At 48.6% G+C, this 55,000-nt stretch carries 42 protein-coding genes, 3 tRNA genes and 1 rRNA gene (1 of these 46 cut by a window edge); 19 read left to right on the top strand and 27 right to left on the bottom strand.

Features of this window, described 5'->3' with window-relative positions:
* The 3 genes from Pan241w_RS08925 to Pan241w_RS08915 all read right to left on the bottom strand — a co-directional run.
* A 23S ribosomal RNA gene (locus tag Pan241w_RS08925) occupies window positions 1-605 on the bottom strand; it reaches 2,286 nt to the left of the window's first position.
* 610 nt (window positions 606-1,215) lie between these two features.
* Window positions 1,216-1,288 (bottom strand) — tRNA-Ala (locus tag Pan241w_RS08920).
* A 92-nt stretch (window positions 1,289-1,380) separates the two neighbouring features.
* A tRNA-Ile gene (locus Pan241w_RS08915) sits at window positions 1,381-1,454 on the bottom strand.
* A gap of 245 nt (window positions 1,455-1,699) precedes the next feature.
* Here Pan241w_RS08915 and Pan241w_RS08910 point away from each other — a divergent pair.
* From Pan241w_RS08910 to Pan241w_RS08900, 3 genes are all read left to right on the top strand, one after another.
* Window positions 1,700-2,083, top strand: a complete 384-nt coding sequence (locus Pan241w_RS08910) for a hypothetical protein (RefSeq protein WP_145213996.1) — start codon at window positions 1,700-1,702, stop codon at window positions 2,081-2,083.
* A gap of 79 nt (window positions 2,084-2,162) precedes the next feature.
* Window positions 2,163-2,465, top strand: coding sequence for a hypothetical protein (locus Pan241w_RS08905; RefSeq protein WP_145213993.1), 303 nt, complete (start codon window positions 2,163-2,165; stop codon window positions 2,463-2,465).
* Between the two features lie 168 nt (window positions 2,466-2,633).
* Complete coding sequence (locus tag Pan241w_RS08900) at window positions 2,634-4,856, top strand: acetylxylan esterase (RefSeq protein ID WP_145213991.1); 2,223 nt, start codon at window positions 2,634-2,636, stop codon at window positions 4,854-4,856.
* Between the two features lie 14 nt (window positions 4,857-4,870).
* On the opposite strand, the gene Pan241w_RS08895 is transcribed toward Pan241w_RS08900, so the two are convergent.
* Window positions 4,871-5,815: a polysaccharide deacetylase family protein gene (locus Pan241w_RS08895; protein ID WP_145213988.1), complete on the bottom strand. Its 945-nt coding sequence runs from the start codon at window positions 5,813-5,815 to the stop codon at window positions 4,871-4,873.
* 197 nt (window positions 5,816-6,012) lie between these two features.
* Here Pan241w_RS08895 and Pan241w_RS08890 point away from each other — a divergent pair, with 197 nt between their 5' ends.
* Complete coding sequence (locus tag Pan241w_RS08890; RefSeq protein WP_390621019.1) at window positions 6,013-7,548, top strand: sialate O-acetylesterase; 1,536 nt, start codon at window positions 6,013-6,015, stop codon at window positions 7,546-7,548.
* Between the two features lie 681 nt (window positions 7,549-8,229).
* Here the strand turns inward: Pan241w_RS08890 and corA are convergent.
* From corA to Pan241w_RS08845, 9 genes are all read right to left on the bottom strand, one after another.
* A complete protein-coding gene (gene corA / locus Pan241w_RS08885; RefSeq protein ID WP_145213982.1) occupies window positions 8,230-9,312 on the bottom strand; it encodes a magnesium/cobalt transporter CorA in 1,083 nt (360 codons plus the stop codon).
* A gap of 165 nt (window positions 9,313-9,477) precedes the next feature.
* Entirely contained in the window at window positions 9,478-11,037 is a 1,560-nt protein-coding gene (locus Pan241w_RS08880) for a carbon-nitrogen hydrolase family protein (RefSeq protein ID WP_145213979.1), read from the bottom strand.
* A gap of 182 nt (window positions 11,038-11,219) precedes the next feature.
* On the bottom strand, window positions 11,220-11,663 hold the full coding sequence (locus Pan241w_RS08875; RefSeq protein ID WP_145213976.1) for a hypothetical protein: 444 nt from the start codon (window positions 11,661-11,663) through the stop codon (window positions 11,220-11,222).
* Between the two features lie 50 nt (window positions 11,664-11,713).
* Window positions 11,714-12,631, bottom strand: coding sequence for a hypothetical protein (locus Pan241w_RS08870; RefSeq protein ID WP_145213973.1), 918 nt, complete (start codon window positions 12,629-12,631; stop codon window positions 11,714-11,716).
* A gap of 791 nt (window positions 12,632-13,422) precedes the next feature.
* Window positions 13,423-14,571 (bottom strand): succinylglutamate desuccinylase/aspartoacylase family protein, encoded by a 1,149-nt coding sequence (locus Pan241w_RS08865; protein ID WP_232107392.1) that lies wholly within the window; start codon window positions 14,569-14,571, stop codon window positions 13,423-13,425.
* Between the two features lie 23 nt (window positions 14,572-14,594).
* Window positions 14,595-15,815, bottom strand: coding sequence for a RimK family alpha-L-glutamate ligase (locus Pan241w_RS08860; RefSeq protein ID WP_145213970.1), 1,221 nt, complete (start codon window positions 15,813-15,815; stop codon window positions 14,595-14,597).
* A gap of 41 nt (window positions 15,816-15,856) precedes the next feature.
* A complete protein-coding gene (locus Pan241w_RS08855) occupies window positions 15,857-16,348 on the bottom strand; it encodes an ATP-dependent zinc protease family protein (RefSeq protein WP_145213967.1) in 492 nt (163 codons plus the stop codon).
* Window positions 16,349-16,538: 190 nt separating this feature from the next.
* Window positions 16,539-16,868 (bottom strand): YqcC family protein, encoded by a 330-nt coding sequence (locus Pan241w_RS08850; RefSeq protein WP_145213964.1) that lies wholly within the window; start codon window positions 16,866-16,868, stop codon window positions 16,539-16,541.
* A 112-nt stretch (window positions 16,869-16,980) separates the two neighbouring features.
* On the bottom strand, window positions 16,981-17,721 hold the full coding sequence (locus tag Pan241w_RS08845) for a PDZ domain-containing protein (RefSeq protein WP_145213961.1): 741 nt from the start codon (window positions 17,719-17,721) through the stop codon (window positions 16,981-16,983).
* Window positions 17,722-18,023: 302 nt separating this feature from the next.
* On the opposite strand from Pan241w_RS08845, the gene Pan241w_RS08840 reads away from it, so the two are divergent.
* Window positions 18,024-18,962: an N-carbamoyl-D-amino-acid hydrolase gene (locus Pan241w_RS08840; RefSeq protein WP_145213958.1), complete on the top strand. Its 939-nt coding sequence runs from the start codon at window positions 18,024-18,026 to the stop codon at window positions 18,960-18,962.
* A gap of 148 nt (window positions 18,963-19,110) precedes the next feature.
* Entirely contained in the window at window positions 19,111-20,790 is a 1,680-nt protein-coding gene (locus Pan241w_RS08835) for an arylsulfatase (protein ID WP_198000420.1), read from the top strand.
* A 101-nt stretch (window positions 20,791-20,891) separates the two neighbouring features.
* Here Pan241w_RS08835 and Pan241w_RS08830 read toward each other — a convergent pair whose 3' ends face one another.
* Together Pan241w_RS08830 and Pan241w_RS08820 are read right to left on the bottom strand one after the other, a co-directional pair.
* Window positions 20,892-22,628 carry a hypothetical protein gene (locus tag Pan241w_RS08830; RefSeq protein ID WP_198000419.1) on the bottom strand — a complete coding sequence of 579 codons (1,737 nt, stop codon included), beginning with the start codon at window positions 22,626-22,628 and terminating at the stop codon, window positions 20,892-20,894.
* Between the two features lie 60 nt (window positions 22,629-22,688).
* The gene (locus Pan241w_RS08820) at window positions 22,689-23,660 is read right to left on the bottom strand and encodes a YybH family protein (protein WP_145213952.1); all 972 of its coding nucleotides are present in this window, start codon (window positions 23,658-23,660) and stop codon (window positions 22,689-22,691) included.
* Window positions 23,661-24,058: 398 nt separating this feature from the next.
* On the opposite strand from Pan241w_RS08820, the gene mprF reads away from it, so the two are divergent.
* The 6 genes from mprF (at window position 24,059) to Pan241w_RS08795 (ending at window position 32,465) form a co-directional block, all read left to right on the top strand.
* Window positions 24,059-26,626, top strand: a complete 2,568-nt coding sequence (gene mprF / locus Pan241w_RS08815; protein WP_145213949.1) for a bifunctional lysylphosphatidylglycerol flippase/synthetase MprF — start codon at window positions 24,059-24,061, stop codon at window positions 26,624-26,626.
* The gene (locus Pan241w_RS08810) at window positions 26,610-28,664 is read left to right on the top strand and encodes a glycogen debranching protein (RefSeq protein ID WP_145213946.1); all 2,055 of its coding nucleotides are present in this window, start codon (window positions 26,610-26,612) and stop codon (window positions 28,662-28,664) included. The genes mprF and Pan241w_RS08810 overlap by 17 nt, the downstream gene beginning before the upstream one ends.
* A 54-nt stretch (window positions 28,665-28,718) precedes the next feature.
* On the top strand, window positions 28,719-28,862 hold the full coding sequence (locus Pan241w_RS29340; protein ID WP_198000418.1) for a hypothetical protein: 144 nt from the start codon (window positions 28,719-28,721) through the stop codon (window positions 28,860-28,862).
* A gap of 152 nt (window positions 28,863-29,014) precedes the next feature.
* Window positions 29,015-30,289 carry an FAD-dependent oxidoreductase gene (locus tag Pan241w_RS08805; RefSeq protein WP_145213943.1) on the top strand — a complete coding sequence of 425 codons (1,275 nt, stop codon included), beginning with the start codon at window positions 29,015-29,017 and terminating at the stop codon, window positions 30,287-30,289.
* Between the two features lie 131 nt (window positions 30,290-30,420).
* Entirely contained in the window at window positions 30,421-31,437 is a 1,017-nt protein-coding gene (locus tag Pan241w_RS08800) for a prenyltransferase/squalene oxidase repeat-containing protein (protein WP_145213940.1), read from the top strand.
* Window positions 31,438-31,601: 164 nt separating this feature from the next.
* Window positions 31,602-32,465 (top strand): DUF6159 family protein, encoded by an 864-nt coding sequence (locus Pan241w_RS08795; protein ID WP_145213937.1) that lies wholly within the window; start codon window positions 31,602-31,604, stop codon window positions 32,463-32,465.
* 12 nt (window positions 32,466-32,477) lie between these two features.
* On the opposite strand, the gene Pan241w_RS08790 is transcribed toward Pan241w_RS08795, so the two are convergent.
* On the bottom strand, window positions 32,478-33,305 hold the full coding sequence (locus tag Pan241w_RS08790) for a glycerophosphodiester phosphodiesterase (RefSeq protein WP_198000417.1): 828 nt from the start codon (window positions 33,303-33,305) through the stop codon (window positions 32,478-32,480).
* 189 nt (window positions 33,306-33,494) lie between these two features.
* Here Pan241w_RS08790 and Pan241w_RS08785 point away from each other — a divergent pair, with 189 nt between their 5' ends.
* Window positions 33,495-35,561, top strand: a complete 2,067-nt coding sequence (locus Pan241w_RS08785) for a serine hydrolase (protein ID WP_145213931.1) — start codon at window positions 33,495-33,497, stop codon at window positions 35,559-35,561.
* A gap of 27 nt (window positions 35,562-35,588) precedes the next feature.
* On the opposite strand, the gene Pan241w_RS29335 is transcribed toward Pan241w_RS08785, so the two are convergent.
* The 3 genes from Pan241w_RS29335 to Pan241w_RS08775 are packed head-to-tail and all read right to left on the bottom strand — an operon-like array spanning window position 35,589 to window position 38,028.
* A complete protein-coding gene (locus Pan241w_RS29335) occupies window positions 35,589-35,732 on the bottom strand; it encodes a hypothetical protein (RefSeq protein ID WP_198000416.1) in 144 nt (47 codons plus the stop codon).
* A 3-nt stretch (window positions 35,733-35,735) separates the two neighbouring features.
* A complete protein-coding gene (locus Pan241w_RS08780; RefSeq protein WP_145213928.1) occupies window positions 35,736-36,692 on the bottom strand; it encodes an alpha/beta hydrolase in 957 nt (318 codons plus the stop codon).
* Between the two features lie 58 nt (window positions 36,693-36,750).
* Complete coding sequence (locus tag Pan241w_RS08775; RefSeq protein WP_145213925.1) at window positions 36,751-38,028, bottom strand: right-handed parallel beta-helix repeat-containing protein; 1,278 nt, start codon at window positions 38,026-38,028, stop codon at window positions 36,751-36,753.
* 482 nt (window positions 38,029-38,510) lie between these two features.
* Between Pan241w_RS08775 and Pan241w_RS08770 the strand changes: the two genes are divergently transcribed.
* Window positions 38,511-38,584, top strand: a tRNA-Arg gene (locus Pan241w_RS08770).
* 402 nt (window positions 38,585-38,986) lie between these two features.
* The gene (locus tag Pan241w_RS08765; RefSeq protein ID WP_145213921.1) at window positions 38,987-44,203 is read left to right on the top strand and encodes an NACHT domain-containing protein; all 5,217 of its coding nucleotides are present in this window, start codon (window positions 38,987-38,989) and stop codon (window positions 44,201-44,203) included.
* A 56-nt stretch (window positions 44,204-44,259) separates the two neighbouring features.
* Here Pan241w_RS08765 and Pan241w_RS08760 read toward each other — a convergent pair whose 3' ends face one another.
* Window positions 44,260-44,976 carry a hypothetical protein gene (locus tag Pan241w_RS08760; protein ID WP_145213918.1) on the bottom strand — a complete coding sequence of 239 codons (717 nt, stop codon included), beginning with the start codon at window positions 44,974-44,976 and terminating at the stop codon, window positions 44,260-44,262.
* Window positions 44,977-45,205: 229 nt separating this feature from the next.
* Between Pan241w_RS08760 and Pan241w_RS08755 the strand changes: the two genes are divergently transcribed.
* The 4 genes from Pan241w_RS08755 (at window position 45,206) to Pan241w_RS08735 (ending at window position 48,726) form a co-directional block, all read left to right on the top strand.
* Window positions 45,206-46,138, top strand: coding sequence for a site-specific integrase (locus Pan241w_RS08755; protein WP_145213915.1), 933 nt, complete (start codon window positions 45,206-45,208; stop codon window positions 46,136-46,138).
* Window positions 46,139-47,269, top strand: coding sequence for an IS91 family transposase (locus Pan241w_RS08750; protein ID WP_145213912.1), 1,131 nt, complete (start codon window positions 46,139-46,141; stop codon window positions 47,267-47,269). It begins immediately after the preceding gene.
* A 612-nt stretch (window positions 47,270-47,881) separates the two neighbouring features.
* Window positions 47,882-48,328, top strand: coding sequence for a transposase (locus Pan241w_RS08740; protein WP_145209666.1), 447 nt, complete (start codon window positions 47,882-47,884; stop codon window positions 48,326-48,328).
* Window positions 48,325-48,726, top strand: coding sequence for a transposase (locus Pan241w_RS08735; protein WP_145209663.1), 402 nt, complete (start codon window positions 48,325-48,327; stop codon window positions 48,724-48,726). The genes Pan241w_RS08740 and Pan241w_RS08735 overlap by 4 nt, the downstream gene beginning before the upstream one ends.
* Window positions 48,727-48,780: 54 nt before the next feature.
* On the opposite strand, the gene Pan241w_RS08730 is transcribed toward Pan241w_RS08735, so the two are convergent.
* The 7 genes from Pan241w_RS08730 to Pan241w_RS29330 form a co-directional block, all read right to left on the bottom strand.
* Window positions 48,781-50,409 (bottom strand): tyrosine-type recombinase/integrase, encoded by a 1,629-nt coding sequence (locus Pan241w_RS08730; protein WP_145213909.1) that lies wholly within the window; start codon window positions 50,407-50,409, stop codon window positions 48,781-48,783.
* A gap of 19 nt (window positions 50,410-50,428) precedes the next feature.
* Window positions 50,429-50,644 carry a topoisomerase II gene (locus Pan241w_RS08725; RefSeq protein ID WP_145213907.1) on the bottom strand — a complete coding sequence of 72 codons (216 nt, stop codon included), beginning with the start codon at window positions 50,642-50,644 and terminating at the stop codon, window positions 50,429-50,431.
* A 98-nt stretch (window positions 50,645-50,742) separates the two neighbouring features.
* Entirely contained in the window at window positions 50,743-51,018 is a 276-nt protein-coding gene (locus Pan241w_RS08720) for a hypothetical protein (RefSeq protein ID WP_145213904.1), read from the bottom strand.
* A 1,002-nt stretch (window positions 51,019-52,020) separates the two neighbouring features.
* Window positions 52,021-52,404 (bottom strand): hypothetical protein, encoded by a 384-nt coding sequence (locus Pan241w_RS08715; RefSeq protein ID WP_145213901.1) that lies wholly within the window; start codon window positions 52,402-52,404, stop codon window positions 52,021-52,023.
* 259 nt (window positions 52,405-52,663) lie between these two features.
* Window positions 52,664-53,200, bottom strand: coding sequence for a hypothetical protein (locus Pan241w_RS08710; RefSeq protein WP_145213898.1), 537 nt, complete (start codon window positions 53,198-53,200; stop codon window positions 52,664-52,666).
* A gap of 412 nt (window positions 53,201-53,612) precedes the next feature.
* On the bottom strand, window positions 53,613-54,548 hold the full coding sequence (locus Pan241w_RS08705) for a replication-relaxation family protein (RefSeq protein WP_145213897.1): 936 nt from the start codon (window positions 54,546-54,548) through the stop codon (window positions 53,613-53,615).
* 9 nt (window positions 54,549-54,557) lie between these two features.
* On the bottom strand, window positions 54,558-55,000 hold a 443-nt coding region (locus Pan241w_RS29330; protein ID WP_198000415.1), incomplete at its 5' end, for a hypothetical protein.

The following is a 55,000-nucleotide window of genomic DNA, read 5'->3' as shown; positions in this document are numbered from 1 at the left end:
GATCATTATGCAAAAGGCACGCCGTCACACGTATCCGAAGATAATCGTGCTCCGACAGCTTGTAAGCGTATGGTTTCAGGTTCTTTCCCTCCCCTAACAGGGGTTCTTTTCATCTTTCGGTCACCCTACTTTTCACTATCGGTCATCAGAGAATACTTAGCCTTAGGAGATGGACCTCCCAGATTCAATCCGGATTCCACGTGGCCGGACCTACTCGGGTACTTGTCGGAAGTCTGTTCACTTTCGAATACGGGACTGTCACCCTCTATGGTTTCGCTTTCCAACGAATTCTTCTAACAAACAGTTTTGTAACTCCACAATGACAAGCCCCACAACCCCGCCGTGCCGAAGCAAGACGGTTTAGGCTAGATTCGCTTTCGCTCGCCGCTACTTACGAAGTCGCTGTTGCTTTCCTTTCCTGCGGTTACTGAGATGTTTCAGTTCACCGCGTGTGCCTCATATGCCTATGTATTCAGCATATGATAATTCAGGAACCTCGGGATCAACGCTCGTTTGACAACTTCCCCAAGATTATCGCAGTCTTCCACGCCCTTCATCGCCATCTGATGCCAAGACATCCCCCATACGCCCTTAGTAGCTTAGCCGTAATAATTTTTATCTCACACAAAGTCACATTGACCCGTGGGAGCCAAAAACATTACAACCCGATTTCAATTCACAAGGTCTTGCATAACAACCTTGCACTTGAATCGATTTGCCTAAGAACAAAATCTCGGTAGCAATACCATTCCGAAGAATAAGCATTGCAACTTGAGAACTCTATCGTTTATAGATGCCACTTATTACTTTTACCAAATTGTCAAAGATCGTTGTCCCCCTGGGTTATCCCCAGAGAAAAACAGCCAACCAAAATCAGCTGAATCAGAGCCAGCAATGCTGAAGCTGATTCAATCGACTTAAGTCAGCTGAGAGAGTAATCTTATTGTCGCCTCTCAGAAAGTCAACCGTCCGAGAAACAAATTTGAAAACTTTTTTCAAAACCTCTCAAATAACTTTTTGCCACAAACTCTTTTGTGACAACCACTTGCCCCTAACAACTTTTGTTAACAACAAATGAAGGAGCGGGATCTTAACCAGTCAGAAACCACTCGTCAACCCAGGGGGAAAAAATTCCCTGGAAGTTTTCCAGAAAGTTCGAAGGTCTGATTTAACAACCTCTTAAAGGTTCAAACCCAGTCACTGACTGAAACACAATGGAGACGACCGGGATCGAACCGGCAACCTCCGCCTTGCAAGGGCGGCGCTCTCCCAGTTGAGCTACGTCCCCTAACAGATGCCAACAATACTATTGCCGGCGAATCTCACTTGTGCAACCAAAAAGTGGAAAACAAACGAGATTCCTCTTAGAGAGTAAAAAAATGGGCGTACGTGGATTCGAACCACGGACCTCAGCTTTATCAGAGCTGCGCTCTAACCAACTGAGCTATACGCCCCAATAAGAGGACGCGTATTCTGTCTTCTTATGTTCTTGCTGTAAAGTCTCTTTCGGCAGTACTTTTACAAAAAATTACATTTTCTTCACAGGAACCTGACACACACCATTTTGATTAAGTTCGCAGCCTCAAAAGCAAATTTTCAAGAGAAACCATCCAACACATTCGCAGATCCAGGCGTAATATCATCCAGAAGCGTTTTACTGAATGCTGAATACGCATTATTTCGGATAAGAATTCCAACCATGATCAGCCATCTGATTAAAATCTGTTTATCGCTTATGTTGGCAGCCAGCCTGATGGTTCCCCGAACCTGGTGCTGTGCCGACTCCGGACAGACTACCCCGAAACCGAATGCCACTCAGCATAGTTGTTGCTCCCCGCAATCGGCTCAGCAAACTCAATCATCTGAACCGCTGGTGCCTGTTCACAATTGCTCCTGCTGTGCAGCCAAAGTCATCGCGAATGTCGCAAAGACGACCAAAGTCGATCCCAACCAGACGTCTCTGCACCAGATCGATGTCACACCGGAATTGATTCCGCCGGGAAATGAAACCTCGCTTTCTTACCAGGGCTCTCTGCCCCGTTCTCGACCTTTGCATTTACTGCATTGCGTGTGGACCTGCTGATTCGCTGAAATTGCTTATTTCGATTTCAACGATCAATCAGTTTAAAAACACTTATAATATCCACACGAGGAGAAAATCCATGTTTACAAAAGTGATTACCGCAACCCTGTTATCTGTTGGCCTGGGAATGTCAGCGACAGCAAGCTCACAATCCGGCAGCCAAAACTGCTGCGATCTCAACCTGAAATGCTGTGAAGCCGGCCAGGCATGCTGTCAAACAGCAGCCAAGCCGGACTGCTGCGAGCAGGGCAGAGAATGTTGTGAGCAAGCCCTGGAATGCTGCACAGCAGAGAAAGAATGCTGCGACACCTCCCGTTCCTGTTGTGAAACGGGCGGTTCCTGCTGCAGTGCAGAGTCGGCTGAACTCAGCCAGAAAACCTAACACCTCCTGAAAAGACAGAGCGTATCTGTCTAAAGAAAAGATCCCTCGCTGGTCGTTTTACCAGCGAGGGTTTCTTTTTTGAAATTGAATTTGAGATTCGAGCCAGGACGCTTTACGATAACTCATCTATCAGTCCTGTTTGATCCTTCTCAAATCAAGAGGTCCACTGTGAAATCTTTGTCTGCGTTTCGCTACTGTATTTCACTGTTCCCGCTTCTTCTCTGCTGCAGACTGCTTTCTGCTTCGGAACCAATCCCCCAGGAACTACGACCCTGGTTGAACGGTCAAAACTGGCATCGGGATACTCAAGGTCCCATTCTCGAACTGGGAAATCCGGGCGAGTTTGACGATACGCATCTGTTTGCGCCAAGTGTCAGTTATGAAGACGGTCAATTTTCGCTCTGGTATTGCGGGTCCCGGGGAACCGTCAAACAGCGTATTTTTCAAATGGGGCTGGCACACAGTCCGGATGGAATTCGCTTTCAAAAACAGCAACAAAACCCGGTTTTTCAGTTTGGCGATGCGAAACATTCCATACTGACCCCCACCCTGCTCCGCACGCCTGATGGCGCCACATTGCGAGAAAACAATCAGTTGCGAATGTGGTTCTCCTCCACGGATTTCCAAGACCCAACCGGACTACACCAGCTTCATGAAACAACGAGTTCGGATGGCATCCACTGGTCAAAACCGAGCCCCGCAGAACTGAAACATGTCTATGCCCCCACGATTTTGAAAACCGGCCGCACTTATCAGATGTGGTTTACCGATGTCTCAAAAGATCCCTGGTGCATCAAACATGCTTCGAGTCTGGATGGCAAAAAATGGCGAGTGACCCCTGATCCGGTTTTAGAAATCGATCAAACGTGGGAAGCAGGACGCCTGTTTTACCCCACCGTACTGAAAATTAATGACGTCTATCTAATGTGGTATGGGAGCTACTGGAAAGCGCGAAAGAACACGACAGCCCTGGGCTTTGCCGCCAGCATCGATGGCTTGAAGTGGTATAAATCAGCCGCGAATCCGATTTTTAAGCCAGATCCCGACCGCCCCTGGGAATCACACTATGTCACCAGCCAATCGGTCATGCGACTTCCCGATCACAGTTTTCGCATCTGGTATGCCAGCCGAAAACAGCCCCCGTTCGTCAATAAGTATTTTGCCATCAACACAGCCCACTGGAGCGGCCCGCAGGTAGAAAAAGTAGCGACACCGCAGCAGAAACCCGCCAAATTTACGAGTTGGAAAACACAAACCAGACAAAAATTGAGCCAACTGCTGGGAATTCCGGATACCAAAGTCGCTCTCCAGAGCGAAAAACGAGGTGAATTTGAACACGAAGGCACGGTCATTGAAAAATGGATTTTCACCAGCGAACCAGGCTCGCGCGTTCCCGCGGTGCTCTATCGCCCCAAAACCCTGACCAAGCCAGCCCCCGCCATCGTGCTGACTTATGGTCACGGGGGCAGCAAAAGCCAATGGCAATACAATTACGCCGCCCAGGCTTATGCGAAGGCGGGGCTCGTTTGCCTGGCCATCGATCCGATTGGTGAGGAAGAACGCCACCTTCAAGGCAAGCTGGGCACGCGGGCTCACGATCCGAAAGCCGTGCATGAGCGAGCCTGGAACGCCGGTCGCCCAATCATGGGCAAACTGGTGTTTGATACGATGCGGGGCATCGATTTCTTATTGGAACGCGATGATGTCGATCCTGAAAAAATCGGTGTCGCCGGAAATTCTCTGGGCGGAGCGGTTGCCAGCTGGATGGCGGCGCTGGAACCCCGCATCAAACTGGCCATTGTTTCCGGTTGGGCCTATCACAATGTCACACTCCGCAGCAAATATTGCACGAAAGTCCCGAATCAGCGAATGCGGGAAATCTGCACTTGGCCCGAGTTCCTCTCCCTGGCCGCTCCCCACTGTGCCGTCCTGGTCATGAACGGCGATGCCGACTGGATTATCGATTCCGACGATGATGGCGCTGCCTGGCGCGGAACGCGATCGGCCGTGTCCGATGCAGCAAACGTCTATCAAACACAGGGCGCAGCCGGTAGGGTCCAGGCCTGGTTCGAAGCGAAAGGGGGGCATCGACCTTATATGAGTCACCCCGATGCCCTGCTCTGGATTCAACAACACCTGGGCACTCCCCTGCTGACCAAGCAGGAAATCCAGAAATTACCCACCGTCAATTCGGGCCGCTGGTGTGATGCACATCAGATTCGACTCGAACGTCTATACGGAACGGACCTGCATCAACGGGGTGCAACACTGGCTGATTTTAAGCTTTCTCCGCTGAGCCCAACTAAGCTGGCGTGCCTGAAACCGGAAGAACGAGGCACACCCGCTTTTACTCTGGAAGGCTGGCTCCAGCAAATCGAACAGACGGATTGACTTCGGATCAACGATTATTCCGCTGCTGCAACTTTCTCCCGTGCCATGTCATGGAATTGTTTCCAGGTGATGACTTCAATTCCCAGGTCATCTATCTCTTTCATGACTTTCGGATCGGTAAACACGCGACGGTCGCCATCCCGACGAGAGGAGCTGTTAGTAATGTTCTGCAGTTCTTGATTGTGAATCCCGCAATGAATGATGATCTGCGTCACCCCGGGCTTCAGGCTCCGCAGCGTCTCCAGATAGGTATTTTTTCGTTTGTCATAATCCGGTTCTCCATAAAACTGAACCAGATCATCCAGCACGGGCAACCCGTTTTTCTCCAGAACGACTTTCAGTTCTTTCCCCTTCTCGGCGATCAGGCCATATTTTTTCGGATCCAGATTCGCCACAAATAGAACCGGCAGTTGATATTCGATCCCCAGATTCACATACATCTCGAGTAAATCCGGACGACTGACGACGGCCCCCATGTGCGTATCCAGATGCGACAGGGGAACTCCAAACTTTTTCGCACGCTCAATCTGGGCACGCAGCTCTTTCTCTGCATCTTTGACATTCACATGCTGCATGACCTGCCCCACATTGTCCCAGAGATAGTTTTCCTGATCGATCAGGCTGGGAACCTGATCCCGCGAGGCGACCGGGCCCCAGCGATAATTTTTCCATTCGGAATTCAATGTCAGGTGAATTCCATAATCCAGTTTGGGATTATTCTTCGCAAAATCAGCGAATTCTTTAAACCAGGGACAGGGAACCATAATGCTGGCTGAAGAGACGACCCCTTTTTTCATCCCTTCAATCGTTCCCAGATTCACCGAATGCGACATGCCTGCGTCGTCTGCGTGAATAATTACATACCGTTTCCCGGCCTCTTTTTTACTTTCTGCCTGAACAGATGGGAAAGCGAACAAACAGATCACAAGAGACAGAATCAGCGAGAATGGTCGTTTCATGTATCACCGTACCAATTTAGAAGAAATGAAAAGAAGATTTGATGCAACGATTTGAAAGGAATCGCTTGAAAAATGAACCCGCTCAGATCAAGCTATAGCAGGACACTCTGGTCGATACCTTTTCACTATTTTACTCATCCTGCAAGGAACAACAAATGAATTGTACTTCCGCGAAGCCGCTTGCAGCAATTTTGCTCATGCTGGTTACCCTGAATGCCTTTAATGTAAACCAGGCGCAAGCCGAAATCAAACTTCCCGCCATAATTGGCGATAATATGGTCCTGCAACAGGGCCAGAAAAACCCGCTCTGGGGTTGGGCTGAGCCAGGCGAGAAGATCACCGTCACGGTAGACGGCCAGTCTCACACTGCCACCGCCGACGACAAAGGAAAATGGAAAGTCACCCTGGATCCCCTGAAAGTAGGTGGTCCTTATGAGATTACCATCAAAGGTAAAGACGCCGTGACACTGAAAAATGTGCTTTCCGGCGAAGTCTGGATCTGCTCCGGTCAGTCGAACATGGCCTGGACGGTGCGATCTTCAAATGATTCCGATCTGGAAATCATGACTGCCAACTACCCGAAAATCCGATTGATATCGGTACCTCAGGTCGGCACCCAGGAACCTCAGGACAATTTCAATGGGAAATGGGAACCCTGTACTCCCGAGACCGTCGCCAATTTTTCCGCCGTCGGCTACTTCTTTGGGCGTCAGTTATACAAGACATTAAACGTTCCCATCGGCTTGATTGACAATGCCTGGGGCGGTTCTTCCGCCGAAGCCTGGGTCAATCGGAAACGCCTGGAAGACGAACCAGCGTTCAAGCAAATGATGGAACGCTGGGAACAGACGGAAAAGACATACGATCACGAAAAAGTAGTCGCCGCCTATAACAAACGACTGGATCAGTGGAAAACCGCGGCCAAGAAAGCCAAAGCAGCCGGTAAACCAGCCCCACGTCGTCCCCGTGGACCACGAAACCCGCTGACCGGCAATCACCGCCCTTCCAACATTTATAACGGCGTACTTTATCCCACCATTGGATATGGTATTAAAGGTGTGATCTGGTACCAGGGAGAATCCAATGCCAGCCGCGCTTATCAATATCGAAAACTGTTCCCGTTCATGATCCAGAACTGGCGTGATGAATGGAATCAGGGCGATTTCCCCTTCTACTGGGTCCAGCTGGCCGACTTCCGCAGTGAGAAGCCAGTACCTGCAGACAGCGACTGGGCTGAGCTGCGTGAAGCACAGACGATGACCATGGACGCACTTCCCAATACAGGTGAAGCCGTGATCCTGAATCTGGGCGAAGCCATGGACATTCACCCCAAGAATAAGCTCGACGTCGCCAAACGCCTGGCACGCTGGGCGCTCGCCAAAGATTATGGAGTGAAGATCGTCCATCAAAGCCCACGCTACAAATCGATGGAAGTCAAAGGCAACAAAGCCATCCTGACTTTCGATCATGTGGGTGGCGGACTGGATTTATTTGACGTCAACACACCGATTGGCTTTACCATCGCCGGTGAAGACAAAAAGTTCGTAAACGCCAGTGCCAAAATCATTGGTGCGAATAAAATCGAAGTCTGGAGCGATGAAGTGGCGAAACCCGCATCCGTCCGTTACGGCTGGGCTGACAATCCCATCTGCAACGTGCAGAACAAAGAGGGTCTGCCTCTGACTCCATTCCGTACCGACGACTGGACCGGCATTACCGCCAATAATCACTAAATTCATTTGTGAATTTGATCAAACAAAAACGCCTTGGGGAACGCAGTTCTCCGAGGCGTTTTTTGTCAGAGAAACCTGCGTGTGCCACCGTTCGGCTTGTCCGACGGTGCCGTTTCAATATCAGTGAAACATGTCCAACTTGTATTATGGCAGATTATTCTGGTAATTCTTGATTGGGGAATTTATTGGTTAGGAATGAGTGAATTGCCAGCACTGTTGGGCAAGCCAACAGTGGCACCCCACGTGTGATCTGGTGCTGAATTTTGCTTCCACGAAATGCATGTAATTACACGAAAAAACAGCTGGTTTTGTAGCCCCGAATGCAATTTGGGGTTGTTGAAAACAATAGGAAACTGTGAGAGAAAGTGTGCGATGAAACTGACTCTTTCTCCCGTGTGTATTAATTCCAGGAACCGCGATTTTTCTAAATTGGAAGCATTAGTTTCCTACCGTCAGGTAGCGTTTCTTAATTCGAATGCCTCTTTGTAAATGGGAGGAACCAGGGCTAACGCCCTTCGGCTAATAAGTCATTCCGGCTGGCAAAGTACCTAAAAACAAAATCAGCCGCACGGTGTTAGCCGTGGTTTAAACCGAACTGGGTTAAGTTGCGATCTTGGGAATCACATTCAAAATCAATAAATAAACTACCTAGCGCCGTTCCGCTCACATAATTGATACCGGTCACAGCCACTTCTTCTTTTTGAAGTAGATCAGCAAGACTGTCGGCAGTGCGATGAAGACTCCCCAGATCGCAGGGTAACCCCACTGCCATTTCAGTTCGGGCATATTCTCAAAATTCATCCCGTAAATCCCGGCGATAAAGCTGAGTGGTATGAAAATGGATGCGAAGACCGTCAGGAGCTTCATGATCTCGTTCATTTTATTACTGACACTCGAAACATAAATATCCAGCAAACTCGCCAGCATATCGCGATACGAGTCTGTGCTTTCTGTGATTCGGAGCACGTGGTCGTAAACATCCCTGAAATAGATTTGCGTTTTTTCGCCAATCAATTTGGTATCACTGCGTAAGATGGACGACAACAGTTCCCGCAGTGGTGCCACAGAGCGTCTGACATCTATCAACTCCCGTTTAAGACGCTGGATTCCGATCAGGGTGTCTGCAGTCGGGTTAGTTAATAATTCCTCTTCGATTGCATCAATCGATTCATCCATCGAATCCAGCAGCACAAAATTCTGATCGACGATCGAATCCAGAATAGCATACGCCAGATAATCCGGCCCCATACTACGAACACGGCCATTGCTGGTTCGGATCCGCTGAATCAAAGGCAGAAACAGTTCGTCTTTCTTTTCTTTAAACGTGAACACAAAATCTTCGAGTACCAGGATACTGATCTGCTCATAGATCACAGAAAAACCGCCATGATCTGAATTCTCATCCGGCTTGAGTGACAGGCCTTTAAGCACAATGTAGAGATAGTCGTCGTACTCTTCGAATTTGGGACGTTGATGTGTATTGAGGATATCCTCCAGCACTAAGGGGTGGATGTCGAAATACTGGCCGATCAGTTCGACAATTTCGACCTCTTTTAGTCCCTCCAGACAAACCCAGGTAATCGATTCTTTTTCTCTGAATTTCAAGAGCTCTTCTACCGTCTCAACGACTGGCTCTTCCAGATCATCCCGACCGTAATCGATCACGGAAATCCGAGAGTCTTCTTCCTGAACATTACCAATATGAATTAATGAACCGGGAGGCATCCCCGCCTTTTTTGAAGCGCCGCTATAAGAGTCGATCATGGATCTTTGCCTGTCCCTCTGCTTGTTCCCATTCAGTCTCGCGCTGAAAATCGGCGTTGATCAACGGAGGTTCCCAGCGTAATACAAAACGAACGACGAAGTCAGACCGATTTTAAGGGATAACGAAAACTTCTGCGAGACCAAGCTCAGCGACTTCATCAATCGCTAAACCTCAAACGATTTCCCGTCTTCCTGGTACACCACACGGTACAGTTCGCGACGGCGGTCATGCCAGTTTTGCACACTGCCCCCTTCACGATGACGGCGCAGTTGTTCAAAGTCCAGGTCGTGAATGATGACGGTTTCGACGTTCGGATTGCACTCAGCCGCCACTGCATCGCGGGCAAACTCGACATCGGCGGGGGTAAAGATACCGGACTGGGCATAGTGGATATCGGCATTTTCGACGAAAGGCAGGTTGCCCGTACATCCTGAAATCGCGACGTACAGATGATTTTCGATACAACGTGCCTGCGCACAGTGCCGGACACGCAGGTAACCGTGGCGGGTGTCTGTATTGAAAGGCACAAACACAATTTGCGCCCCCTTTTGAGCGGCAATGCGGGTCAGCTCGGGAAACTCGATGTCATAACAGATTTGAATCGCGATCCTGCCACAATCGGTATCGAAGACTTCTACACGCTCGCCAGAACTCACCCCCCACCACTTGCGTTCGCTGGGAGTGATATGAATTTTATACTGTTTACCAATCGTACCATCCCGCCCAAACAGATAGGAAATATTATACAGTGTGTCATGCTCGACGACGAACTGAGAACCGCCAATCACGTTCACATTATATTTGACCGCCATCTCAGTAAAGAAATCGAGGAATTGCGGCGTGAACTCCGCCAGTCTGCGGGCCGCCTGACCTGGTCGAGTGGGCTCGACACAGGAGAGCAGCTGTGTGGTGAACAGTTCCGGAAACAGGATAAAATCGCACTTGTAATCCGAGGCGGTGTCGAGAAAGAACTCGCATTGCTGGGCGAACTCGTCAAAGTTTTTCACCGAACGCATCTGATACTGAACGACGCAGATGCGAATCTGTTCCACCGTATGATGAAACCGGCGTTTGGCCCCGCGCACGTAATCCAGATTCGCCCATTCCAGATAGGTCGCATATCCACAGGATGCGGTGTCGGACGGCAAGTAATTGGGAATCAGCCCCTGGACCGAAAATCCATTGGCCAACTGAGCCGTCAACACCTGGTCGTAGAGCGCTTTCTCAACCACTTTCTCGATGTATTCCCGTGCCGAAAGGGCATCCGCGTGTTGATGATATCCCGGAATGCGTCCAGCGATAATCATCTGCCCCAGATTCTTCTGGCGGCAGACTTCTTTGCGGGCATCATATAAGCGTCGCGAGAGCTTCATCCCCCGAAATTCGGGATGGACCATGATCTCAATCCCGTAGAGCGTATCGCCCTTTGGGTTATGGTTGCGAATAAAACCGTCGTCGGCGACCGCTTTCCAGTTATGCCATTCCAGACTGGGATCGAATTCCAGAATCAAACTCGAGGATGAGGCCGCCAGACGCCCCTCAATTTCGACGCACAATTGCCCTTCGGGGAAAATCGCCAACTGGCTTTCGATATGCTCGCGCCCCCAGGTCGGCATGCCCGGGAAACAGAGCTGCTCCATTTCGACCAGCGCGTCGAAATCATCGATGGTGAGTGGACGAACTTTGATTTTCCATTCAAACTGCTTCAGATCAAGCGGTTCCATACGGAATCCTTTTCAAACAAACGACCGGGGATCAAATTCTGGCGTATTATTGGCACCCGCACCCGTTTTGACTAGCCCTGTGAATTTGATTTGGAGTACAGATTCCGTTTTTTTTCAGCCCTCTATCTGTACTTTCTCCTAAGAGAAATTTTCTAGAGGGTTCAACTCGAGACTTCTGCAATTTAAGACAGAAAGTCGGCGTCGCTTAACTGTTCCTGAAACAGCGGCTGGGTATGTTTGTCAAACAGAATGAGCAGAGACCAGATTCCCAATGCAGTCCCCCACGGCATACAGAGGCAGCTCATCGCCGAGCCAACGATGCAGAAGGTCTGGTGCTTTTTTCGGTAGAGATTGATCCCGGTCGCCAACATAACCCCGCCAAACACCAGCAACATTACTCCCATAATGCCATACATGAGAGGCAGCGTTCCTTGCATTTGTTCAAACATCTCCCGGGGATGGAGAACCTCTTCCTGATGCGGAAAATCCATATTCATCACCGATTGCATCATCGTGTAATGAATGGGAATAAAGAGTAAACCCAGGAGACAGAGGCCCGAGGATGCCATAAACAGCACGCTGACCACCTTCAATTGTTTTTCAAGCTTCTCGGTTTCAAGAGACATCAGCATAGGCCTGGATCACAGAAGAAGTAATGCGCATCGGACCATTGATCTTAGAGTATCAGTCTCAAGAGAGCAATCAGGGTATTCCATACAGCCCAGTCCTTCGTCACTTCAGGCTCGGTCACTTCCAGCTCGGGACGCCGGGCGACCAGCGGTCGCTCTGTCGGATTCTGATAACCGGACAGATCCGGCTCATCCCATTCCAGGGGATTCATTTCAATATGGGAATAGGTGTAGACGGTGCTCTGATTTTCCCCGGGATGAATATATTGGACCGCCTTCAATCGCCAAGGCCTCTTTTCGAGATAAAGTTTGAATTCGCTAAAAAGAATTCTGTGATCCTTTTTTGAAGGCTTTCCGGCAATCCAGATGTGCGTTTCCGTCTCTTTGATCACTTTAAAATGACTATATTTCAGCCAATCATCGAATCGTGCCTGATTAGGCACACCGGGCAGAAACGGGGAAACTCCGTCCGCTGAGATTTCATAAAATAAATCTAGAAAGCCCCAGTCTTCGCCCTCTTTTCGCTTTGGCTGATTTGCATAAATCCATTCTTGAACTGTTTTTTCCTCGTCATAGAGGATCAACAACCGTGTTTTCAGCCAGAGATATTCTTCCGATTCCGAATCTTTGTATTCATAAGGCTTTCCCTCTGGCGTTTTTTTCAAAGATTCAACACCGGGCTTCTGAGCAGGGGGACCCATTCGCAGGAAACCATGGCGGGGACCGAAATAACCAAATTCACCGTCCGCATGTTTTTGTACGCGAAAGATATCGTCATACCAAATTCGGTGAAACTTGCCTCGGACAGAAGTGAAAGACAGATTCTCATCACTCCATTCACGCAAGACTTTAATAGCACGCTGTTTCGAGTCTATCCTCGACTCCGATTCGGATTCGGATTCGGCCCTGACTGATACACAAACCAGGCAACAGAGAACCGGCGGCAACAAACGACAGAACTTCATCAATTCACTCCTTTGTGATGAAAGACTTGAACTTTGTCTGGGGGCAAGGATGGTATCACTTAACCACGCGATCGTCAATTTTTTCCCGGAACAGGTAGTGGGGAACCGTGCCCTCGTGTGGTTCGTTCAGCGTCCGTATCAAAAAGGCATGATCCTAAACGCTTTCCACTCAGTGATATCCAATAAAATAGAGTGGTGCCGACAGTCAGGAAACCCGTTTGTAGCTGTTTCTCCCATCGGCTGCTTCCATTTCTGTTTTTGGAGGAGGAAACGTGCCTTATTCTGAGTCAGACATTCTGAATGAATCGATCAAGCCAATCCCGGCCTGGCAAGCAGGCATCAATTGCTGGACCAGGGAGTTTCCCCCATGCGGAACACCACATCGAATGCCCTTAAATCTTAGCGTGAACATCCTGAAAACACTTGAGAACGTCAATAATTGCGGTTTGATGCGTCATGAAAACGGGTGCTCATTCGGAACCAGTTTCGAGAGCGCCTCAAAAATCCTGCTGAAACCAGTGAGTTTTATAGTGCTGATTTTCACAGCGGAAGAAAACATCAGGAGAACATTGTGTTTGTCTCGCGCACGCGACGTTATCTCCGCATCTTCGAAAACGGCACGCGGGTGTCAAGACCTGAAAATTCGGAACGATTCTTCGCTTCCAAAAGAGACCACGGTGTCAAGAGAAATTCAGGACGGGTTGATGAATGTGTCCTCTGATCAGAGGGAACTGGGAAGAGATGACTCCAGCCAGGATGCGACTCAGGCTGACGAAGGCTTATCACAAAAGTTACTCGGCAGCAGCGGCTTCGTCGCGATGACCTGGGTCGTTTGGCTTATGTTTGTGGTGATGAATATCAGCCCCATCCGTCGGTTCGACAACAACCAGATTCGTGGAGAGTTCTTCCACCACTTGCCCTTCGAGTCCGTCTTCTTTCTTGCGAGCGCGGCGAATTTGAGATGGCTTGGTCCCTTTGGGGAGCATGCCCAGATTACAGATTGGCTCGCCGGGACTGATGGCAGGCAGCGTGGTCATCCCAATCACGACCGCATCAAAGGGGGAATAGAGCATACTGCGTTCACGGCCGAGCAACGTGGTATTCGTAGCAAGCGGTTGATCTTTTTCGATAATGTCTCCCGGCTTCACATGAAACTTGAGAAAGCCCCCCCGCTCTGCTCGGACCCAGGTCGACTTGTCAACGACGACTTGATAATCGGGACTTTGAGGTTCACCTTCCAGCATCTTCAGATCGCGAAGCACATTCCGCACACCACGTGCCGCGGATTCCACAATCCCCGGTTCCACCTTCCAGACTTCTCCCCCTTCCATGATGATTGTGGGACAGCCGCCAGAACATGCTTCACGCCGAAACGCACCGACGGGGCCTTTTCCATTCATAATGATTTCCGACCCAAAGGCTTCCGCCAGCCGTCGGACTTCCGGATTCGTCATATCACCGCGAACATTCGGATAATTGGTGCGACGTACCGAGGCGGTATGCAGGTCAATGCCGTAATCAGAGCGCGAGACAATTTCCTCAAAGATGATTCTTGCCATGCGACCGGCAAGACTCCCGGTGGCTGATCCGGGAAAGGAACGGTTCAAATCACGACGATCGGGAAGATAACGGGAGTGCCGATCAAAGGCGAGGATATTCAGAACCGGCACCAGAATGACTGAGCCTCTCAGCAGTTGAAAGTCATCGTCCTGGATCAGTTCACGAATCGCTCCGGTCCCGTTAATTTCGTCACCGTGCAGGGCTGCAGTAACGAACACAACGGGACCTTCTTCCTTTGCCCGACGGATGTGAATCGGAATCTTGACCGTCATACTACTATAGCTCTCGCTCACAGCCAATTTGACATCACGTGACTCACCAGCTGGAATTGATTCCCCATTCCATTGATCAATTGGCTTACGTTTGCGAGGTTTTGTCATAGTTACCGATATTTTTTCAGTTGTTATGAGTCGGTTGATCCAGTATGAACTTCGTCTGCAACAGGCAAGTCGGGAAGCCCCTGCACCTTCGGACGTCGTTTGCGCCGTGTTTTCGCCGGAATCAAATCGCGCATAAATTCTAGTTTTCCGAAACAAAGCAGACGATCATTCGATTCTAACAGCCGATCAGAACGTGGATTAGGGATCACGGTTGTCCCACGATATAACGTCAACACATTGATATCTTTGTCTCGTAGCCCGGACTCGTTGATTGCTTTGCCGACATAATCAGAGCCTTCGGGGATGTAAATTTCCGTGACTCCATATCCACGGCTGACTGTCAATCGCTGACGCAGATCGATCTCCGGAAAATCCACCTGCGCTGCAATATAATCGACAATGGCGCCGGCGATATCGAGCTGAGTACATTTCTCGATCCCCTCCAGACCTGGTGAGGAATTGACTTCCATAATTTGAGGTCCGTCTTTGGCCTCAAGCATATCGACTCCCGCAACCCGCAGCCCCATAATCTGAGCGGCTCGGACGGCTGTTTTGCAATAGGTTTCATCAAGTACGACCGGTTCAGTCAGACCGCCTCGATGCACATTGCTGCGGAACTCCTGCCCCTGCGCCACACGACGCATGGCAGCGACGACGCGGTCTCCGACCACAAACGCACGGATATCACGGCCTTTACTTTCGGCGACAAATTTCTGGATAAGAACGTTTTGCTTCTGGCTCTGCAGCATCTCGATAATTGCTTCTGCCGATTTCACCGATTCAGCAAGCAGCACGCCGATGCCTTGCGTCCCTTCCAACAGTTTGATCACAACCGGAGCGCCCCCCACACGTTCGATGGCGGGTAAGACATCCTTCTTGTCACGAACAAAAGTCGTTTGCGGAATGCCGATCTGGTGCCGACTGAAGATTTGCAGGCTGCGAAGTTTATCCCGTGAATTGGAAATCCCGGCGGACGAATTCGCACAGAACACATCCATCTGTTCGAACTGCCGCACAACGGCGGTACCAAAGTAGGTAATCGAGGCACCGATGCGAGGCAGCACTCCATCATAATCAGAGAGGGATTTCTGGTTGTAGTAAAGATCTGGCTCGGCTTGTTTCAGGTCGATCGCAAACTTCAGGGTATTCAGAACCTTGACCTTGAAGCCACGCTGTTCGGCCGCTTCGAACAATCGTCGCGTGCTGTAACATTTGGGACTGCAAGAGAGGATTGCCAGTTTCATAATATTCCTTATAGAGCCGACCGAACGGCGTTAGATAGAAACTACTTTTGCTTTGACCGCTTTACACGTAGTGGTTTACCACCGTAGTAGGAGACTCCTGCATCAACAAAAAAACGTTGCCGGAATGCTTCACGTCCTAACAGCATTCTGAAGCCCATTTCGTCACGATTCGCGAGCGTCAATTCCACTTCCCAGACGATGCCGAGCAGCTCAACATTGGTAATAATCACCGGTCTCATACTGGCCTTACCACTGGAACTGCGAACAGACCGATATTCGAACACGCGCGCCTCTGTCTCAATGACCTCATGCGTTTTCCGCTGCACAGGGTGAACCTTGAATCGAATCCACTCTTCCGCATCTCGCTCGAACTTATGCAAATCGTAGGCATGCAGAGACGACGACCGGGCTCCCGTGTCGACTTTCGCTTTGATTGTATGAATGCCCAAATCAGGGAGTTTTACCCATTCACGCCAGCCAATAACAGATAACTCAGCTTTTCGTTTGTGGACACTTTTTGATGATCTCGTCACGTTTGCAGCAAAGCCTCCTTTGTTTCTGTTCAACGCAATTTTATCTGAGTTGGTCCTGATTCGCTAGTTCTGACTGTCTTCAATTTGTTGATTCTATGCCTAAATTCAGGCCAAACCACTTAAAAAAGATATGAAAGAGGTAAGGCTTATGTCAATCAGGAAGCGCCTACAAATCATCCGTTGACTGCGACTACGAGTTCTCGACTAATTGATCGAATTGATTCAATAACATCAGTAATTGCTGCGCCTCTTCTACATAAGTATGATAATCATACTGCCTCAACGCCAAGAGCCCTACCTGACTCTTCTCAGGATACTCGCCTTTTCTGGCTGCTTTGCGGGCATTGGGTAAGAACACACACTGGAGCCACCACTCAAAAGAGGGCGCGTCCATGAAATTGGTCACTTCCGATTTCACTGGATCGTCGGTCCAAAACTCGATTCGCTTCATTTCTGCTTCGATTTCAGCTAGTTTTGCCAATACCTGTTTGTCTTTTTCCGACCTTGTATTCCCGGACATTTTGAAAGCCTTCCTTAATTTGAAAACTCCATCACAGCCATACAAAAAAACAGGCTATGCACGAAGAGAGCATAGCCTGTTGCGTCTGATTATTGTTACGACGGAAACGTCTTTAGTTATTCAGGCTTGAGCCGAAATCCATCGGAGTAGACGGATCCAGCTTGGGAGCGTACTCATAGGGAGCCGCATACTGATATTTCAATGGTGCTTTGGGATTGACGAGATATTCATCATCGTTTCCAAAATTGGACGCTGAAGGATAGTGAGGCGTAAAAGCTCGCGAGGGGTTCCCCGTAGCAGGTGCATTGATCCGTTCTGACCAACCCAACTTGACATCGACGGTACTGACAGCACCATTCTCACCGACCTGGATAACGGACAATTTCACATCCTGACCTGGTTGCGCTTTCGCGAGCAGTGCGTTTAACTGACGTACTGAAGCCAGACGATGTTTTCCAAACGAGAGGATGATGTCGTATTTCATCAACCCTGCATTATCTGCAGGAGACCCTGGTGCCACGTGCATAATGACAACGCCGTATCCGGGATTGCCATTGATGTCTGTTCCGACTCCGGTCCACCAGTCGGGAGCACCATTCGTCAAATGAGCCGCCAAAGGTCCGGAAGCATCGGTTCCAACGATGCCTAAAGTTGCCTTGTAATACTTCGAATAGTGCTGATTTAAGCGCGCTTTATGTGCTTCGCTCATCAAGGCAGCATACTTCTGACGGGCCGTTGAAGTGGTTTTATTGTTGACGGACCCTTCTTGAGCCTGTGATTCATAATTCACGACCAAAAAGAGTGTGAGAAGACAAAGCAAGCCCTTGCTCGATATAGACTTCTGCAATTTCATCTTAGTAACCCTTTATCTCAAAATATGTACAAGACACATGAAAATTCTACTTGCTGCGTCTCTCAAATCGAGGACAAACATTGTTGCCACACTCAACGCATTTACCCTATCCTAGCTCACACATACACCTTGTCAAACACGGAAACGGAAATATGATGATTAATTGCAACATGAAAGATTGTGCTATTTCCATGATCACCGCCACTTTCCATCGCTTGCCGAAACTGAGATCATAAACAGGATGCTGTTAGAACTGTTGCTGCAAGATAGACCGATCCAGGTCGTAGAAAGTCCAAACTCACATGAGTAGATCGATCATGATTGCGGTCGCCCAAATGGGACCGATTTCTCTGAATCAAACAAGACAGGAAGTCGTCGAACGATTAATCGGACTGCTGCGTGAGGCTGCCCGTCAGGATTGTGAGCTGGTCCTATTTCCTGAATGCTGTCTTACTCCGTTTTTTCCACACTGGTTCATTGAAGATCAACGCGAGATTGACCAGTATTTCGAACGCGAAATGCCGAGCCCTGTCACAAAGCCATTGTTTGAGGAAGCGCGGAAACTCAAAATCGGCTTCTGTCTTGGCTTCGCAGAAATCGTTGAAAACCGGGGAGAAACCCGCCGCTATAATTCCTCACTCCTGGTGGAACGCGATGGTCAAATTGTTGGCAAGCACCGAAAGATTCATCTGCCAGGTCACGTTGAACACCGACCACAGAATCCATTTCAGAATCTGGAAAAACGCTACTTTGATGTCGGCAATCTTGGTTTTCAAGTCTGGAATGCTTTTGGTGGTGTCGTCGGTATGTGTATTTGCAATGACCGCCGTTGGGCAGAAACGTATCGAGTGCTCGGACTGCAAGGCGTGGAACTCGTATTACTCGGCTACAATACGCCCATGCAGATTCCGGAATATCCCGACCTCAACCCGTTGGTCGGCTTTCATAATCAGCTCAGCATGCAGGCCGGCGCTTACCAGAACGGAACCTGGGTTTTGGGAGCGGCCAAAGCCGGCATTGAAGAGGGAGTCGAACAACTGGGAGAGAGTTGCATCATTGCGCCTTCGGGCGAAATTCGCGCCGTCGCAAAAACGAACGGCGATGAATTGATCGTCCATCACTGCGATCTGGATGAAACGATCCCCTATAAAGGGCTTCTCAATTTAGAGGTCAATCGCCAGGTCAAATATTACCAGTTGATCACACAAGAGCCGGAACTTGATTGTGACTCTGTCCTTTAGGTCTGCCTGACCCTGTTTAGAACTCTCATTCATAGTATCAAACTCTAATATATTCTATTTTTACTCTTTGCAATTGGATAAGATCAAAATACTCTCAGTAAAAAGAGAAATTGCACACCAGACTCCGTTCAACAGGAAAACGAACACCATGAACTCAACAATGCTGTCTCATCTGAAGATGAGATTCATCCTCTCGATTGCCGTTACCTTCGCTGGCTTAAATCATCTTCAAAATGCATGGTGTGCCGAAACCCAATCTCAGCGTCCTAACATCCTGCTGATCGTCGCCGACGATTTAGGCTATAGTGACCTGGGTTGCTTCGGCGGTGAAATTGAAACACCACAACTTGATTCGCTGGCTGCCAAGGGAGTCCGTTTAACTCAGTTTTATAATACAGGGCGCTGCTGCCCTTCCCGTGGTTCGATTATGACTGGACAATATCCTCATCGAATCGGACTCGGGCATATGACACGTAACCTCAACCAACGAGGCTATCAGGGACACATTGCCGATGAAGCCATCACCGTTGCACAAATTCTGCAGCAGGGTGGCTACCGAACCTTTCTCTCAGGGAAATGGCATCTGGGAACGGAAGACCCGACCAAGCTCGGCTTTGAAGAGTTTTACGGAACGCTGGTCAGTGCGAAAACGTTCTGGGATGTCGATCATTTCACAAGGCTGCCTGCCTCTCGGGCCACGCACACATATCCCAAAGGGGAGTTTTATGGAACCGACGCCGTCACCGATTATGCGATCGATTTCCTGCGGATGGGCAGGCGAACTCCAGATCAACCCTGGTTCCTGTACCTGGCCTATAATGCGCCGCACTTCCCATTGCATGCTCCCAAAGAGGATATTCTCAAATATGCAGACCGCTATCATGTCGGCTGGGATCAAATCCGAAAGCAAAGACTGGCGCGCATGAAAGAGTTGAAAATCGTTCCGCCGGAAACCAAACTTTCTCCCCGCTCTCGCTACTGGGACTGGGGGGAATCAGAGGCACGCGTGAACCCGGCCTGGGATTCATTACCGACCGACCGTCGGGGAGATTTGGCACGACGCATGGCCATTTTTGCCGCGATGGTTGATCGCATGGACCGGAATATTGGTCGTGTGCTTACCAGCCTGCGTCAAAACAACGAACTGGAAAACACGCTGATTATTTTCACTTCCGATAACGGCGCCTGTGCCGAGTGGGACCCGCATGGCTTCGACATCCGGTCCAGCCGGAATAATACATTGTACTGGGGAGATCAGCTCGACAAGATGGGAGGCCCGGACACACATCACAGCGTGGGATCGGGTTGGGCGAATGCATCGAATACTCCCTGGAGACTCTATAAACACTATAACCACGAAGGCGGGATTGCTTCGCCGGGCATTATTCACTGGCCCCGTCAGGTAAAACAAACGGGGACGCTTGTCTCAACACCCGCGCACATTATCGATATCGTGCCTACACTACTGGAGGTCTCAGAAGTCAGCTATCCCAAAAAATGGGACGGCCAGTCCACGCTGCCGCTACCTGGTAAGAGCCTGATCCCTCAAATCAATGGCAAGCAACAGACAGAACGCACCCTCTATTTTGAGCATCAGGGAAACCGGGCCATTCGCGAAGGACGCTGGAAACTTTCCGCGCTTCGTGGAGGCGACTGGGAACTTTATGATCTCTCACAAGACCGCACTGAGTTGAATGACCTGGCAGAGCAGCGACCCGAGCTCGTGAATCAACTGGCGCAGAAGTGGAATGTCTGGGCGAAAGAAAATTTTGTGCTCCCCTTCCCTAAAGATTACCGCATCGATTATCTGGCGCCACTCAAAGAGTAAAGCGAGAATCGCACTCGACTGAAACAAAAACAGAGTTGGCCTCGAACGACCAACTCTGTTTTTTTAAATTTCAAATGCGACCTGTGTGAATTGAGCAAACCTTATTCACTCGCAGCAGCATTTTTATCTTTGTCTTTCTGGTCCAGTCTCACCATCAGCCATTGTTGTGTCTGATCTTTTCCAACATGAACCAGCAAGGGAGCTTCATCTTTCGTCAGATTGTAAATACCAGTGTCATAAACGGTATTCTTGTCATCCCCCACCGTCCAGGCAGCACGTTGACTCTTTTTGTCAATCGATCCCTGCACCTGCTGCGTCTTCTTGGTTTTCGTATTGGTGTAATTTCCGCGGATAATGCCTTGCGAATTGACAGCCAGTTCGACAACCGAATCAGATTTTGTCTGTCCACTTTCAGACAAAGCAAATACTCCTAGAGGCATCCATTGCTCCTTTTGGTTGACATCAGCAGAAGCACCGGCGGCCGCCAACTGGCTGGCCTGCTGTGAATATTCTTCCGCCGTGCCTACATCCTGATTATTGACGTACACACTGTTGTCCTGGTAGACCACGTTATTTCCGTAGTCATAATAAACCGGCTGTGTATCTGCCAAGGTTAACCAGGCCATCATGGAAGCCCAGGTACAAGCTCTCCAGGCGTAGCCCGCAGGCCAGGCAGGAACATACCAGACTCCCGGATTTGCCGCATACCAGCCCGGGTAGTACATTCCGTAACCATAAAAGCCACCTCGAATCACTGCGCCATGATAATAACGAGTGGAAGGAGGCACATGCACAAAACCGGCTGCATAACCGCCGTTCGGACCATGCACGATCCCGCCGGCCGTTGTTCCACCACCACGCCCATGAACCACACCGCCTGCGGCACCGCCACCGTTCGGTCCGACCACTCTTCCTCCTGCAGCAGAAGCACCACCTGGGCCAACGACGCGTCCACCGGCTGCACTCCCGCCATTCGGGCCAACGGCTTTGCCTCCCGCAGCCGACCCACCATTGGGACCGACTACACGACCACCGGTTGCGGAACCACCATTCTTACCGTCAATGGAACCGCCCGCGGCATGCCCCCCATCAGGGCCAATGGCACCACCGCCTGAAATCGTATTTCCTCGCGGTCCTGTATAACTTCCGCCGCCAGCAACTCCCCCATTGGGTCCATGATAAATATTACCTGAACCGGAACCATTCGAGATCGAACGATTAATGGTATCGCGTCCCGTAAAATCCTGAATTTGGGGATGCGAGTTGGTGACGGAATTGTGACCGGCATCGGAAGGAAGCCCCAGAAAATTGTCCAGTCCCTGACGTGTGGGCCGCTGGTTAAAGTTCATATTACCTACATTCAAAGAACCATCGGTCCGACCACCACGCAAGCCGTTCCCCCCCCCCTGATTGAGACCGCCACGCCTGAAGTCGCCACCATTGGGACGGTTGATATTTCCGATATTCGACTTATCAAATGATCGCGCTTCGTTGGCGAAACGGCTATCGAAGCCAGTATTGTCATTGAAACGAGGGGGAACATCAAAGCGGCTACCATAGTTGGAAAACCGGCTGCCATTGAAACCGCCTGCGCCCCCCAGGTTTCGGGAACCTGCGTCAAATCCACCACCTCCACCAAAGTTGCGACCGCCTCCATATCCTCCACCACCGAAGCCTCCTCCGCCTCCGCGAAAGCCACCGCCTCCACCACCGCGAAAACCTCCGCCGCCCCCTCCGTGAAAGCCACCGCCGCCAAAGCCGCGCGCCCAGGAGACAGACGAATCAGACGAGACAAAGAGTAAGGTCGTAATGGAAAGGACGCTGATGAAAAGTTTCATTCGATCAATCCTCAATTTCTGTATTCTTAAAAAAGCAATAATTTATTGTACGAGCCGGCACTATTTTCGTTTGGAGACAACTTCCAGTGCGTCGGGTAACGGATTTCCATTCACAGTGCGATGCACCGATTGCCAGCGGCAGCCGTTGTCATCAATCCTGGAAAGGATGTTATTCGCACTGGTAATCATTCCGTTACTGGTGACTCCCCGCGATTCGATGGCCCAACCGTTCTCTACGGGAACCCAGATTCCCAGAGCATGGCTACCATCGGTATTGAACGTCCAGGACATGATGTCACCGGAAATGGGATCGACGCCGATAATCTGTTTTCCCACTACTTTTTTTGCACCTTTCATGGTCGAATAGAAAGTCCGCTCAATAAACTTATTGCCGGGCAACCAGCTAAAGTCTGTGGTTAATGTGATGCCTCTGTCTTCGGTAACCCAGGTCCCAATCAGCCACTCGAGATCTTTGATTCCGGAAAGAGAACCGGCCGCAGGCATTGCTGATTCTTTGATGCTGCCAATTTGCCATTGTCCATTACGCTTCACATGTGTGGCTGTATATTGGCTATACTCGGGCGCCACTTCAGGAACCGATACGATCGTCCGACCATCCTCAATCGCCAGAGTTTCACCAATCTGACGAACAGAATCGACAGAGATTTGAATTTTCGCTCCCTTGTTTTTCTTGAAATAGGTTGAGTATGCCCTTTGGATGGCAGCACGTCCGACCAACCGTTTTCCGCTAGCCTCGATATACTCACCCTCCGGAGCCCAGAAACCAGCTACTTTCTGGGCATCCCCCTGATCGAAGGCCACTTTAAATGCAGCTGCCATGTTTTTGATGGCCTGCGTGGCCCCAGAAGTTTGAACCGTCGTTTGCGTTGCAGAAGGAGCCGGCGGCGCAGACTCGCCATTCAGAGGAGTTCTCTGAAACTGAGCAAAGCCAACAGAGCTGTCAAAGACAATCAATAGCAACAAAGCGGGAAGCGTAAGACCACAACAGGTCCGTCGAAGGAGAAAATTCATTCTGACATCTTTCAGAAATTTGCGTTGTTTGTGAGAGAGTACACGAGCTGCCAGTCATAAACAGCAACTACGATTTATTTTATTCCTGTCTGTTCAATATTGCACGCTTTATTTATGATCTCTTTCAGAAATTTTATAAGCCGTGTCTCTTAACGGTAAACTCAATCACCCAACTACATCAAAAGCGCAATTTAGAAAGAATATTCACGCGCCGGAGTCCTGAATCAATCAGATAACACATTCTTCATATTCGGCAAACTTTATATAGTAGGCACCTTTTCCGATTCATTAACTGGCTATACTGATACGCTAACACCATGTCCTGACACACATCAGTTCTTCCTGATCGTATCATTCAAATGCGATCAACAAACGCCTTAACGATATAAGAATCATAGATGCTTCATCGTCTCAAAAAACTTGCACCTCTGGTCGTCATCACAATATTCATGGGAGCAATCTGGCTGCTCTCCAAAGAGTTGAAGCATTACGACCTGCACCAGATCCGTTCTGCCGTTGCTCATATTCCGGCCTGGCGTCTCTGGGCAGCCGCTGGTTTAACGATTTTCAACTATCTGATTCTCATCGGCTATGATTATCTCGCAGTACGCGCCATTCAACATCCGCTGCCGCTCCGCAAGATCTCACTGGCTTCGTTTACCGGCTTCGTCATCAGTTATAATTTTGGCGCTCTGCTCGGGGGAACGTCCGTCCGATACCGTCTCTATTCCGCCTGGGGGCTTTCGGCAGTCGAAATTCTGCAGCTCGTGATCATGCTGGGCACAACCTATTGGATTGGCGTGTTTGCCTTAGCCGGTGCCGTGTTCATTTTACATCCTTTTCCTGTCCCGGCATCATTACACTTACCATTCGTAAACGTTCAATCGATCGGGTATGGCCTGCTGGCTGTCGCCGCCGTTTATGCAGCCCTACCCTTCATTCGCAAATCGCCGATTGCAGTCAAAGGCATTGAATTTCACTTTCCCAAAACCAGCATGACTCTGCTGCAACTTCTGGTTTCCGCGGTAGACCTGATGCTGGTCGGCGCCATAGTTTACACCTTGTTAGCACCTGACCTGACGATCGGCTATCCGGAATTCCTGGGAATGTTTCTCTTGGCGACGGTGGCCGTGGTTCTGTCTCACGTTCCCGGCGGCGTGGGTGTTTTTGAGCTTGTCATTTTAACTCTGGTTGCTTCCCCGTCGTCAGCAAAAATCCTGGCTGGCTTGCTGGTATTCCGAGTCATTTACTACCTGATCCCGCTCTTCATCGCGATTATCATGCTGGGATTGCACGAACTTTCTCTGCAACACGGGCTGGCAACGCGGGTTGTTCAAAAAGTGAATCGCTGGTCTGTCTCTGTGACTCCCCTGGTTCTCTCCTGGTGCACGCTCCTGGCGGGAGCGGTCTTACTCTTTTCAGGCTCCACTCCCATTGTTAAAGCACGACTCGCGCACCTGCAGCATACAATCCCCCTGCCGCTCGTCGAAGTCTCCCATTTTATCGGCAGCCTGATTGGTGCCGCACTCCTGGTACTCGCACGCGGCCTGCAACGACGACTTGATTCCGCCTGGTGGTTAATCACCTCATTACTGGGACTCGGCGTGATCGTCTCGCTCTTAAAAGGCTTTGATTACGAAGAAGCAATCCTGCTGGCTTTGATCATGATCGCGCTTTTTGTCAGTCGCAAACAGTATTATCGTAAGGGGACTTTGATCCACGCACGATTCAGCCTGGCCTGGACCAGCACGATTCTGGTAATTGTCATTTGCTCGATCTGGCTCGGTCTGTTTGCCTACAAGCACGTTGATTACTCAAATGAACTCTGGTGGGTCTTTACTTTCAAAGGAAACGCATCCCGCTTTATGCGCGGCAGTATTGGTGCTGTCATCTTTCTTTTGTTATTTGCACTATCAAAACTAATCGCCGCACATAAACCCCGTTCTCAAGTACCAACGGCAAGCGAACTGGCTGCTGTCACTGAAATTGTGAAGGCAGCCCCCAAAACATCGCCTTACCTGGCTTTACTGGGAGATAAATCTCTGCTGTTGAACGAACAGCAAACGGCTTTCCTGATGTATGGCGTTCAGAAACGTTCCTGGATCACATTCGGAGATCCTGTGGGTCCCGAAGAGGAGCGCGCCGAACTGATCTGGCAGTTCCGGGAACTGGTCGACCGTTATGACGGTTGGCCTGTGTTCTATCAGGTCGAACCCGAAAACCTCTCCCTCTATCTCGATCAGGGAATGAGCATTCTAAAGCTGGGTGAAGAAGCCCGTGTGCCTCTGGAAGCATTTGATATCGCTGGCAGCAGTCGAAAAAAGCTCAGACAAACAGTCAATCATTGTCATAAAGAACAGTGTGAATTTTCTATCATCCCCGTTGATCAGGTTCCTGGGTCACTTCCCGAATTAAAACAGATCTCGGATGCCTGGTTGAAAACAAAAAAAGTCTCTGAGAAAGGCTTCTCTCTCGGCTATTTTGACGAAGACTATCTCAAACAGTTTCCCATCGCCGTCGTGAAACAAAACGGAAAGACAGTCGCTTTTGCCAATGTCTTGGAGGGAGCAGACAAGGAAGAACTCTCTGTCGACCTCATGAGATATCTGCCAGAAGCACCGGCGAGTGTGATGGAATATCTGTTTATTGAATTACTGCTCTGGGGCAAACAGGAAGGGTATGCCTGGTTCAATTTTGGAATGGCCCCCTTATCGGGAATGCAGAATCGTCCCCTCGCGCCGGTCTGGAACCGGACCGCGAATCTGATCTTTCGACATGGCGACCACTTCTATCACTTTGAAGGGTTACGAAGTTATAAGGAAAAATTCGATCCGGTCTGGACTCCCAAATATCTGGCCTCGCCAGGCGGACTTGCCTTGCCTCATATCCTGACAGACATCGTCGCTTTGATTGCAAAACCTCACTCGGACTTAACAGGGACATCACCTCATGGACCATTGGGATAAAATCGAAGGGTCTCCCATTCACCTGGGAGAAACCTGGATCGCATCGGAGAATGCCTATAATTTTGCCCTGTATTCAAAACACGCGACGCAGGTTTCGATCCTCTTCTTTACCGAAGAGAATTTGAATGAACCCGTCTTTCAATTTCAGTTTGAACCGCATCGCAACAAAACCGCGGAAATCTGGCACTGTCGTATTCCGGCTCCCGAGATCAAACATGCCAAATATTATGCCTACCAGATAGCCGGCCCTTCCCCAGAAGGTCTCTTTGACTGGCACACTTTCGATCCGGAAAAACTATTAGTCGACCCTTACTCACGCAACATCTACTTCCCCCCCACATTTGACCGGCAGCTTGCCTGCCAGCCGGGAAGTAATATGGGCCGTGCTCCTTTATCTGTTCTGCAATCGATCAAATGTGCGTTCACCTGGGAGGACGATGAACCCATTCATCATACCTCTAATCTGGTCATCTATGAAATGCATGTCCGGGGCTTCACCAAACATAGTAGCTCCGGTGTTGCTGAAGACGCACGCGGTACTTTCGCCGGCGTCATCGAAAAAATCCCTTACCTGAAAGAATTGGGAGTGACGGCAGTCGAACTGATGCCCGTATATCAATTCGATACCCAGGACGGAAATTACTGGGGGTATATGCCCCTCGGTTTCTTTGCTCCTCACGATGGTTATTGCACGTCGCAAGAAACATGCGAACGTCATATCGAATTTTGCGAGATGGTCAAGGAACTGCATCGTGCGGATATCGAGGTCATCCTTGATGTCGTCTACAATCACACGGGCGAAGGAAATGAATTTGGCCCAACCTATAGCTTCAAAGGCATTGACAACACAACCTATTATTCAACGACAGGTAACCCAGACTCTCCCTATGCGAACTACTCTGGTTCAGGAAACACACTTCACACAGCAAACCGGGCAGTTCGCAAGTTAATAATCGACAGCCTGCAATACTGGTCCGGGGAGATGCACGTAGACGGCTTTCGGTTTGACCTAGCCAGTGTTCTTACGAGAAGAGCTGACGGGAGTATTGAAGAAACGAATCCAACCACTCTGGGTCAAATTGCTTCCGACTCGGCTCTGGCTGGCCGACGTTTTATCGCAGAACCCTGGGATGCGGGCGGAGAATTTCAACTCGGTTCAAAATTCCCCGGCCATCGCTGGATGCAATGGAACGCCGCCTATCGAGATACTTTACAGCAATTTGTTCGCGGCGACTCAGGCCGTGTTTCGGATCTGATGACCCGACTATATGGCAGTTCGGACCTCTTTCCCGATGACTGCATGCATGCCCTCCGACCGTATCAGAGCGTCAATTACATTACATCTCACGATGGGTTTTCCTTATATGACCTCGTCTCCTACAACGAAAAACGGAACTGGAAAAACGGCGAAAAGAACGTCGATGGCACACGCGACTATAGTTGGAATTGCGGCTGGGAAGGCGAAGAGGGTGCCTCGCCAGAAGTAATGCAGCTCAGAAAACAACAGGTCAAAAACTTCTTTTGTCTGCTGATGGTGTCTAATGGCTCCCCTATGTTTCGGATGGGAGATGAGTTTCTGCAGACACAAGAAGGAAACAACAACCCCTATAACCAGGACAATGAAACAAGCTGGCTCGACTGGAGCAGACTGGACACACACCGCGACATGTTTCGCTTTGTCAAATTGATCATTGCCTTTCGCAAGCGACATTCCTCTTTGTGCCGGTCACATTTCTGGCGAGACGATATCAACTGGTATGGGGTCACCCACTATGTCGATCTCTCAGAGAATTCGAAAACACTGGCATTCTGCCTGCACGGTGCAGAAGAGGAAGACGCCGACATTTATGTGATGATCAATGCTTCCGCAAACGCGTGTCACTTTGGAATTCATGAAGGGGCTCCCGGCGAGTGGAAACGAGTCGTCGATACCTCTCTGGCCAGTCCCCAGGATATACTGGAGCCGGAAGAAGTTGCTGTGGTTTCCTCATCCACGTATGATGTTCAAGCACGTTCTGTGGTGATATTAATGAAGTAATCGGATGCGTCATGCAACTGTCCATTAACTAAGATATTGATCGGGAGAAAACTGATGATTAGCCTCATGGAGGTGTTTGGCAGCCTGATGATTCTCTTTGTGATTGTCCTGTTTTCTCATCGCCAGATTAAACGATCGGCAGACCGAAAAAACAAAGAAAACCGCCAGGAAGGAGAGTCAGGACAGAACTCTGAGTAACCTCAGTCAAAGCCACTCGATAGCTAAGGAATCATTTTGAGGAAAGATCCGTCATTTTCATCTTGAGGGTTTCAATTATCTGACCTAAGCTACTGAATCGCGCCCGCGATAGTGATTGATCCATCGAAGCCACTTTACAGGAGGTAAAGGCTGTGAGCGAATTCCAACCACCACAATCTGGGGATAAGATTACTACTCGCTGCTGCGTTGTCGGCGGTGGCCCTGCCGGCCTGTTTTTAGGTTTCCTCCTGGCCCGTGCCGGCGTAGAAGTCATTGTGTTGGAAAAGCACAAAGACTTCCTGCGAGACTTCCGTGGCGATACCATTCATCCTTCGACACTGGAACTGATGCACGAGTTAGGAATTCTGGATGAATTCCTGCAAATTGCCGATAAGCATTTTGATTCGCTCGATTTCAATATTGAAGGCAAGCAGATCCCAGGCCCCTACTTCACCCACCTGCCCACCAAATGCAAATTTATTACGTTTGCCCCTCAGTGGGACTTTTTGAATCTACTCGCGAAACATGCCAGCGAATTTCCAAACTTCCAGGTTCATATGCAATCCAAGGCAACGAACCTGATCCATGAAGGCAATCAGGTTGTCGGCGTTAAAGTAGAGGGCGTTAACGGCGAATATGAAATTCGCTCCGACCTGGTAGTCGGAGCCGACGGACGAGGATCTGTGCTGCGAGTCGATGCGGGAGTCGAAGTCGTCGAAAAAGGAATTCCCATCGATGTCCTCTGGTTTCGCGTCGGAAAATCGAGTGAGTTACTGGATCACACATTGGGACGAATCAAGAATGGTCGGATGCTGATCACCGTTGATCGTGGAGACTACTTCCAATCGGGATTGATCATCCATAAAGGGTCCTTTGACGAAATCAAAGCGGAAGGACTGGAAGCATTTCGCAAGCGAGTTTCAGATATTTTGCCGGATCTCGCAGATGGTGTTGCCGCAATTGATGACTGGGAAAAAGTTCGTCTACTATCGATCCAGCTGAACCATATTACCAACTGGGCTCAACCGGGTCTCTTATTTATTGGTGATGCCGCCCATGCGATGTCGCCCGTTGGTGGAGTGGGCGTTAATCTCGCGGTCCAGGATGCCGTTGCGACTGCGAACCTGCTCGCCGATAAACTTTATACAGGCAAAGTCACACTCGAAGACTTAAAACAGGTTCAACACCGCCGTGAGCCCCCCGCACTCAAAACACAACGCATGCAGGTTTTCGCGCATCAGCGTCTGTTTGGCGGAAAGACCGCTCCCGGAAAACCGGTTTCGCTTTCCTGGGGCTTTCGTAAAGTCGCCGGCCTGTTCGCCCCGATCATCCGGAAAAAGGCAGGCAAAATCGTCGGCCTCGGCTTCCTGCCCGAACACATTCAGACTCCGGAACGAGCCCCCAAAGAAAGTGCTTCGTTGACCTAGTCGATATCAGATTCACAAAAGTACAAAAGAAGCTGGCGGTTCAGCCTCTTGAATTGTTAGAATGAATTCTGTTTCAAGGTGCCATTAGGTGCCTGACTCAAGTAGCATGCATCGACAATTGGGGGCTCAGGATGCGTCTAGGCTGTTTCAATCTACTGCTGTCTGTTATCGCTTTTCACCTGACCGTTCCCCTCCAGGCGGAAGAAATCACTCTCGATCCTTCCGCCATCAAAGCCGCGATCCAGTCATCAATCCCACTCATCGAAAAAGCGGCCGCAGGTTCTGCCCGCGAGCGGAAATGTTTTACTTGTCATAATCAGGCTCTGGCTGTGCTCGTGCTGGAAGAAGCAAAACAGCGAGGATTTACAATTGACGACGCCAACCTTGAGTTACAGATCAAGCATACCGCCGCCCATCTCAAACGCGGTCTGAAAAATTATCAGGCAGGCAAAGGTCAGGGAGGCGGGCCGGACACCGCCAGTTTTGCACTCTGGACTCTGGAACTGGTGGGACATAAATCGGATGAAGTCACAGAAGCAGTAACCGGCTATCTATTGGAACGGAACAAAGATAAAAACCACTGGATTCGAAATTCAACACGCCCCCCTTCCATGTCCAGTGATACGAACACGAATTATTTTGTCATCCGAGCGCTCAAAACCTTTGGCACCGAGGAGCAGCGTCCTCGAATCGATGCCCGGACACAGCAGGCACAACAATGGTTACTCGATCTGCAGCCTCAATCGACCGAAGAACGCGCCTTCCAACTCCGTTCGTTTCTGATCCTGGAGGTTGACGAAGCAGTCACCCAGGCTGCCATCACAGCATTGCTCAAAATGCAAAACAAAGATGGCGGCTGGTCACAACTCCCCGAGATGACCAGCGACGCTTATGCCACAGGAACGGTACTTGTCGCCCTGCTCCGCTCTGATCTCGTCTCCGCCGATCAGCCGGCTGTCAGACGAGGTATTCAATATCTGCTTAACACACAACTGCCCGATGGTTCCTGGCATGTGCCCACGCGTGCGAAACCGTTTCAGACTTATTTTGAAACGGGCTATCCGCACGGTAAGGACCAGTTCATTTCAGTCACCGCCAGCAGCTGGGCCACGGTGGCCCTGTTATTAGCACTGCCGCCAGAGAAATAACCCATGTTTTGCTAACAATCAGTAAAATCATCAAGAATTTTCAAATCGATTTCGCATTTTGGAGTCGATCTGTTATAAACCGAGCTAGGCTTATTTCGACGTGACCGGTTGAGGTCTAAGTTGTTTCTCCACAACACAGAGATCATTCTTGAGGATTGATGATTATGTTTAGCCGCATTTCCAACGGATGGGCGTTATCCAAACAAAGTTTCCGCGTCTTGATGCTGGATAAAGAACTCTTGTTGTTCCCGATCATGAGCGGTTTTGCCTGCCTGATGGTCTTGGCCAGCTTTGCGCTCCCACTGATCAACAGTAAATACGTCACGGTCATTATGAACGAGCATCAGGCCCCTCAAGATCCGCTGGCCTATGTCATTTTGTTTGCCTTCTATTTCGTGAACTACTTCGTCATTATCTTTTTCAACTCAGCGTTAATGTCCTGTGCCATCATCCGGCTCAAAGGGGGAAATCCCACGATCGGCGATGGTTTCTCGTCTGCCCTGAATCGGCTGCCGCAAATCACAGGCTGGGCACTGGTCAGTGCGACCGTCGGCTTCATTCTCAGACTGATCGAATCAAAATCAGAAAAGATCGGGCAACTCGTCGCCGGGCTGCTCGGTATGGCCTGGTCGATTACGACTTATTTCGTCATCCCAGTTCTCGTTGTGGAAAAAAAGAATCCCTTCGAAGCCATGAAACGCTCAGTAGGTATTCTTCGCAAAACCTGGGGTGAGTCTCTGGTCGCTAACTTCGGGATCGGCCTGATTGTCTTCCTGCTGATGATCCCCATCTTTGGGCTGATTGTAGGCGGCTTCATCATGATCGGATCGGTCAATGCAGTCATTGGTGGTATTATGATCGCAACCGGAATTGTCTGTATCTTACTTGTCTCACTGGTCTCTTCGGCCATCCATTCGATTCTGATTGCCGCGATCTACCTCTTCGCAGCAGAAGGCGAAGTTCCTGATCAGTTCGACCAATCACTGATCGAGCACGCGTTTACACACAAAAAAGCCAGATCGATTTGAGCCGTCACAGAATCAGTTTTTCGTCTGCTGATCCGCGTCCCGCCAGACCTGCCTGCATTCCAGAGGATAATCGGTCAACATGCCCTCGACACCCGCTGCGCGAATCTGTTTCCAGACAACCGGGTTGCGGCGGGCATCCCCTGCACCACCAAAGTTAAACAGGACCTGCTTCCCCTGCTGCTTGAGTCGATCGACTTCCGCTTTCTCTGCAACAAACGTCAGCAGAAACACATCCAACTGATTCTCTTTTAATCGCGCGTCAATGCTTTTGCGGTTGACGTTCTGTCCAATCCGAATGCGAGGATTCAGTTTCTTCAGCCGTTGGCTCATTTCCGCATTCTGATCAAACGCGAAACTGTCCTCGAACAGATCATATTTTTCGAGCAACTCCACCAGTTTCTTTTCGCCGTCGGGGTTCAATTGCTTGATGTTGAGCGCAATGATTGTATCCCCCTGCTTTCTCTCTTTGATCAACTTAAGTGTCTGTTCCAAAGTAGGAATTCGTGTCCCGGCGAATGCCGGATCAAACCAACGCCCCGCATCCAGTTGCTGTGCTTCCGCCCATGTCACATCACGAATGGACTTACTGGGGCCATTGGTTGTTCTCGGCAAGCTGTCATCATGAATGATCACCAACTCTCCGTCTTTGGTAGTGCGGATATCCAGTTCAAAACCAATCCTCAAATCCAGGCAGACACGAAACGCCGGCAGCGTATTTTCCGGAGCGTGACGCAACATTCCCCGATGGGCAATCAGAACGGGATCAGCGGCAGAACTCACCTGAGAGAGAACACAGAAGCAGATACAAAACAGACTCAGTCTGACATTGATTGATTTCATGATTAATGAGTGCCCTTCACCTGGCAGCATTTCTGAGGAATAAAATTGACTCTACGGTACCATTCATCAGAATAGAATCGAGAAACCAGATCACATCGAACTGGATTCTGCTTGAAGACCATCCTGACAGTGGAATATCATTATAGATACCATTCTGCCCCCTGTCTGTCACCTGAATCGGAAATAAAAATGCATTACCTGAGACCTTTCCTCTTTGCCCTGTTATTCATGACACTTCCTCTGAACGCGGCAGAGACGGAATTCGAATTGCAATTAACTTCTTCCAGCTATCAGCGATTCATCACTCGGATCAAAAAACAAGGCTTTGCACTCACGGATGTCAGCGTCACGCCGGGAAAACGCTTCGACAGATTCATGGCCATTGCGGTGAAACAACCGGGCCAGAACACATGGAAGGCCCATCATGGTCTTGACGCCCGACAGCTGGAAGAAAAACAAAAACAATACGCCAGTGAAGGTTTTCAGCCAGTTGTCATCAGCGGCTACGAACGGGGAAACACATCACGATTCGCCGTACTCTGGGAAAAGAACGATCAAGCCGAACATATCATTCGGCATTCACTTTCGAATACCCAACTACAAGACACACTCAATGAGTTAAAGCAGAAAGGTTTTATTCCGTTTAAACTGGATGGCTACATGCTCAATAACCAACCGGTCCATGCCGGGATCTGGGTGAAACGAAATGATGTCACCTGGGATGCGACCTGTAATGTTCCTTCAGACCAGTTTCAAAAAATCTTCGAGGACGTTTCTTCTCAGGGTTTTCGTCTGATTGATCTCTGCGGCTATGTGATTGATCGCAATCCTGTCTACCATGCAGTCTGGTATAAAGAAACGGAACCCGCCTGGATGTCACAATTCCATCTGACCCTGAAACAGTTCCAGGCAGAAGACAAAAAAATGCAGGATCAAAATTACCAACTCACGAATATCGATGGCTATCGAATTAACAACCAGCCCTTCTTCAACGCCATCTGGGTGAAAGAAGAAAACAAAACAGAATCCTCTATCTGGAAAAACGCCGATGAGATTCCGGTCTCAGGAAAAGAACAAAAAGAGTTCGCCTCCCTGGACCGTTCCGTCAAAGAATTCCTGCTGGAGCACCAACCTCCGGGAGCCGCGGTCGCCGTCAGTTATCGGGGTCGGCTCGTCTATGCGCGGGGGTTCGGCTATGCAGACCAGGAACAGAAAATGCCGGTTCAACCCAACAGCCAGTTCCGGATCGCCAGCATTTCTAAGCCGATCACTGCCGTCGCGATTATGAAACTGATTGAAGAAGATCAACTGGAATTAGATACCAGGGTCTTTGATATTCTCAAGAAGTATCAGAATGAACTTTCCAAACAGGGTGTAGATCCTCGACTGAAAGAGGTGACGATCCAGCAATTACTTAACCATACTGGAGGCTGGGATCGAAGTGTCTCTTTCGACCCGATGTTTCGATCGGTTTCTTTCGCGAAGCAATTGGGAAAGAAACCTCCTGCTGAAGCCGATGACGTGATTCAGGTCATGCTGAAACAGCCTCTCGATTTTAATCCCGGAGAACGTTATGCTTACTCAAACTTCGGCTACAGCCTGCTGGGCAGAGTCATTGAAACCGTAACCGGAAAACCGTATCACGAGTATATGCAGCAAACGATCTGTGCCCCGCTTCAGATGACACATACAACCCTCGGAAAAACGCTGCTGAAATACCGAGAACCGAATGAAGTCAAATATTACAGTCCCAGGGTAGGAACCTCTATCTTTACACCAGAGGGAGAGGTGGAACAGGTGCCTCAACCCTATGGTGCCTGGTATCTGGAGGCGATGGATTCTCATGGCGGCTGGATTTCTTCTGCACCCGATCTGGTCCGATTTGCAACCGCATTCAATGACCGCGAGCAGTGCCCGATTCTCAAAGCGCCCACGATCTCACAAATGTTTCAGCGCCCGGAAGGCCTGGCCGGCTTTAATCAGAACGGAGACCCCAAAGCCGTCTTTTATGCCTGTGGCTGGTCAGTGAGATCCTTTAACAATCGGGACAGCGAAAATCATTGGCACAACGGTGCACTACCAGGAACGTCTACCATTTTGGTAAGACGTCGCGATGGGCTCAACTGGGCCATCCTGTTCAATACACGCTATGGAAAAGAGAAAAAGAGTTTATCGTCTCTGATCGACGGGCAGATGCATCGCTGGGTAAACCAGATCGACAACTGGCCTGAAAAAGATCTCATTGACCAGAACTGACATTGATGCCCTTCAGATCAAACAGGCTTATGGCTTCAAATGGGTATCAAAGAACTCGTAAGCTGTCTCCCGTGTTGCCGGAGGAAAATCATGCTTTGCGTTGGGGTAAACGGCCTGTAAATTTTCTGGCTTACCAGCCAGATCGTAAACTGGTTTCGCAATCTGAATCACATCTTAAACTCCCGAAACTTCAAAGTTGCTATCTTCCACCGGCGAACAGGCAAGAAACGCCCGCGGTGCAAAGCTGGCTACGATTTCGGTAAAATCAAATGGAACCAGATCGGGGTTATTCTGATATTTGCTATTAATTAATGGCATATAGCGATCGCTGGTCCAACCTTTCAGCTTCCCGCCATAATATTTATGAAAACGGGTAAATCCACAGCTGGAGACCAGCGCTTTAATGCGGGGATCAAAGGCAGCCGTAAACATCGTATTGTGACCTCCCAGCGAATGCCCGATACAGCCAATTTTCCCATGATTCACATAATCCAGCGACTGCAATAAATCGATTGATCTCATATTGTCATAAATGGCCTTCATCGTCCCACTACGATATTCAGGATGCGCCTTGAAATCATAAGGGTACTCACCAAAAGATGGATAATCGGGAGCCAGCGTCACATAGCCCCGCTGCGCCAACTCAAGTGCATACTTCAGATTCGGCAGCCCGTTAATCCCCGCTGGTTCTTCTTTGCCGATTTTTGAATTTGTTTGATGCAGACATAACACCGCCGGCACCGGATGCTGCTTGCTGGCTGAGCGTGGGATAAACAAATAAGCTTGCACTCGCTGTTGAGCATCGTCGGTATGATAAGAAATTTTCTGGCGTTTCAGCGTACCAATGCTGGTCTCTTCCAGCACCTTCATCTCCAGAGGAACCGGCTGCGCAGGACGAGGCACTTCTCCCATTACGGTCTGCATGTTTGCTAGAATATGCTGACGGCGTATTTTCCAGTCTTCCCAGGTTTTAATGGGCTGTTTCTGGCCACTCCGGTTCAAAAAATACGAAAGGTCAAGATGCTCCTGGTAAACGGGAGCTCCTTGACTCTGTTCTGTACGTTGATCGTCCGCCAGCAGCCCGGAAACATAACCTGACAGACAAACCAGTAATCCACAGATCCGCAGCATTTTTGATCCGCCTTTCAGACAGGAAGAATTTGGACTGTCTCTGCTTTTCTATCGTCACTTACTTGGAATCAGCCTGCTTTGACTCCGGCTTGACGGGCTCAGCCGCTGTTTCCAGAATGTTTTTGATAATCGAATCCTTCAGTTTTTTATGATCCGATTCCACATCAATCAGCAGATTGTTTCCGAAGATCACATTCGTCGTCGGTTCAATCACTTCAACGGCTTTGGGGCGCACAGAAGAAAACAGGTTACCGGAAACCGTAACACCACGCGTTTTGTCCAGCGTCAAGCCGGCGGCTTTGAGGTCATTCGTACGACGTTTGACATTACCATTGCCGATATAGCTGTTCGAGAAATTATTCCCGGTGACGGTGATCCGTCCGGACTTGGGACCAATCCGCAAAGCATCTTTAGCCAGCAGAGTAAAAGTATTCGCACTGACGGCACAGCCGTGCGCGTCATCCAGAATGATGCCGCTGCCGTTATGGGCAATCACATTCGCAGACAACGTAATCCCGTAACATTCCCGGTCCAGAACAATCGCTCTACCTTGACACTCTTCAATCATGTTGGCACAGACAATTGAACCGTAGGTATTTTCGATGATCACACCATCGCGGAGATGGTCATCCAGGTTGTTGCCGCTCATACACAGGTTAAAACCGTCCATGCAGTGAAGTGCATCCAGATTTTCTTCAAAGTGATTGGCAGAAACGACGATATCATGGCAGCCGATCGTATTCAGACCAGTTGCTTTATTGTAAGTAATCAAACAGTCGGAAACGCGTGGATCTTCAAAACAGAAATCAAGAAAGATGCCGTCACTGCCGTGATAGCTACAGGTCACGCCATGAATATAAATTTCCTGCACCCACTTGGCATTAATCCCCCGTCCGCTTTTCTCATTTCCGGTAACCCGAAAATTCTGTAACTGCACACGCCAGATACGCGGCTTGGGATCTTTCTTCCCATCAGGGAGTTTGGCGTCTGCCGGCGGGTGAATGGCAATCGCATCTTTGCCTGCTTCGTTTTTGTTATGAATGTGTGTCGCAGAGCCAGCTCCCATAATTAACACATCGCCTTTGGTGATCACCAGAGGCTGATCAATTTCAAACTTACCGGGTGGTAACAAAACCACTCCCCCCTCATCCGGTATCGCATCGATGGCTTCTTGAATCGAAGCATAATTAATCGCATGAATCACAGGCCGTGCACCGGCCAGTTTGGGCTTTTTAGAAGAAGGCTGGTTTTCCTGACCAGCGGCGACCAGATTGAGATTGAATAGCAGAGCCACAATCAAAAATGAAAACAGCACAGAAGTTTGAGAACGTTTCATAACAGGCAGGACCTCTCATTAATTAAGAAGCGGGGCAAGAGCATCAGGGCAACTCCGATAGAGCCAACCACTCACAACGAATTCGTAAGAAAGCTTGCTGAACCCAAACAAATTAACTTTCTTACGTAATTAACTCCATGACAACCGAATCAAAGTCGAGAGTCAAGCAGCAGGCGATTCCGATACATAAATTGGATTGTTTCATCTCGACTCTAAGCCTGCACGAAGTACGATGTGAGGCGCCGTCTTCTTTTTTAAAAATCGAATTCGATGAAGCAATCAGCCAAAATGAAGGTCTCTTGTTTTTTATCGTGGGAATGCTAGAATCCTCTTCCTCAACAGTTGCATCCATTTCTAATTTCAGTAACATAAGTAGAGATAACAAGTTGCACCTGTTTTTCCACGGCAAGGAAACAAGAAAATAGCGGAATCGTTGTTTTTCAGGTAACCAAAGCCTGCGAAAGACAGTCTAAATGAGACATGCACCCGTAGCTCAACTGGATAGAGCACCGGTCTTCGGAACCGGGGGTTGGGGGTTCGAATCCCTCCGGGTGTACTTTTTCAAGTCATTTCAAAACCACAACTTACAAATCCAAGGCCTTAGTCACTCAGACGAAGGCCTTTTTTGTTCCCCCCACTTATCCCCCCACTAATGCGATTTGACACATTACGATTTTTAGTTATTGAGAGTTTCTATCTTCCTTTAGTGATTGTCACATTTGAAAAGGTTTGCAATTAAATTATAGATTTGAATGTATTCACTGATTTCAAATTCCAACAGAAACGTACAGTGCTATAATCACTAATCAAATCAAACACTAACTTTCATCATTTACAACTATTAAGTTAATTCTAATCACCTCTTGATAGTATCGAGAAAATCACAGGCCCCATTGATAGACCAGAAACCTCAAAAACATCACAGATTATGGTAACTAAATAATAAAGGATTATTTTAATGGCGATACGAGCGACTCCTTCCAAAATAACTGCAGGAGAAGGATTCGACTTTGAAGATTATGTTGTTGCCCACTTTCTTATTCTGTTACTACTTCAAAAGGCTCCATTAAATCCAGATTATGGTTTCGTTTCACGCCTCGATTTTCAGACCAAAACTCTCGGATGGTTCCTCGATGACTTATTGATTACACTCAAAAGTCCATCGGGAATAAAACGTTGGGCACTTTCTATAAAAAGTAACACTCAATTTTCAAGTAAAAAAGCACCGCAAGATTTTACCAGAGCGATATGGCAGCAGTTCCTCTCTTCAGAAAAGATTAATCCCCATTTTGAGATCGACAGTGACTTTCTTGGAATGGCAACAGCACCTCATGGGACAAAAGTATGGAAATCGATACAAGGTCTTCTAACAAAGGCGCGTTCTCAGCATTCTGCTGACCTCATGAATCGCATTTCCCTTCCTGGATATGCAGCGAACGAGGGGCCTTTACTTGCAAGTCTCCAATGCCCAAATGATCTCGCTGATATGAATGAGGAGGAGACAGTACGACTAGTTTCATGTATCTTTATTGAACAGTTTGATTTTCTTGAAGAACCTTCAAAAGATTATAGAGCGGCTATTGAATTCTGCCGAATGGCGATACGCTCTGAATCACCAGATGACGCAGTGGCACTATGGGAAAACTTGGTCGTTCTAGCCAAAAAAGCTAGACCTAAAAGTGGTTATTACGATCTTCCAAAGCTTGCCCAGCAACTTCGTAACTCACACGATTTGAAAGCGTTTCCTCGATATAAAGATGACTGGAATAAGATCGAAGAATGGACTAGAAAACGTCTGGAGCTAGTCCATATGAACATCGGCCCTGATATCAATTTAGAAAGAGTAAATCAGCGCCAAAAAGTTCTCGATGCAGTTAATACACACCCGGCAATCGCAATCTTAGGACAATCCGGGGTTGGAAAGACTGTTCTCCTCAAACAATGTACTGAGACATGGAACCGAGAACAACTTTTCGTCTGGATTGACGCATCTCTACTGGAAGAAATTGAACTTGATGAACTCGAAACGCGACTAGGTATCCGTCATCCTCTCCATGAGTTATTTGCGGCCATTCATAATCAACAGTTATTTCTTATCCTAGATGCTGTAGACCGACTAGTTTCAAGATCCTCGATATCTCGTCTTTCCGCCCTCATTCATGCAGCCGTGGATACTAAAGTAAGCTCCGTTCGAATACTAATATCCTGCCAACCTGAAGAGTGGAAAAGAATTTATACCGAATTGATCAGGGCTGAATGCCCAATCAATAACTGGCAAGAGTTAGTTATTCAATCGCCAACTATTACCCAACTAACATCTGTCTGGGATAAGTTTCCTTCACTATTAACTCTTGCAACAAGACCACATCTTTCAGAAATCATTAGAACACCACGTATACTTGATCTTCTAGCAAGTCATTTATCAGCTGGTAAGAATATCAATACAGATAATTGGGTAGGTGAATCAAGCCTAGTAGATTGGTACTGGGAATCAGTAGTCAAAAATGGACATTTTGGTATTGAACGTTCAAGCTTCTTGCAAAGACTTGGGCAAAAACAAGCAGATCATGGCATACAAAACACTCCACTTATTGAACTTTTAGAAGGAAGCCAGTGCCTTTCAAGTCTCATTACAGATCGCATCTGTGTTGAAAAAGACGAAAAAATTGCATTTGCTCACGACTCAATCGGAGATTGGGCAAGGCAAAGAGTAATTATCGCATCTACTCAGAATCTAGATGACTTTCTTGCCACTCGAACATGTCGCCCACATTGGCATCGTGCCATCCGTTTATACGCTGTACATCTACTAGAAAAAAATAAAGACACGTCTGAATGGGCAAACCTCATTGATCGTATTCCAAAGATCACAGACTTTCTGCTTGATGCTGTTATCTTTGCCACAAACCAAACAAGCCTTCTTAAACTCATCTGGACAGTATTAGTCAGACAAGAAGGAGAGTTACTGAAAAGGTTTCTCAGGCGATTCCGTCATATAGCATCACAACCTAATCAGAAATTGGTGCAAGCACTCTCAGAAAATGGTCAAGGCAATGCATTCTCTCGAACAATTAATCGAGATCCACGATCGTTTTGGGCATCATGGGTCGCCGCGTTCCAGTTTTTTGAACATCATCTTGAAGACCTTCGCATGTACGCTGCAGTTGAGAGTGCCAATCTTGCTCAGACTTGGCTAACGATGACGCCACTGGATTTCCCGGGAAGATCAACTGCAGCACGCATCGCTGTGAGTGTTGCAGAGGATATGCACCAGAGCCGATTAACAAACCGCTATTTAGAAGACGAAGATGCTTCGATCTGCTACTCAGCAGCACTCGCTGCAGCTCACGAATTACCAGACCAACTTTCCACTCTTATCATGCAGGCGTGTTCATTGACCCCTGTCGATTTTGAAGTGAAAGACGATGGTACTAAATTGACAATGGATAATTCTGTCAAAGACCGACGGCGTAAAAGATTGCAGACCCAGTATCAATCTCCGTCTTGGCCCGACGGACCATTATTTGAAGTTGATGAAGCTTTTCTCGATGCTTGTATCAGTAGAAGTCCACCAGAAGTTTTGATGGAGATCAATCCAACACTCACACGCCAAATGTTACTTGCGGTGCTCGTTGAAGTTAAATGCAATAGATCATTTGATAGCGATTCTTCATATTTTTCTGATGATGATGTAGCCGTAAAACGGCTCATGCAATTTCACTTCCCTTTTTATTTACAGGGACCATTTCTTCCTTTCCTCCAAATCTCACCAGATGAAGGGATACAAACAATTGTTAGATTAGTTAATCATGCCACTGACCGTTGGTGTGAACTACCTAAATACCCAAGAAATCGTCCAATCAATGAAAATGGTATCCCAATATCTCAAAACGGAAACCGTCTTCAAGGGGAATATGAATGCTTTTACTGGAATCGTGGAGTAAGTAGTTGTAATGGCGCAGTCGCTTCATCGCTGATGGCTCTCGAAAAATGGCTTATAACTCTTTTCGAAAACAAGCAATCGATAGAATGCTATATAGGAAATATTTTTAAAGAATCTAAATCTGTTGCGATGATTGGCATGTTGGCGGACCTGGGTAGACAAAAACCTGATCTATTCAAAGGCATTCTCAAACCTATATTATTAACTCCAGAATTCTATGCTTTCGACTTTTTTTATAATGATTCAGGATTCAATTTTCTCGGGCCGCAAATTGATACTCGATATGGAGAAAGCTACTTTAATGAACAAAGAGATTGGCTAACGGCACAATTCCGTAAACAACCACTCATCAAAATTGCAGCTATCATGTATGGCTCTGATCCAGAGTTTAGAAGTTGTATTCTTTCAGAAATTCAGAATTGGTCAAAACGATTAAATGAAGATATCCCCAAAGATCTCATTGCAATACTAGAACATCTATATTGCGTCTTCTCTCCAGATTCATGGACCAAAGAGCCTACTGACACTAATTCCGAAGTTTGGATATTCAAGCAAGATTTCCAGTCTAATGAATCGAGCAAAGACGAGCAGCTCAGTGATCTCAATCCATTCGAAAAATGTGAGGTTCTAGTTCAAGGATGCTGTGACTCTATTTCCGATCCTACCAGATTCCATTCATCGGCTCTTGAGGAATTTTGGGAAATGGGTCAACAAATTCGTTCAGAACTCCTGACTGAAGATAGTGATTTAGAATTTGAAGTGCTACAGGTTGAAACAGCGATAGCAGCATTACTTTTATCTATAAATGCAGAGTGGTTAAATGAATATCCGGATCGCCTCTCTTGGTGTGAAACACGTCTTCAAAGATTCACTTTCGAATTACTAGCCTATAAACAGTCAAACGATACAACAAGGTTATTCACTCCAGCATTACTTTTAAATGTAGCTGGCATTGCACCTCGGATATGGGTAAATCATCTAGATGACAAAAAACATCGGGAATGGATTGCCATTATTGCAACCCATTTTGGTAATAAAATAACAACAATTCTTTTGAAAGCCGCTTTTGAAGTCAGAAACGCAATCGGAAATTCATTTCCTCAACTTGTACATCTTGTCCTTCGTTTTTCTTCTGCAGATTGGGAACACCATTCAGAAATAAAAAAATATCAAGATGAAGATATTTTTGATATGGACAAATGGTGGAATGCCGAATCTAAAACGTTCATCACAAATTCACTCAATCCCAAATTCCCACATTTTAATTCGACATGGCAAAGTCAACCTCGAGTCTGGTATGCAAATAATCGACATAATGATCGTGACACCTTTCATCTCGTACCTCCAATGTCAGACTCGATCGTACAAGCTGCACTATCTTGGATTCCTCCTTTGAATGATGCCACATCCCAGGAAGAAAGAAATTCATGGATCTTCCTTTGGCAAGAAGCCCTCCATATGAGTACCTTTCTTGCTCAAATTCGAGACATAGATGGTAATATTCTCTTAGATATGCATCTTGATGGTGGGATGCCATATAGGTTCGATAAGTGGATATTTGGAAAAATTGCAGAGGTAATTCTAGAAAGCAATGACGTAAATGAAGTACGTCCTTTATGGCAACCCATTATTGCACTTGGAAGACAATGCAGTTGGTGGGTGAGGGAATTTCTTTATCCCTGGTTTTTGGGGTCGCTAAAATCTGGTGACCAAGAGACCTTTTTTCTGATTTGGAGAGAAATGGTTCAGATGGCTCTTCAGACCAACACATGGATAGAGTATCGAGAACAGAGTCGAATGCATGGAAACGATCTTTGGTGCGACTTAATCGGCGTTGACAAGTCCTATCACTTATACTGGCAAAGTGAACATAAACATGTTTTCAAACAATTAACTGAATGGTACGAGCCTGTTGCCATACGAGTCTTGATTTTACCTGACACAGCTATAAATCTAATTCGATGGTTAACTTTACCTGCTGCAGAGTCAGTTCTCATACCTTCTCTAAATTGGATTCTTAAGGTCGCAAAGGACCACCCTAACTGGCTTAACCATGAAGAGCATCTGGGAAATGAAATTGCATGTCTTCTAGATCACTGTTGGAAATCAAAAGAGATTGAGTTTGGATTCAATTCAGACGATTCATTCCACGAGCTCGTCCGACTTCTCTCAGAACGGCAAAATCCATTGGCGATGGACCTTGAAGACAGAATTGCAAAAGGAGAAATATAACTCTTCCTATTTTAAACGGTAGTAGCCAGTAGTTAACCTGTCAGTTTATCCCAGCTTCACACATTTGTCAGAGAGCTAGAGGTTGGCCAAATACAAACATTCGGGTTAATGATCCGTTTGGTATTCGTTTCATGAAACCAGCTGATTGGTGATGAGGACAACAATCCCTGATTGGTATTATTTGGATTTGCACAGGTACCATTATAGTTTGCAACAATTCGGTGTGGTGTTGATTGGCCGCTTGGTGAATGAAGACACGGTGACCGCCATTCCACGCGTGTAGTAGGTGAGTCGCACTGAACCCCGTATCCAGTCTCTGAGAAAACCACTGCACTGGCGATGCTTTGAGATTTCGTACGGACCATTCCAAATCGATGCTCGACGTTCGTGGCATAGTCCATCACCGCAAAGAGCCACCGATGATATCCCTCAGAATCTTCATCAACGCGCCAAACACGATATCGATACCAACGATCGCATTCCCATGAAAACGGTGTGTTGTTTACCCCAACCCCCCCGTGTTCTTCCCAGTCTGATTTGCCTCCCCAGTTGACGCCTTTGTTGTTATTGTCTTGAAATTCGGGAGTACCGGACCATTGAAAACCTCCATGAGCCCACTCGTCGTGATGAGTAAAGTTCACTTGTAATGAGAAGAAATAAAGCCATTTGCGATCTGCGGATGCAGGAAAGTCCGTAATGTGAACGTCAACGTCGTACGCATAAATATCTGTGACTTTAGATTCGAGATAAGTGTAAGATGATTTCGGTTCCATAGCATTCGCCAAACGTCTTGTATAACCAGGCCGTTGCGGTTGATAACTCCATTTGTAAACGCGCTGTCGACGGCTTCGCGTGCATCGTATTGTTCAAGTAAGCCGCTATCGCGGCGTAGTTTTCATTGCTGAATTATAGTGAAATTTCTGAAAAAAGTCGAGCATTTGCCTCAAGTGGGAGCCACGTTTTCTCTTTGTGTTCCAATCACTTTACGAAAGAGAAGATCTGATGGCGAATTACAACAACTCTGTCCGCTCCGAATATTTCAACGGCAAGCTTTATGATCAGATGACTGACGACCTGCATTTGGCCGGCATGGCACAGCGAACCATCCACGGCTACCTGCGAGCAGTCCGGCAATTGGCCGACTATTCAAAGCGTTCGCCCGACAAAGTTACCGAAGAGCAACTGCGGCAGTGGCTCCTGCACTTGAAGATCGAGAAGCAGTTTGCGTATGGATCGCTTCGAGTTGCTTTTAGCGGAACCAAGTTCTTCTTTACCCGAACTTGCCGGCGTGATTGGAGAACACTTTCCGAAACCAAACTTCAGAATATTCAATCGCTTCCGGAAGTCATCACCCCAGGCCAAGTGCAGCAAATCATTGATGCTTGCACGACGATTCGGATGGCTACGTTCTTCTGGACTGTCTATTCCCTCGGACTACGAATCGATGAAGGACTCAATCTTCACGTCGGAGATATCGACGGACAACGCATGATGGTTCATATCCACCGTGGCAAAGGGGCCAAGGACCGCTACATCCCCTTACCATCATCCACCTTGGTGTGGCTGCGAGAATACTGGATAACTCATCGTAACCCGACGTTTCTGTTTCCCGCTGATGGCCGCAATCATCGCCAGGGGGCGACAGCCACGACACCAATGAGCATGACTGCTGCCCAGGGAGCGATCAAGAAGATCACCAAACAATTGAAGTTTGGCAAAAAAGTATCAACCCATACTCTGCGGCACTCGTACGCCACTCATCTCCTCGAAGCGGGAGCAAGTCTCAAGGCGATTCAGAAGTACCTCGGTCACACCAGCCTCCAGACCACGATGATTTACCTGCATCTTACCGAGACCGCTGAGGCCGACACCCAGAAGTTGATCAACCAGCTCTTTGTTCGAAAGCCGCTGCCACAAAGGTTTAGCGACAAGTAGATGCCGACCGTTGCCGATGCACTTCGGCAACACGCTCCCGGTTACCTCGAATCGTTCAACCAACGCGTACCGCTAGGCCACCGCAAGGTACTCAGCTACATCATGCGTTGCCGAACGGGCAGACTCGGGAGTGTCATCTATCGGTGCAAGTCTTGTGAGCGAACGCATTGGGTCGGACGGTCGTGTGGAAACCGACACTGCCCCAATTGCCAAAAACTCAAGACAACGTTGTGGCTCGCCAGCCAAACCGAAAAGATACTGCCAGTGCAACATTTTGTCGTGACGTTCACGGTTCCTCAGGAGCTGCGGCCACTGCTGCGCGCCAACCAAAAAGAGGGCTACAACGCGATCTTCAAAGCGGGTAGCGAAACAATTCGAATGTTACTCAAGGTTCCCCGGAACCTTGGCAGTGACAAGATTGGCTTCTTTGGCGTGCTCCACACCTGGGGCCGCGACTTGCAGGCTTACCATCCTCACGTTCACTTCGTTGTTCCCGGCGGTGGAGTGAGCAAGGACGGAAAGCAATGGTTACAGGTCAACAAAGACCAGCTGTTTCATCCGCGTCCTGCCTTGCAGCTGTACAAACAGCGGTTCGCCGAAGCGATGAAGGAAGCCGGTTTGTATTCCAAGTTGCCTGACGGCGTCTTGAAAAAGAACTGGGTCGTGAACATCCAACCTGTCGGTGATGGCCGGGCGGTGTTGAAATACCTTTCGCCTTACGTTTATCGGGTGGCCATCAGCGACAACCGGATCGAACAAGTCGATGAAAAAGGAGTTACGTATCGGGTCAAGCTGACGGGCAGTCATCACTACGTGTCACGACGGGCAACCGGGCAACAGTTCGTCGCGAGTTTCGCTCAACATATCTTGCCAAGTGGCTTTCAGAAAATTCGCTACTACGGCTGGATGAGCCCCAACCACAAACTAAAACTGGCAGAAGTTCGTTGGCTCGTCTGGCTCTGGCGTGGATGGACGTTCTGGCTTGGCAGCGCCATGCTTCAGCCAAAAGTCACCAAGCCGCCCGCTCCAACGTGCAGCGACTGTGGAGGCGAGTTGGAACTGCTGGCGATCACCAACGAAACGGGCAAGCTGATCTGGCAACGACAGCTTCAGGCGCGGGGGCCACCATGATCCTTGCCGAATACCTACAATTCGAAATTCGAAAATCGCAACCGGGAAGCGAGGCGAGGAAGATATGCGCCTTCATCGCATTCGCATCGAAAAATGGACCGAAAACTCCACTAGCTATCGAAAAAACTGCCACTTGGATACCACCAAGAGTCAAACAAAGGCAATCGCCCACGTGTCCATCGCAAACTGGGCTATCAATCGTCCGCTCCAAGGCAGGCTGCTGGAAGCAAATCCCATAGGCGCCCCCTCGCTAACGGCCTTCCTGAACAGAGAATTTGAACATCGGCTCCGTTCCTGCGTCACTACGCGATGTCAAATTCTTATTTGTTGTGTGCGTCATCCTACGCCAAGGTCTATCACAAATATAGCGGTTGGAACAACCTTGTCATCGTCGACACCGAGTTGTTCGACAACAATTTCTTTGACGATTGAAAACACAGTGTTATAGGCTGCTTCAGCGTGTAGATTCGTTGCGATACTAAGTCCAACTATCCGTTTCGCTACGCATCCAAACATAGTATATCCGTTTAGAGGTTGTCTCATAACGTCAAAAAAAGTGAACGGTTTGGCGCGTCTTTTGCATGAAGTGTTCTCCTGAAAGGAGAATTTCTTATGTATATGACGCTGGTCTGGTGGCCCAAACGAAAACGGGTTTCCACAAAAACAGCGTCCAGGACGGAACGCCCGGTCGTTTTGACCGATAAACAATGGTCTTTAGTCGCAAAACTGTTTCCCTGGACTCCCCCTTCCAAAAAGGGAGGACGTCCAAAAGCCCATCCACGAGATTGCCTGGAAGGCATTCTCTGGATTTTGGTGACAGGAGCACGATGGAAAGATTTACCAAGAGAGTATCCCTCAAAAGCGACGTGCCATCGACGTTTCCAGCAATGGACGATCGAAGGGCGGCTCTTATCTGCCTGGCAAATCATCTTGGAACGAATGGATGATGCTGGCCAGATTGATTTCTCGGAAACCTTTGCTGATGGCACTTTTGCCTCGGCAAAAAAAGGGGTAGAAGAGTTGGCCCGACTCGTCGTGGCAAAGGCACAAAGGTCATGATTTTTGTCGATCGTCACGGGACACCTGTGGCGATCGACACAGAATCGGCCCGTCGTAGCGAAGTCAAGCTGATCGAACCGCTGCTTGAAAAAATCACATTGCAAAATCGACAACCCGAGCGACTTGTTTATGACAAAGCCGCCGATTCGGACTCGTTGCGCAAACGGCTGATGGAAAAGAATATCGATCTGATCTGCCCGCATCGAAAATCGAGAGTCAAACCGCCGACGCAAGATGGTCGAAAGCTTCCACGCTTCAAACGACGTTGGATTGTGGAACGCAGTATTGCCTGGCTCCACAACTATCGTCGCATTGTCACGCGCTGGGAATATCACGATTACCTCTACGAAAGCTTTGTAATTCTTGGGTGTTTATTTACACTATTAAAAAGGTTTTGAGATGCCCTCTAGTATTCGGGGACAAATACTTTTATCCGACGCGTAATAATATTCTCAAATCGAATTGAGTAAGCTCCGCAGCTTCTTCAGTTCTTCATCTGAAAATTGAGACATTTCATTCCCAGAATCCTGTTTTACTGAATCGCCTGCTAGCTTTTCATGAACTTCCCCTGCAGCGGCCTGGGCAGCCTTAGTTGCACCATAGAACTTTTCCGTGGTTGCAAAATCTTTATGTCGTAGAATGATCTTGAGCGTTTCTGCAGAAACTCCCGCATTGATCAATCGGTGGGCACAACCACGTCTCAAATCATGGGCCGAAGCATATTTCAGCCGGCGACCTGCTTCTTCATCAGGTTGTTGAACGACAATCCGGGCTTGCTCCCCAATCATCGAAATAATGCGACTGACACGTTTTGCTGTTAGTCTTTGTTCTTTTCGCTGAGCCTGTCTGCAGGACTGTTTTTCTGCTCTCGCTTTGAGTTTTGTAATCGCAGTGGAATCGATTTCACCCTGGTGACGATTAAATTCTTCTCCCCGTTTGATTTTCGCTCTTGTGAGCCATTTTCGGACTGTCGTTTCAGAAACGCCGCAAGCTCTTGCGATCGCAGAATTATTATAGTCCGCTGCCAGTTTCGCGAGATCGGTGTTCGTCGGCCTGAACCATTCACTGTCCACTTTAATCTGATATTCCATCGCTAGGGGATTCACTACCCAACCTTTGCGATCCTTCTCAGGAACCTGATCCAAAAGCACCTGCAATCCTGGCAACATTGGAATTTCCTGGGTCTTACCATTTTTCTGCGTAGAGGGAATGATCAATGTGGGATGCAAATTCTGGTGACGCGGCCAAACGGGGTGAATCTTTCTTTCATCATCCCATGAGAAATTCATCACATCCCCAATGCGAAATGCACTCTCCCAAAGTATCTGTAAAACAAATTGCCAGGACTCTGCTGGTTTCTCGCCCACGACCTCTCGAGTGGCATCAAGCATACTCTCAAATTCCTCAATGGTCACCGGCCGCCCCTTCATCACATCATCTACACTTAGTTTTGTGATTGGTGGAACTTGACCAACCCAGCCATGACGATGGCAATACCGCACGAACGCCATAACTGCCCCCATCATCGTGTTGACGGTGGTCAGAGATCGAGTTTCATAAACCCCTTCTTCACCGGCAAGCAACCGATCCTGTAGATATTCCAAGACAGTCAGTGTTGTGTATTCTTCGATGTTCGCATTCTCTGGCAGCTTCATCTTTTTCCGGTAATTTTCAAAGATTCGACTGGCGATTTGAACTCGTCCAATCGCTGTTTCCAGAGACTTTGGTCGCATTCGGGTCTTGCAATGTTCATAGTAATGTTCGAAGCAATCCTGCCAACGCATGTCGCTAACACGTTCCCTATCACCTCGCATCACCGACGGAGTTGGCAAACGCGTCTGAATTTCCAGTTCTTCAGTTATCACACCACCCGATTCGATATAGCGACCATTCAACAAACGCTCGCGACACTCTCTCATGATCCGACGGGCTTCTCGACGTTCACGAGTCCTGCAACTCTTTCTGATCCGTTTCTGATGCAGCGGGCAATAGAATTTCAAGACGTAACCGTTCTTGTCGGCTTTTTTGAGCGGCCGATCCGGATACAACTGGATATTTCCGATTTCAGGTTTACGAGGCATAATGATTCAGAACAGGGGACTATTCTGCCTCATCAGACTTGGTGTGGGAATTATTTTCTAAATGCAAAATCAGATTGTGGCCTGTCACCCAACGCGTGTGTCCAATAGTTGCATACGGCAGACCTTCATCGAGCATCTTGTCCCAGAACCGCTGTGAAATTCCGAGACGTTGCAACACCATCGCCTTGCTGTAGGCTTCCGCCGAGTGAATGACTCCACCAGTGTTTCTATTCATGACACTATTCTCCTGATAGCGATTCAAAATTGGGAAATGGAAAAGTGGGACGGTGATTGAGTTTTCAATCACCGTCCAGGAACGAATCAGTCCGAGCGTCAGTCCAGAATGATTTCGGCCTCAGCCCGTTCGACGTAGCCCTGTGCCATTTGCAAAACGCGGACTGCTTGCGGTAATTCCGCCAGGTTGAAGGACGCAGTGTATTTCACTTCGTCGGCATCCTTATAACGTTTCTGCACGCTGACACTTCGGATCGTAATCGGGCCTTCGTCTGTTTCGATTTCGTGAGCGAAGACCGAAGCCGACACAAAACCGATACGGAAGACTTTTTCTGGCGGGTTGTTGTTACTTCTCTTGGTACTTTTTTTAGCCATCGGCTCAACCTTTCTGAGGAAAGAACAATTGTGGGTTATGAGTCACGATAAACCGACAACCCGTTAGATTCGCTTTTGTCTACACGATGCAGACCGTGAACGACAATGCCACGGGTTTGCAAGGTGCGCAAGGAGATCGTGGGCGTTTTCAACAGGGAGGTCTGGGAATTTTTCAAATCGAAAAAAGGGTGATGAGCGGGGGAGTGATTCCCGCTCATCGAATTCGATCCATTAAGTGAATCATTAACAGCCATTCACAACGCTTGGTACGCCTTGCGGCGACGCTTAACGAAGCTATCGGCTTCCTACTTTGAGAGTAGGGAAGTGCGCAATTACGGTTGCTTAACTCTACATTTCACATTGTCGCAGTCTTCCACTGCATTGCCGATGCACCCACATTCACACTTGCGGCAGAAACCCCAACAATAGTAGCCGTCCGCCGAACCACCGCAGCATTTGCAGCGGATTGCATTCTCGATGTTGTAATTTCTGATACACCGAAGGCAGGCAGTGTCACTCATGGTGTTTCTCGGATCTTCACATTCGAGAACGTAAATTCCGGAATATTCCCAAAACTCACGATCACAAAAACAACAATTTCCGAAGAAACGGTGCGGATCAGTTGTACCGATTCCACCCCGATTGCTGCATTCTTCACAATAAGCGAAGTCTTGCTGATCTGGCTTCCGAGAAAAAGGGTCTGACCACACCGCTCCGTGGTAAAGCGGATTCTCCGGTGTGTCCTTACATTTACAGTACGTGCAGTTGTCCATAACAAAAAGGGAAAGGAAATTACTCCCCGGCCTCGAATGCCGGGGGGAGGGGACTGCACCTCGCCCTACTCTCCACCGTCCGTAATCGGTGGAAGGCAAGGCTTCGATACAGTGAATTTGGCGGAACGACCGAGAGGGCGATCGTTCCGAAATTCTTTGTTCCCACTCCAGTTTTTCTGGTTTGAGCAAACTCAAACCAGAAAAAACCTCCACCGTAGCGATAACATCCTTATGCATCGTTCTTCTCCTCGGGTTTGCCACCGTTTTCAATGAATTCCCATGCTTTGATGAGAGCCATTGAAGCTGGCAGTAAATGTTCCGGGAATAAAACGTGCGTTCGCTTTGTCTCATTGCCGTCCCGGTAGGAACGGGTGAGACTGACCATCCACGTTTCGCGTGGTTTACCGTCGGCAGAGGGAATCTGCTTGGGCCAGACAGCAGCACTGATGCCACTGAATTCCACACGACAAATGGGTGGTTGTTTTGCTTCCTTAACCTTGTTAGTGGTGTTAGAAACTTTTGCCGGTGTTGTTTTCTTGTCATTTTCCATAATGATCTTGGGAGTAAAGAAATTAAAATCCGTCAAAATGACGGGACGAAAGACCTGTCTCAATCAAATACCAAACCAACCCTCTCTGGTCGGGGCAAAGTTGAAACCGGCCGTTGCATCCAATAAAAGTTGATGAGCGAGGGAGAATAACCTGCTCATCGAGTTGGATTCCTGATGGGAATCATGGTCAGCTTTAGAAAGCGTCTGGTACGTCTGAAAACGACACTTAACACATTCGCGAGCCTGCATCCGGAAGTTGACAACGGCAACTTCCGGATGACACACTGTTCTCACTCCTTCGGAATTGCTTCCGTCCTGATGCTCAGACCATCAGAAATGCGATTCCTACCACCAAATGCAGAGCCAGGAGGCTCAATTCAAGTCCCATGCCCGGGAGGACACGGGGCTTGTTGGATTTGCGAGCTGGCTGTGAAGCCCACTCAATGGTCTGAAACAAGTTTCGCCACTTTCCTTCCTGTTTTTTGAACTGAGTTGCCTGCTTCTGAAAACAGCTTAAGTCTTCGAGAAGTTTTCGTCTCTGTTCTGTCAACCGATTCCAGTCATCAGCAAGGTCGACCTGGCGGGCGAGCAGTTGCATGTTGACAAGAGTGGGCTGTTTCCAAAATTGAAACCAGTGTGGTTTCGCAATAACAATCGGGGCCATCATTTTGGAATCGACATCGTGTCGCACTGTGGTTGGTACGTGTTCCATACTATTAGGGGTGAAATGGGGTACAAAAACCGCCCGTAGGCGGACATCGAAGAAATTCGTTCCCGTAAAACGCTGCCGTGTCAGCATGTACGAAAGATCTCGAACTTTCTGGATGTATTCGATCCGGTCATGCCGGAGTTGATTCATTTGAAAGGCACGCAATGGACTGATATGCAGTCTTGTGTGCTGTTGCCCAAACCAAAACAGTCCGGCATTGCCGGTTCGTAAAAAACAAAACAACATACATGGGAGGGAGTACGACTTATGCTCTTCTGACCAGAGGAAGAAGAGTGGAAAACCATTTGACAGCGGCAGGCATATGGCCGGGAGCTGACGGATGGTTTTCCGGGGGTGTCGGGGGCGATCTAGCCCCGACCTCACAGGTTGACTCGGTACCCCCCTGGAAAGCTGTGAGGTCGGGGATGGATTGAGCTTGCCGAATGACTGAGCCGACACCCTTAAGTCGTTGGTGGGCAAACAAATACACGTACAACCCACAAAACAGCCAGCGTATGTCGGGGCGGAGACCTGCCCGGAGACCCGGCAACAGGCTAAACAATCATGATTTTGAGACTGCCAACACATCGTCTACATCCTCTCTATTTAAAGTCGGTTCCGAAGAGATCGTTGAAACTGCTCTTGTATTAACCAATGGTTGAGGCTCGTCGGAATCGGTACGGTACCAGACCCGTTCATGCAGGAATGTTTCCGGTGTTAATTCGGTCAGCGAGGCGAACCGCCAGAAATCCGCGCCTGCTTTTTTATGAAAAGCACGCCGTAATGCATCGCGCCGTTTTTCACTCGGTGCAACCATCACCACGGTGAACCGGTTGAGAGTCGTGGCCGGAAACTGTTTCCGATGCCGTTGTTGGCGATGGAGTTCCGTATAGCCGGGAGACTTCAACGCCGCGACACGATTGTGACTGTAGTTATCACGGTCTCGATCCTGCTCCAGATAAAAGACGCCACGATGCCCGTCTACTTCCAGCAGAAAACCGGAGTCCGGAGCACAGATGATTTTTTTAGGGGCCGTCTTAAGTTCTGAATACAAGCGAATTCGCTGTTTGGGATCAGAGTCCTCTGGATTGAGAAACTCCTGCTCGTTGCACCAGGTCACCAATTTGACTTCACTCTGTGTAATCGCTTTGTCGAGCAAAATGTGCGTGTTGGCGACGGCCAGATAATGATACAGGTGCATCGGCTGCGCAATGCTGGTCGGTTTCGCTAAATACCGATCATCTTCAAAATGCTCCGCTAAAAACTGGCACCCCTGCTTCGCCAGATGATAGACGGGCGCAGGTGTCTCATCGCGCGGATTGACAACCAGCATTCTTTGTTTGCTGATATAACCATCCCGCACCAGCGCCGAGAGACGCCGGCGTGAAAGCCGACCATCCACGTCGGTCGGATAACACTCCTGCTGGATCATGCGACGGTTCATCAGAAAATACCGTCCCAAAGCAGCAAGTACCGGGATGTCACGTGTGGTTATCATGGTTCACCTTCAATTGGGGAAAGGGTCATCACCGGTATCTTTTTCCGGCAATGCCAGCCCCAGATTTTTGATCATGGTTTCCAGTTCCGTTTGGTGTGCTTGCAACACCTCGCGCGGCGAAGGAAATATCTGGGCCAGAATTTGCAAGTATTGCTCGACATGTTGCGCCACAAATCTGGGCGACCATCTTGTGGGGTCCTGTGCGAGGGGGAACTGAATCTTCATCGGGTTCCCTGATCCGTAGGTTATCGCTTCTCCAATCTGGAGCGACGCGAGCAGCGTGGCATTCATCATCTGATGTTCCTGGGGAGTAAAATAGGTAATTCCGGTCACCACCGACCGCCACCGCAGTCGGGGAACCAGCGATTGTTTGAATGTCCTGCCAACCGTTTTGCCAACCGATTTGGACCAACTGCTGGAGGTTTGATGAGAGCTACCCCGCGAGCCTCCTT

Source organism: Gimesia alba (assembly GCF_007744675.1).
GTDB classification, from domain to species: Bacteria; Planctomycetota; Planctomycetia; order Planctomycetales; family Planctomycetaceae; genus Gimesia; species Gimesia alba.
The sequence above is the reverse complement of the archived record's forward strand: the minus strand, read 5'-3'. Positions and strand labels throughout refer to the sequence as shown.

Coding starts and splice junctions, on each gene's coding strand:
- Pan241w_RS08910 (WP_145213996.1), top strand. CDS start 1,700: ATGATCAGCCATCTGATTAAAATCTGTTTATCGCTTATGTTGGCAGCC.
- Pan241w_RS08905 (WP_145213993.1), top strand. CDS start 2,163: ATGTTTACAAAAGTGATTACCGCAACCCTGTTATCTGTTGGCCTGGGA.
- Pan241w_RS08895 (WP_145213988.1), bottom strand. CDS start 5,815: ATGAAACGACCATTCTCGCTGATTCTGTCTCTTGTGATCTGTTTGTTC.
- Pan241w_RS08890 (WP_390621019.1), top strand. CDS start 6,013: ATGCTGGTTACCCTGAATGCCTTTAATGTAAACCAGGCGCAAGCCGAA.
- corA (WP_145213982.1), bottom strand. CDS start 9,312: ATGATCGACTCTTATAGCGGCGCTTCAAAAAAGGCGGGGATGCCTCCC.
- Pan241w_RS08880 (WP_145213979.1), bottom strand. CDS start 11,037: ATGGAACCGCTTGATCTGAAGCAGTTTGAATGGAAAATCAAAGTTCGT.
- Pan241w_RS08875 (WP_145213976.1), bottom strand. CDS start 11,663: ATGTCTCTTGAAACCGAGAAGCTTGAAAAACAATTGAAGGTGGTCAGC.
- Pan241w_RS08870 (WP_145213973.1), bottom strand. CDS start 12,631: ATGAAGTTCTGTCGTTTGTTGCCGCCGGTTCTCTGTTGCCTGGTTTGT.
- Pan241w_RS08865 (WP_232107392.1), bottom strand. CDS start 14,571: ATGACAAAACCTCGCAAACGTAAGCCAATTGATCAATGGAATGGGGAA.
- Pan241w_RS08860 (WP_145213970.1), bottom strand. CDS start 15,815: ATGAAACTGGCAATCCTCTCTTGCAGTCCCAAATGTTACAGCACGCGA.
- Pan241w_RS08850 (WP_145213964.1), bottom strand. CDS start 16,868: ATGTCCGGGAATACAAGGTCGGAAAAAGACAAACAGGTATTGGCAAAA.
- Pan241w_RS08845 (WP_145213961.1), bottom strand. CDS start 17,721: ATGAAATTGCAGAAGTCTATATCGAGCAAGGGCTTGCTTTGTCTTCTC.
- Pan241w_RS08840 (WP_145213958.1), top strand. CDS start 18,024: ATGAGTAGATCGATCATGATTGCGGTCGCCCAAATGGGACCGATTTCT.
- Pan241w_RS08835 (WP_198000420.1), top strand. CDS start 19,111: ATGAACTCAACAATGCTGTCTCATCTGAAGATGAGATTCATCCTCTCG.
- Pan241w_RS08830 (WP_198000419.1), bottom strand. CDS start 22,628: ATGAAACTTTTCATCAGCGTCCTTTCCATTACGACCTTACTCTTTGTC.
- Pan241w_RS08820 (WP_145213952.1), bottom strand. CDS start 23,660: ATGAATTTTCTCCTTCGACGGACCTGTTGTGGTCTTACGCTTCCCGCT.
- mprF (WP_145213949.1), top strand. CDS start 24,059: ATGCTTCATCGTCTCAAAAAACTTGCACCTCTGGTCGTCATCACAATA.
- Pan241w_RS08810 (WP_145213946.1), top strand. CDS start 26,610: ATGGACCATTGGGATAAAATCGAAGGGTCTCCCATTCACCTGGGAGAA.
- Pan241w_RS29340 (WP_198000418.1), top strand. CDS start 28,719: ATGATTAGCCTCATGGAGGTGTTTGGCAGCCTGATGATTCTCTTTGTG.
- Pan241w_RS08800 (WP_145213940.1), top strand. CDS start 30,421: ATGCGTCTAGGCTGTTTCAATCTACTGCTGTCTGTTATCGCTTTTCAC.
- Pan241w_RS08795 (WP_145213937.1), top strand. CDS start 31,602: ATGTTTAGCCGCATTTCCAACGGATGGGCGTTATCCAAACAAAGTTTC.
- Pan241w_RS08790 (WP_198000417.1), bottom strand. CDS start 33,305: ATGAAATCAATCAATGTCAGACTGAGTCTGTTTTGTATCTGCTTCTGT.
- Pan241w_RS08785 (WP_145213931.1), top strand. CDS start 33,495: ATGCATTACCTGAGACCTTTCCTCTTTGCCCTGTTATTCATGACACTT.
- Pan241w_RS08780 (WP_145213928.1), bottom strand. CDS start 36,692: ATGCTGCGGATCTGTGGATTACTGGTTTGTCTGTCAGGTTATGTTTCC.
- Pan241w_RS08775 (WP_145213925.1), bottom strand. CDS start 38,028: ATGAAACGTTCTCAAACTTCTGTGCTGTTTTCATTTTTGATTGTGGCT.
- Pan241w_RS08765 (WP_145213921.1), top strand. CDS start 38,987: ATGGCGATACGAGCGACTCCTTCCAAAATAACTGCAGGAGAAGGATTC.
- Pan241w_RS08760 (WP_145213918.1), bottom strand. CDS start 44,976: ATGGAACCGAAATCATCTTACACTTATCTCGAATCTAAAGTCACAGAT.
- Pan241w_RS08755 (WP_145213915.1), top strand. CDS start 45,206: ATGGCGAATTACAACAACTCTGTCCGCTCCGAATATTTCAACGGCAAG.
- Pan241w_RS08750 (WP_145213912.1), top strand. CDS start 46,139: ATGCCGACCGTTGCCGATGCACTTCGGCAACACGCTCCCGGTTACCTC.
- Pan241w_RS08740 (WP_145209666.1), top strand. CDS start 47,882: ATGTATATGACGCTGGTCTGGTGGCCCAAACGAAAACGGGTTTCCACA.
- Pan241w_RS08735 (WP_145209663.1), top strand. CDS start 48,325: ATGATTTTTGTCGATCGTCACGGGACACCTGTGGCGATCGACACAGAA.
- Pan241w_RS08730 (WP_145213909.1), bottom strand. CDS start 50,409: ATGCCTCGTAAACCTGAAATCGGAAATATCCAGTTGTATCCGGATCGG.
- Pan241w_RS08725 (WP_145213907.1), bottom strand. CDS start 50,644: ATGAATAGAAACACTGGTGGAGTCATTCACTCGGCGGAAGCCTACAGC.
- Pan241w_RS08720 (WP_145213904.1), bottom strand. CDS start 51,018: ATGGCTAAAAAAAGTACCAAGAGAAGTAACAACAACCCGCCAGAAAAA.
- Pan241w_RS08710 (WP_145213898.1), bottom strand. CDS start 53,200: ATGAATCAACTCCGGCATGACCGGATCGAATACATCCAGAAAGTTCGA.
- Pan241w_RS08705 (WP_145213897.1), bottom strand. CDS start 54,548: ATGATAACCACACGTGACATCCCGGTACTTGCTGCTTTGGGACGGTAT.